This is a genomic window from Paenibacillus sp. SRL342 (genome assembly GCF_984798905.1).
Genome location: NZ_OZ481790.1, coordinates 6,053,521 through 6,111,191, shown reverse-complemented (window position 1 = coordinate 6,111,191; position 57,671 = coordinate 6,053,521). Strand labels below are relative to the sequence as shown.

Here is a 57,671-nt window from a genome sequence, read left to right as displayed (position 1 = left end):
GACTTTATCCGTTCTCTTCCTCAGGGTCTGGACACCGTTATTGGTGTAGGGGAAATGGAGTTCTCCGGTGGACAAAAGCAGCGTCTGTCTATTGCCCGCATTTTTCTGAAACAACCCAAATTAATTATATTCGACGAAGCCACTTCCGCTTTGGACTATGAAGCTGAACAAGCGGTCCAGCTTTCCTGGCAGAAATTGAGCAAGGATCGTGCTTCGATTGTCATCGCCCATCGCTTATCCTCCATCCTGAATGCTGATCGGGTTGCTGTTGTACATCAGGGACGCATTGTGGCTACAGGCACGCATGGATATCTGCTGGAGAATAGCGAGCACTACCGTGAGTTATTTGCAGAAGATTTCATCCGGAAGGAGGGACTGATGTCGTGACGAAGACACCGTCAACTTCCCGGTATGCACTCTTTAAACAGATTAAGCCATTTATCAAAAATGCGAACCGTCAAATCTTCATTCTAGGTACACTGAAATTGGCCTTGACTGCTATTGCGCTCATGATCCCTTATCTGTACAAGCTGCTCATTGATCATGTCATGGTTGGACGGGAGCTTGGAATGTTACCCTATATCCTTGCTGGATACCTGGGCTTATTTGCGTTGGAGACAACCGCTCTGGGTTTACAAACGCTGTTCAGTAACCGGTTATTAGGTCGAACTAAGCTCGATTTGCAGCTGAACATGTGGAAAAGATTAGTGCGCATGAAGCCAACTTTATATGAGCGATATAGTGCGGGAGATCTGAAGAATAGGCTGGATGGAGACGTCACACTGGTTAAAGACTTTATCTTTTTGCATTTGATTGATTATACGTTCAAATGGATCAGCGTAGGAGCGTATGTGGTTATTCTGTTATCGCTGAATTGGAAGATGGCTTTGCTGGGTTTTGTTATGCTTCCCATTTCCTTTGTCATTAGTTCCCGATTGGGCAAAAAAGCCAAAGTACTGGTCTCTGAATTCCGCCAGACTACCGGAGAATATGAGACATGGATATCGAACAGCTTCAGACACTGGAAGGAAATCAAGGCACTGAATATGCAACGCAAAGAATCCATCAAGTTTGTGGGGTATTGGAAACGTTTTGGCAAAATCAAATTCCGACATCTGGCATATACGTATGCCAATGAGCTGTACTACACCTTTCAGGATGACTTTATTAATAAGATGAATCTTTATTTTATCGGCGGGTTGCTGATTTTTCAGGGAGAATTAACAATCGGGGGACTGCTTGTTTTTCTGACATACTATCAACAGATGATTAACAACATTAATGAAATTAATGCCTCCAATGTTCAACTTCATGATGTGACACCTTCCATTGAACGGATCGTTGAATTGCTGGAACTTCCCGTTGTACCACAGAGAAAGCTCGGACTACTTCCAGAGTTCCAAGGGCATCTCGAATTCAAGGATGTCTCCTTTCGTTATCAGGAGAATCAAAGTGATGTCTTGCATGAGATTAATCTGAACATCCAGCCTGGTGATTATACAGCGATCGTAGGCAGAAGTGGTTCGGGTAAGAGCACGTTAATCAAACTTATTCTAGGGCAGAATGAAACACAGCAAGGGGCTATTCTCGTTGACGGACAGCCCATTGGTGACTTGGGATCAGACTACCTTTATCAACATATAGGGGTGGTTATGCAGGAGAATACCTTGTTCAGTATGTCCATCATGGATAATCTCAGACTCGTACAGCCACGGGCTACAGAAGAAGAGATACGAGAGGTTTGCCGCATGGCTTTGCTGGATGACTTCATTGAAGAATTGCCTGACAAGTATAATACGGTTCTGGGTGAGTCAAGTATTAAGCTGTCCGGAGGCCAGAAGCAGCGTTTGGCGCTTGCGAGGGTGCTGTTAACAAGACCCCGAATGCTTATTCTGGATGAAGCAACCTCTGCACTGGATAATGACTCGGAACGGAAAATAAATGAGGTGATCCGTAGGATCGCACAGCATATGACGGTGCTTGTGATCGCCCACCGGTATTCAGCTATTCAGGATGCCGAGCAAGTCATTGTGCTCGATCAGGGAGAGATTGTTGCTACGGGCACTCATCTGGAACTGGCCGGGCGGCATGAGGTGTATGACACGTTGTTCAAGGAGCAGCGGCAAGGTGTCGGGTCAACTGTCACCTGACGTAAATAGAATGATTCTAGGAGGTTAATGACATGACCATCTATTGTCCACTACCTTTGGAAGAGCACTATAATAACAATGGTTTTAGCTATCTGGATATAAACCAGATAGGGAATTTCACGACCTTTGGTTCCTCATACCCTGGAGACGAACTTCCTGATCAGGAGAATGTGCAATGGCGGGATGTTCCGTTTCATTTTCCTTTACGCAGACAGGCATTTAATAATATAGAACTGGATAGGCAGCGCATTCCAGTACCATTGGATCTATATTCGACATTATATATTCTGGGTGCGGCAGATAATGGTTCATACCATGAATTCATTGATTTTGAACGAGCCGGAGAGCGGATGGGAAGAGCGTCATTGGATCTGACAAACTGGACCGAGACGAGCCCACATTATAATGAAGAAATTATGTTTCAATGTAGCGGGATGTGTACACAAAAGGGTATCTTACTGACATCCAAACAGCCTATTATTTGGTTCCAGCAGATTACGCTGGAAGAACCCATTTCATTTGACAAGATCCTATTGCCAGACAATCCATGCATGCATATCTTTGCACTAACCTTAGGGAAGGAGTGGAGTATATGAATATTCAGTCAAGAGAAGCACATACAGAAGGTGAAGATTGCTTTACCCTATGTGTAAGCAGCATTCTCAACTATAAAGAAATCACGAACTTCCTGGCGGTATGGAAGCAATGCGGGATGATGTACCATGAAGACCCGGAGAGAGGCACCCCGAAACTTGTCCCTACTTATATGACTGTTGAAAATGAGTTTCAACGCATTCATCATATTGATTTGAATATCGTCAGAACAAACGAACGGATCGAGGTTATCCAGGAAATCATGACGTTGCTTCAGCAAAACGAAGCAGTCATTGTATGGGTTGATGTATATTACATGAAATACAATTCACTTTATCAATTACTTCATTCGTCGCATTGTATTGTCTTGTCCGACTATGCAGATGGACAGTTTGAGTTTATTGATGATTTTTATCATTTGAAAGGTAATATGGATGAACAGACGTTATTTGAAGCGCTTGATCTAGGTCAGACGCCATTAATTCGTGAGGGTACGCGTTATCGTTATGCTACATTAGATGTTGGGAATGCCGTTGAGCAGGTGAAAGAGAGAGAGTTCTACGAAATGCTTCAACAAAATCATGAAATCATGGATGGAATATCCGGGCAGCTAACCAAACAGGTTGAGTGGTATGAATTGGTTAATCCGCATGTTGGTTTGCCTGCCATTGAAAGGTATATCGACGCTACACGTCAGCATATGCAAGATTCATCCGCATTGACGGAAGAATATCTGGACAATATGTATGGCGACTTGGCGGGCATAAGTAATAACAGATATTTGTATGGCCATTTCCTAAGAGAAGGAATACCGTACAATCCGGATATTTCTCAACTGGTGGAGACGTATGAATATGCTGCGCAACGATGGAATCTCGCGGCTAATATGACATTGAAAAGTCAATACCTGGATCTGGATCGTCGATATCATATGTTAGATCGAGTGCTGGGTAAAATCGGAGAAATTATAGCTCTGGAACAAGAGGCCCATGACTTGGTCAAACATCTTGTTGCCAGTTAAGGGTATCACTAATCTTACGAAAATCAAAAAGGCCCGTAAAGCAAACGTCGCTTTACGGGCCTTTTTGATGATTTGCTTCATATTAAGCAGCAACTTTTTTTCGTGACTGCATTCTTAGATACACTTGAGAGAAAATAACCGATGCGATTGCAACTACAGTCATGCCCCAGAAAATATTAGTATACGCTGAGGATAGCGGCATGTTTTGCATCGCAGTCAACGCTACACCAGTGACAGCAACGCTGAAAGCACCGCTGAAGAACTGACTAAGTTGGAACAATCCCATACCTGCACCAACCTGATCCATGGTCAGATTGCCAGACAATTCATTGGACACGCTGGTGGTTAGGGAAGAGAAGCCTACGCTGAGCAGGACATAGACAGCCATAATGGCGTAGATGTTATTGTCTGCAAATAAGGCGAATAGCCCGGCAGCTGCCAGTAGCAACCATGGTGCAAACTTCAGCAGCAACGTATTGCCATGTCGGTCAATCATGCGGCCGATTCGGTTGGACAGCAGCATGGACACGACTGCACCCGGGAAGATGACAAGTCCCGATTGAGCAGGTGTGAGTCCATATAGATGTGCCAAAATTTGCGGTAACAGAAACAACGTTGAGAAGTTATTAATGTACGATACAATCCCCAACGAGCTGAGCATCATATATTTTTTGTCTTTGAACAAAGCAGGTTGAACAAACGGGTCTGCCGCGCGCCGAATTCGGAGCCAGAACAGAAGCAGTGCCGCAGCACCGATAACAAGCGTGTACCACTGACGGGAAGTCAGGAATAACAACACACCTGTAGTACCGATGGCAAGAAGCACGGCACCGAGCAGGTCAAATGAACCTTTTTGCGGTGTTTCCCGAGGAAGCAGTTTAAAGAATACAGGAATCAAGAATAACGTTAATCCCGTAACGATAAACAGATCATGCCATCCCAAAAACTGAGTAATACTTCCGCCGATGACGGGACCAAGTCCAAGCCCCAGTGAACTCGCGGACATGATGACAGCCATCGATTTACCCCGGCGATCATTGGGAATATATCGGGTAATCAGTACAATAGCGAGCCCGGGAACCGAAGCAGCACCCGCAGCCTGGATCAGACGTGCAATGAGCAAAATGATGAAATGATTACTGAAGAACCCGAGAACGGATGCCGCACCAAGTAACGTAAGCCCGGTCGTGAATAATGTACGAATAGGTATGAAATCCGATAGACGTGAGAACGTAATCGAGGAAATGGCAAATACAATGGAATATCCTGTAACAATCCATGAGGAAGCGACGGATGTAAGCATAAATTCGGCAGCAATTTTGGGCAGGGCCAGATTAAACATCATTGTATTCATAACAACGAGTACAACGGTGAAGCCAAGCAAGCTTACAATTAATCCTTCCTGTATTCCGGTCCGTTCCCCTGATGATGCGGTTGCGGTGTTGTTCATAAAAACCTCCTAAAGTGATGTGTATTTCGCAACATTTCAGAAACGGTGTGTAACATTTGCAAAATGTAATATGATGTCAATCCCGTGCCTGACAGCAGGGGTTACATAACGAAATCATTAAAGTTCGATTGGTGTCGAACATTAGAAATATATCATGGATCTGTGTTAAAATACAATGGATAGTCTGAGAAAAGGAGACTACAGTATGAAAATTTTACATCATCCACAGGTATCAGATATTGAACTTTCCTCCGTATTGTATGCGTTAAGCGACCCGACCCGTCTTGGGATTGTTGCGGAAGCAGCGAGAAGCGGGGAGCAGCCGTGCAGTCATTTTCATGCACCTGTTGTGAAGTCAACGATGTCGCATCACATTCGTACCTTGCGGGAAGCTGGAGTTATTCGGGTCAGAGTGCAGGGCACTCAGCATTTTCTCACCCTGCGATCCGATGATCTGGAAACGCGCTTTCCAGGACTCCTGCAACCGTTATTGCAGGCCGCAGCTCAGACGAGCACAGATCCTTCCTAAATGTTGTCCTTTCTTCAGGTCGAAGAGGGGACATTTTTTATTTTCTGCTACTGCATGTTCAAAAAGTTAACGATTCAGCACCGAGAAGGTTGCGAGAACCTGAAGGAGGAGGAGCGGAGTGTAGGCAAACCTACATGAGCACCGGACTCCGAAGGTGAACGCAAGATTCGATGTCGAGTTCGCTTCTTGGGCTACTTCGTGATCAATTGGGGACTTTTTGAACAACCTTTAAAACTGATGCGACATTCTGTGTCGTACCTTGCCCTATATAATAACGGTGAACACACAAACCATATCGAAAAGAGGTTCACAACCATTGGCAAAAACGAAAAGAGGACGCGTCTTGTGGAGTCTTCCTTCCAGGGGCCGGGGAACATGTCCGGTGTGTAGCAGTACCCGAATTAAATTGTTGTATACGCAAACAAAAACAGACGGTACAAGTCTGAAAGTATGCAAGAAATGCTTCAAAGCTGTGCAATCCAGAGTGGATAAGGCACATGTGTAACATAACCGGCCTGTTCTTCGGAACGGGCCATGTCTTTTGATATAATCGAATATATTAGGAATGGATGAGATGGGGGCGGGAAGATGAGTAACATGCATCGGATTCACTGGTTTGACGAACAGATTCGGGGTGGACGTTTTCCGAATAGCAGCTGGCTTGCCCGTGAATTTGAAATCTCCCGTCGTCAGGCTCAGCGTGATATTGAATATATGGCAAGTTCCCTGCGAGCCCCTTTGGTGTATATGGCAAAATATCGGGGCTATTGTTATGAGGATCAGACTTTTCGATTGCCCCATTTGTATATGACTGAAGAAGAGCAGCGTGTGCTGAAATATCTGGCACATCGCTATCGACATTACGATTATGATCAATCGGACGCGGTGAAACGTGTAGCACATTTGCTGGAGCGTTTTACGTTGGAGGAACAACCGATGGGAAGTAGTGAGCTTCCGGTATTTTCGGCGCAACCGAAACAACTGCAATTCTTTGAATTGTTGTCCCATGCCATAACTGACTTGCGCAGAGTACATATTCATTACAGGGATCACGATGGAGAACGGCAGTTTTCCTTGTGTCCATTAAAGATGATATCCCAGTTTAACGCCGATTACGTGGTGGGTTATGAAGCAGACCCTGTACAGCAAGTGGCCATTCGCTTGGAGGGTATTGTTCATGTATCAATCTTGGATGAGAGATTTGAGTACAGGTCAGATGCGCTCCTAGGTGGATGGGAAGAACCACTGCCTGTGCGTAAACCGTTTGTAGCTGAGATTCGCTTGAAAGAACTACAGCAAATGGACCTATGGCAAGGGTATCGTATCCAGTCTAGGCAAGATCAGATTTATTCGATTGAATTTTATGACACGGACGCTTTCTTGCAGCACTTGTTTATTAGCGAATGGGAGGAACTATTGTCTCCTGGGTGGCTTAGGCGCAAGCTTCAGCAAAGCGCGGAAGGATTAATGGACAGGCTCTCGATACAACGTAAGCAAAACGTGGAATAAAGCAGCATAGAGAGGAGAAGATCGGTCCTTGGCTGAGAATATTTTAGATAACCTCATCATGAAGCGGGAGTCCAAATCGTACGTCGATAGTCTGCATGCGATACTAACCCATACGGGCCAGTTTCAAGGTTCCAAGGTTGTACTTGCCGGATATACGGGCATGGCTTTCAAGCTGTCGGTGCATCGCAGACTACTTCCCATGTCGGTTACAGCGTATGGACAGTGGGGGGAAGCACATCGTCCCGGAGTCGATAACCTGGGGATATTCACGATCTGGGATGGGGGACGTACACGTCATTCCACGTTTGGTTATTACCAGCAGGATGCAGTGAACTGGGTGAGACGGAGTATTGATGAAGGCACTGGTGTAATTTACTGGATTCCTGAGTTCGGTGTTATTCATGGATATGATAACAGTGACCGCATCTTTTATGTGCAAGACGGATGGAGCGAGGAACCGCAGATTTTGTTGTATGACAATTTCGGCTTAAACTTTACCGGATTTTGGTATTGTCAGGTGTTTGGTGATCAGGTCCGCATCCCTGAACAACAGATGCTGCTGGAATCCCTGAGACTGGCGATTGAGGATTGGGATATTCCCTATCGTCTGTTACCTAATCAGAATATTGCTTCAGGTAAAAAGGCATATGATGTGTGGGTGGAGGCCCTGCGGAGTGGGGATTTCGATGAATCCGGTGCAGGTTATATTTTGGAATCCTTCTGCCATTCGCGATCCGAAATACGAATGTATTTGCAGGGTGTTCGAGGGATATGGAACGAACTGGACCACGCTTGTGCATGCTATGAACAGCTTGGGACGTTAATTGACCAAATGAAAGGATATATGGTTCAGCAGGAGAATAGCCGTGTCTTGCGACCAGACACCACAGAAGATCTAGCACAGGTACTAGTGAAGGCAAAAGCACTGGAAGAGCAGGCTATTGATTATTTTCGATTGATATCCAGGAAGTATCCTGACCGTAAAAGATCCACTATACCACGGTGGGGAGCACACTCCGCACGATAGAATGAGGGAGGAAGGAGTGACGGATGATGGCAGCCAAAGTATTGCAGGATTTGATTCGCTTCCCGCGAGCCCCAACCTCTGCTGATGCACACCTATCACGGAACGGTGTGGGTTCGTATACAGATGCGATGTACCTCATTTTATTGCACACACAGTGGATGGATTTCCCGCGTCACATGATTGCAGGTATGACGGCAAGTGCATTCCGATTAGTGGTGGATCGGCGTCTGACCGCAGAATCAATCTCGGCATACAACTGGATGGCAGAGAACTTTGTGGCGGCTGATTTTCTTGGCGTAACAACGGGACAACATGGTGGATTTTCATTTGAACCGACTTTTCCGCTCTATCAGAAGCAGGCAGTGCTTGACATAAAGGCGTCCATTGACCGGGGAATAGGTGCGATTCTCTGGCATGATCAATTTGTCATTGCTGCCGGATATGATGATGAGGAGCAGGTGCTGTTTATTGGAGAAAGTGAAGGACATGAAGTCATTCGTCTGCCCTATGATTCATTTGGCAGGAACAGTACGCCATACTGGTACTATCAGGTGCTGGAATCTCATGAATCTGTGGATCTATGGGAAGTTTGCAAGGAGTCATTAATTCAGGCCGTATACAAATGGGAAACCCATGACTACATGCTGCCGTCCCAGGATTATGCCTGTGGATCAGCTGCGTATACGGTTATGGCAGCTACTTTGCAGTCTGGAACATATGACACAGAACAAGCGGCAACTGTACTGCGCTATTATGCCAGATCAAGACTGGACATTGCCTCTTATGTTGCAGAGCTGGAGTACCTATCAGCTCGGATGGTTCATGTCATGCGTGAGTATACATTGCTCGCAGAACTGTATTCGGAGATTGTTGATGTAGTTAATGATTCAATCTCATGGAATACGAAGGAACCAGATTGTGTACAAAGGATAATTAAGCTTATAGGGAAGGCAGGGGCTACGGAACAACGTGCCATTGATGCCATTAAACGTGTCTTTCCAGAGACGATAGGCAATCGTTTTAAGGATGTTGGATTAAGATAATTGGAGCATGACAGAGAAAATTGAAAAACTCAGCAGGAATAAAACCGGACAGGCTACAGCCCATCCGGTTTATTTATATTGAACATATACATATCAGCCCATGTGATCCACGCTAATCATAACTTTTACAAGAAAAAATAACCAAAATTTTAATTTTGGGGTAATCCAAATCCCCTCTTGTTCCGAATATTATATTAGATGGTCTTTTTTGGATGATGATATTTAAGGACAACAGGGGGCGGGAGTATGGTACATAATCCGGAAACCATTCAGGAATGTATCGAACATGCACGGCAAAGGCTCTACCAGGTTGCAGCTCAATACCCGGAACTATGGCATCCGGAGGTTATTCGCCAATCCATGGTATTGGATGAGTTAATTAATGAATATAACAACGCAACTCGTGGGAGAACGATTACGAATCAGCTGAAATCATAACCTTTCTGAACAAAGAATTCCAAGAAGGAATTCCATGTGTTTGCCTTACTCTTTTACCGCCCCGAGCACAATTCCCTTAACGAAGAAACGCTGCAAGAACGGATATACGAGCAGAATCGGCAAAGCGCCAATAAAGATCTGAGCTGCGTTCACCGTACGTTGAGACATATTCTGGAGCTGCGTTGCATCCACGTTCATGTTGGAGAAATCCTGCTGTACGATTATAGTCTGCATTAACGTGGCGAGTGGATATTTGGAAGCATCATTCATATAGATCAGCCCGTCGAACCAGGAATTCCACTGACCTACCATCGTGAATAAAGAAATCGTGGCAATGGCGGGCATGGATACAGGCAGATAGATTTTGAACAGAGTTGTGATATGGTTGGCCCCATCAATAAATGCGGCTTCTTCCAGCTCTTTTGGCACGTTACGGAAAAAGTTCATCATCAGAATCAGGTTCCAGACAGCCACCGCTCCCGGCAAAATCAGAGCCCACATCGTATTCATCAGCCCAAGCTTCTGGATCAAAATGTAGGATGGAATCAATCCCCCGCTAAACAGCATCGTGAAGATGAAAAACCACGCATATAACGAGCGTCCCTTGAAATGCAGACTCTCCTTGGATAACGGATAAGCCGTCAGGAAGACAAGTGTCATACTGAGCAGTGTGCCCAGAATCGTACGTTGGACTGAAATCCAGAGTGCACTCAGAAAGTTACTGTTACCAAATGTTTTGGTATAGGCGTCCACCGTAAAATCTATGGGCCAAAGTGTCACCAGATTGGCGGATGCTGCCGCTTTACCACTGAAGGAAACGGCCAGAATATGGACCAGTGGCAGGATGCACAGGATTGAGACGGCCGCGATGAATATCAGGTTAAAACCATTGAATATACGGTACCCGGTTGTTTTGTGATACACCTTTATTCCTCCTCTACATTTTGCATAATTCGATTTGAATCGCTCGCGTGTACAAGATATAGACGAACTGAACCATTTCGATCTCTATCTTTCTTATTGAAAGTCGCTGTCTGGATTTATGCAAAATGCTTCTTAAAAAATATGGTAATTGGCGATTTTGTACGCCATCCGGTACGCAGAGATGACCAGGAACATCGCGACAAATGATTTGAATAGTCCAACAGCGGTCGCAAAGCTCATTTTGCCATTCAGAATCCCCATCCGGTAAACAAAGGTATCGATAATATCGCCCTTCTCATATACCAAGGGATTGTACAGGTTAAAGATCTGGTCAAAGCCTGCATTCAGGATATTGCCCAGAGATAACGTACCTACCACGATAATCATTGGCACAAGTGCAGGCAGGGTAATGTGCAATGTCTGTCTGAGTCGTGTTGCCCCATCTACCTCCGAAGCCTCGTACAATGCCGGGTTAATGCCCGCAAGTGCTGCCAGAAATACAATTGTCCCGAATCCAAATTCCTTCCACACATCACTGACAACCACCGTTACACGGAACCAGTCGCCATCTCCCAGAAAGAAGATCGGTTCAACGCCAGCCGCGGCCAGCACCTGATTTACCAGCCCACCTTCCGGTGATAACATATCGAGCAGAATGCCGCCCAGGACAACCCAGGACAGGAAATGGGGCAGATACACCAAGGTCTGTGAGAAACGTTTGAACGTAGAGTTCCGAACCTCATTCAGCAAAATGGCAAACACCACGGGGGCCACAAGTCCGGCCACAATTTTCATCGAAGCAATCAGCACCGTGTTCCAGATGACCTGAACGCTGTCGGGATATTCGAACATGAACCGGAAGTTGTCCCAGCCCACCCACTTGGAGCCGGTGAATCCCAGCCACGGTTTGAAGTCTTGAAAAGCAATAATAATGCCGCCCATGGGCACATAGGCGAACAGTAATGTGAGCAGTACAGCAGGCAGCAGCATTAGATGCAGCGGCCATGTGCGTTTGAAATTCCAGCGGGTACGTTTGCGTGGATGGGGTGTCATTTTTCGCACCGGCATATTGGTTGTTAACGGTTGTTCCATAGCCATCAGGGTCCCTCCTTTATCTCGTCCAGCCCGGGCAACATGAGGCGAGCAAACCTCTGCACAGAGTGGAGCAACTGAATTATAGCAACGGAAAAGGGTGGACTATAGAACAACATTTCAATGCGGATGTTGAAATATTAACTTGTTGATGGAAACATAGGATTTCAAGTCACAGGAAAGCCGGAGAACATAAAATCATATAGAAATGTAAGGGTTTTCAATATAAAATAGGACTTCGGTGTAGAACGACTTCAAATTCAGGAACAGGGTGAAACGATGAAATTCACAGTATTTGCGAAGACGGTCATTCTCTTAATTTGCCTGCTCGTACCCATTCTGCTGCTGTATACATACGCGAACCAGGCAAATGTGGACATGGTGGTGGAGGAGAAACAGCAGTCGAGTCTGAACCAGTTCAATTATTTCAGTTCCCAGGTGGATAAAAATATCGAGCAGCTCTCACTATATGGCCTGACATTGCTGCGAGATCCGAGTATCCTGCATTACCGTTACATGACGGACTCAACCAGCCAATATGAGAAGAACAGTATCTATCTGGATATTCTCGACAAATTATCGTTGTACCAGTCCACCAGCCGCTGGAAGAACGATATTACCATTGTGCTGCCACAAGCGGAACTTGTGTTATCCACCATGTCCAGCCGGACGGTCTACGATGAGAAGATGTTGACGTTTCCGCAACCGGGTCAATGGCAGCTGGAGCAGGGGAGTTTCACCTACTTTTTCACGGACAACTACGAGTGGAATGAAAAACCGGTAAACACAGGTGTACGAACGGTGATGGAGATTAATTTTGACCCGATGAACGTGGTTGCCATGTTGGATGATTTTAAAGAAACGCAGGGCGGAGATCCCTTCTTGCTGGTACCAGGTAACGATCCGTTGCTGAACCGTACGGCGGACCCCGAACTGGTCGAAGCGATTATGCGTGATATGCCTTTTAACGGGCCGGAGAGGGAAGGCAATCATCAATTGGAGGTGGGCGGTAAACAATATCTGGTCAGTTACGTGCACTCCAAACAACTGCAAGCGGTATACGTGAACCCGGTGGTATTGGATGATTTGTTAACCCCGATGGACAAGAGTCGAAATATGTTTATTACCTCCATTTTGTTACTGCTCGTGTTGAGTATCGGGGCTGCACTGCTTTTGTATCGAAAAGTTCAGGTGCCCATCCATCGTTTGATGAGAGGGCTGCAACAGATTCGCAAAGGGCAGCTGTCCACACGGATTCCGGTCGATCACTCCCGTGATGAATTCGCGTATCTCACCCAGAGCTTCAACCATATGGCAGAGCAGATTCAGGAACTGATCGAGAAGGTATACGAGGAACGGATCCGTTCACGGGAAGCGACATTGAAACATCTGCAATCACAGATCAATCCACATTTCCTGTACAACTGCCTGTTTTATATTAAAAATATGACCCAGCTCGGCAACCGTTAAGCGGTTATTGCCATGTCGCTAAGCCTGGGTGACTACTATCGCTACATTACGCGAGGCGAGAATGACATGACAACAGTGGAAGAAGAGATTCGGCTGCTGGACCATTATCTGTCCATTCAACAGATGCGGACCAACCGGCTGACCTACGAGATTGCCGTACCGCAGCAACTGATGTTGCTTCATATACCGCGACTGCTTATTCAACCGATCGTAGAGAATGCGGTGATCCACGGCATTGAGCCGATGGAGGGCAGTGGGCATGTCGTCGTAACGGGGATGGCGGTACCCGAACATATAGAGGGTCGGAAATATACAAGATATAGCCTGTTTGTTGATAACGATGGTGTCACGCTGACAGCGGAAGAGATTGCCGAATTGGAACGGGAGATCAATGAACCAATGGGTGAAGAGATTGGAACAGGCACGTGGAATGTGCACCAGCGTCTCGTTACGCGATATGGGCTGTCGTCGGGGCTTCATTTTGGAGCGATTCCCTATGGTGGACTTAGTGTAGAAATTCGATGGTTTGAGGAGGAACAACCGCATGATGAATCTGATGGTCGTGGATGATGAACATTCGGCAGTAGAGTCGATCGCTGTCTCAATACCGTGGAGAGAACACGGGATTGGTCAGGTATTCAAAGCCTATTCGGTCAAAGAAGCCTTGGAACATATGGCATCACATCAGGTCCATATTATTATCACGGATATCCGCATGCCGGGTCTGTCCGGTCTGGATCTGGTCAGTCACATCAGGCAAAAGTGGGAACAGACGAAATGTATTATTTTATCGGGTCATGCCTCCTTCGATTATGCGAAGCAGGCGCTCAAACACGGGACGGTTAGTTATCTGCTCAAGCCGGTCCGAGATGAGGAACTGATCGAATCCGTGCAGCAGGCCGCCGTGCAGATTCGTCTAGAGGGTGAGAAACAAATGCTGCATCAGCGGGCCATGTATTCGGTGAGGGAACATCTGCCCGAGAAGCGGGCGGAGCTGATGAAGGATGTATTATTAGGGCATAAATTTGCGGATGCAGAACTCCAAGGCAAGCTGGAGCAACTGGAGATCGGGTTCCGTCCACAGGATAAAATGCAACTGTTGCTCATCCGGTATGATGACCATCAACCCACACATAAAGCGTTTCGACTGATGAAGTATGCCATCTCCAATGTGGTGGAAGAGATCTACGGCAGTACCTATCATCTCTGCCATACGGATGACGCCTATGATGATCTGGTCTTCATGGCCAGTCCCAAACAAACCCAAGCTGAACCGGAAATGCTAATGGGACGGCTTGGAGAACGGTTAATCCACAGTGTGAGGCAATATCTGAACGCGACCATTTCCCTGTCTGTTAGTCGTATGGGGCGTTTCCCAGATCAGGTACCGCAACTATATCATCAAGCTGTGAGTGCGCTTCGCAAGCAAGCCGAGGCTGGCAAAGGATTACATCTGAATGCGGCGGCGGGAACCAATGGGGCCACGTTGAAGTCTCTTGCAGCGCTGTATGAACCACCGGGTCTAACGACGTTACTGGAAGCGGGGCGCATGGAGGATGCACACCGCAAGATTGATCAGATCTTTGCCGAACTGTCGAACAGTGTGTTCCCGGAGCATGTGTATGTGGCTTTTCATTATTTGGCGGCAGCATTCTCCTATATGGCTCATCGGGAAGGAAGGCAGTTAACCGAAGTGCTTGGCGAGCAGTACCAGCAGTTGCTCAAGGATGGTTATGGCATCTCGCTGCGCAGTCTGGAAACGTGGACCAGAAGTGTGATGCAGCAGTGGGAAGAGAGCACAAGCGATGCGGGACAGGATGCCGGATCAACGCTGATTCGGCAGGTGCAGCAATGGATTGACCATCATCTGGGTGAGGATTTATCGTTGCAAGTCATTGCCGGAGAGGTGCATTTGCACCCCGTATATCTGTCGAAAATGTACAAACAATCCACAGGTGAAGGCATTAGTGATTATATTATCCGTTCCAGAATGGAACGTGCGGTTCATTTGCTGAAGCATACGGCAATGAAGATCTATGAAGTCGGTCAGGAAGTGGGGTACAATAACACGCCTTATTTCATTCAGGTGTTCCGCAAACATTATGGACTGACCCCGCAGGATTTTCGGAACGGTTAACAAATCAATATGAACATTGAAATTGTGATATATGTTTGCCTCCCCGGCTGCACTATCCTTTTCATGTAAGGTGCATTTGGCACATAAGGGTATCCAAGTTACCTGAGGAGGGGTTAGTTCATGTATAGAAAAATGATGACGGCATTGCTCGCAATCACGATGGTTGCTGTAACGGCATGTAGTTCGGGGGCCAAGGAAGAACCGGCGAAGGAAGCCGCTGCACCACTTGCTCTGCAAGACGGGAAGTATGAACCGGCTGTACAGATGAGTTATTTGCGGGCCTGGAATGATGATACGAAATTCAAGAATGGGGAAACGGCACAGAACAATGTGCATACCAAATGGGCCAAGGAACGACTTGGCATCGATCTGACCACGCCGTGGGCCGTATCGGTGACCAATGATGCATTTTACACGAAATTACGCTTGTCTCTGTCCGCTAACGAAGAACTGCCGGATATTGTCTCCATTCGGGGGGACTACAATCTGGTACGGGAATTAATTGAGTCCGGCAAATTTGCGAATGCAGGCGAGTTGTTTGACCAATATGCTTCGGACACATGGAAACAGGCATCTGAATCGGCACCGGAGGAATGGTATCCGTACATGTATGAGGGCGAGCGTTATGGCATTCCAATCTTCGATTATGCCTACAACGGCGATTCGGTCATGTTTATTCGGGAAGACTGGCTGAAGAAGCTGGGACTGGAAGAACCAAAAACCATGGATGAGCTGGTTACGGTCATGGATGCTTTTACAAATCAAGACCCGGATGGGAACGGCAAGAAAGATACGTATGGTCTGACCGTGGGCATGAAAAATGCGCTCAATACCTGGATGACGGAATCCGGCTGGATCTTCGGCATGTACAAGACGATGCCTGGTCAATGGAATGATGCTGGAGACGGCACACTGCAATATGGCTCCATCCAGCCAGGTGTGAAGGAAGGCCTAGCAACGATGAAAGATTGGTTGTCCAAAGGTTACCTGCCCAAAGAAGCAGGCGTCTATGACGAGATCAAGGCAGCAGAATTGTTCACCGCAGGTAAAGCAGGCATTATCGTGGGACCACACTGGATGCCAAACTGGCCGATTGATGATGTGAAGAAAAATGTGGACGGTGCCACGTACAAGGCCATTGCCTTACCTACAGGACCAACAGGTGAGAGCCACCAACATGGTTCTGGTGCAAGCAATGGGGTGGTGCTGATTAACAAAGACATGGCGAACCAGGAGATTTTCTTCACGTATCAAAATTATCTATTCGACAACTTTGCCAATCCGGAAGTGGGCAGCGAGTTCGAACATGGCTTCGCGCAAGGATACGACTATGACATCGTGGACGGCAAAGTGGTTGGTGAAGCTGAAGTGAAAGATGGCGTATCCCCACTCAAATATACGATTACGTATGACGGTGCACGGATTCCGAACCTCATGATGGATACGTTGGCGGAACTTGCGAAGGGCAAAGAGCCGGAGACCCCTTTTGAGAAAAATACGAAAATTGCCAACAAACCGGAAGTATTTGTCGCCGCTGAAGTCGTCGTTGCAAATAAAGATAATGCGATCAAGAACAAGTTCACCGGGGCACCAACCGAGACGATGAAAATGAAGAAGGACGCGATCGACAAGCTGGAGAAGGATACGTTCAGCAAGATCATCTATGGTCAGGTGGGCATTGAGGAATTTGATGCGTTTGTGACGAAGTGGAAATCCATGGGCGGCGATGATATTACCGCCGAAGTGAACGAGTGGTATAAGACAGTTAATTAATTTACAAAGCAGGGGAGAACGATGAATTCATCGAATCTACCCTGCTTTTTTATTAGGCATTTTAATGATAAAAAACAACAAGGATAAGAAAAATAGAGCCTTTGAAGTCGTAACCAATAATCGGATTCCTTCACCCGAATCTTTTATACCAAACAAAATATCTATTAAGCACACTGAACCTGAAATGACGAGTACCATCAGTGCAAGTAAGTACATAATCAATTAGACTCGCAGCGCACAAAAGTTACTTGTTTTCCTAAAATCACATTCTCAACCTTCCATCCGGCATTTAACCAGGATAGTGCCTGTGTATGATTATTGGAATTATTCACCCACCATTGTTCGCGATTATACGCTGTAGGGGGTAACGTAAATCCGAGAATCTCCTCAAGTTCTGCATATGTAAGGGTGATTGAAACTTGATTCAAATAGTTTTCCAAGGGGAAGTATTTGCTGTAGCTCATTTCGGCAGACCTCCTGAAAAGGAATACAATGATTATACAACGTGGAGAAGATGATAGCGAGGGCATGCCAAGAGCGTACATAGTTATGAAAGAAAACTATAGATCTCTCTTACTAGCAAGCAACCGTGCGTAAGCCTTATTGTTCCGGGTGTACTTGAGAGAGTAAAATAATAGGGAGTATACGAACATTAATACACGTATTTATAACATAGATACCTCGGACTGGTCCGGGATTCATAGAAGTTCAAGTGTGGTTGATGAACATCTTAAGATGCATGGGAAGGCAGGAGATTAGATGAGTACACTTTATGATCAGGCGATGGAAGAGATGATAACGACGATTCATGAATGGTTTGATGAACAGGACAAGCGGGATGACTTGGAAAGTGTTGTGAAGCGAACTACACTGCAAATGGGTGTTTTTAATGATATTGTGCTTGATTACAGACCTGGACGGACCACGATAGACAGCCTGGATCTGGGGTTGGATGATGATGTGAAATCAAAGCAGGCAGGAGCCTTTACCGAGGAACAGGTACGGAACGAGATCGGGCCTAAGCTTGTTGAGGTTGTTCAGGGCAGATTGGACAAGCTGGCAGATACTCCGTTGATTGACTACCGCTTCACTTTCCGCGGGAAATTTCCAACAACCGAAGGCAAGCTGCAATTGACTTTATTGGAATGGATAAACGAAGAGAAAAGACAGCTGCTCCTTGAGCGTATTCATACCTACGTAGAAAAGAAGCTGGAACACGGTACATACCCAACGAAGCCATTGGAATCCTTCTTTTTGACGAGTCATCTGCTCGATCCAAAGCTGTTCCCGGAGTTGGATGTAGCATGGACGATCAGGCAGTATGACCGGATTCAAGCGTTGAATCAGGGTCGTCCAGAGTCACTTGCGGAACATCGTGGTGAGATTACTCGTGCGGTGACGACATGGGCGGAGAATCAGTTTTTGCCACAGTATTATGATGTTCAGTCTTCGCCTTATCGTACCAATGAATATTCACTTAAGCCCGGAGCAACGCTTCAATCGAACATTAAAACACAGACAGGCCATCATTCGGACGAGCACGGGAAGCAGCAAACATCCGAGACTCAACCAATCGATCTGCTGTTATACGCAGCGGTCATGATTCTACGTTTTGAGCCGAGTTATAGCAAACCCAAAGGTGTGACTTTTCTGGAACTCGCGAAGCAGCTTGGTAGCAAACGTGCGGCACGGATGATGACAGAAGGTAGCGGAACGTATGCGAAGGACGATATTCATGTGAAAACGGAAGAAGTAGAATGCAAAGCAAATGATGTATTTGCACTGATGACCATTCACATTCGTAAGGAAGAGCGAAGTGCCTATCAGCAGGCACTTACCTTTATCACTCATTTATTGAAACAGGGCTTTCCGAAAGGTTATAAGGTCAAGCTAAAATCTGCCGTAAAGCAGTATTTGCCGATCAAAGGACTCGCGAAGTCGGATACCCACCGATTCTTTGCCAATGCACTGGAGTACCCGGAGCTGCATCCACTTCTGGAAGAGTATGCGCGTGAGGCTATCCAGGAGTTTGAGTTCTACGAGGATACCGAGGGAGAGAAAAGCTGTATGCCGGGCAGTTATGCAACCTTTGGACTGGGGCTTGTGGATGAGCAGTATTTCCCGCTGGTTGAATATTACATGGGCGAAGTGGATGATGAGCATCAGTTGATCCAGGATAAGTTCATTGCGGCGTTAGTAGAAAAACAGGGTGTACAGGCTCAATCCATACCTGCGTTAGTCGCCAGCTTGCGTCGTTCCACCGATAGTTTGAAGCTAAAGATTCAGCCCGAACTGGAGAATGAGGAAATACTCGAACTGTTGGTTAGACAGATTCAAAAACTTGAGCATTATGAAGCGGAACGTGTAATCTATCCGATCTTTGGCAAGGTGGAGAAGCTCTCAACGCTCGCTCGCAAAGCGGAGGGAAGACGGAAGGAATTATTGCTGGAACTGTTGCAGGCCGCAGGGAAATAAAAATGTGAACAAGTTAGATTGTACTGGTCATCCAGTAAAGCATTTTAGAGAAGTGAGAGTGTATAAGGAAGGGTGGGGAGAGTTATGGAAACATGGAGTCGAGACATGTGGCAGGCGTTGAATGCTCAGGACAAAGAGGCTTCGATGCGTAAGCTTGTTCGTCAGTTACCAGACGGTATGGTATATAAGGGTCTCGAGACATTTGAACGATTTGGTCAGCGGATGGAGACAGGTGTATTTACGGAGGAAGGGCTAAGATTTTTGTTTGTGCCTGGGGATCGGGTAACGCTCGGCTGGGATCGTTGGCAGCATGGTATGAACGAAGAGACCTCAGCCGACCTGCATGAAACGGTCAGTGAGTATGGTGTGGAGGACGTGGATTCTTTTCTGGCGAGTCAAATGTCACCTGTAAGAACGGTCAACATTGCGCCGATGCTTGTTGAATGCGAACTGATCTCACTTGGCTGGATTGAAGTGTCTGAGGAGGAAGCACACGCGCAAGAAGATCCTGATTTTCCCTCAGCACTGGAGCAGTTTAAGCAATCGGAGATCCGTGAATATGAATTGCATCAACAATTTCGTCTGATTCGCCAAAGTGAGAATGAAGTCCGAATCCTGTGGTTCAACGAAGGAATAGAGTTGGAAGATGTTGTGAGGGAGGAAGCTGCAGCGGGTTTTGGTTTACTAACCGAAGACGAATGGGAGTATATCTATGGCGGCGGTTGTCGCACGTTATTTCCCTGGGGTGACAGCTTCGACTATACGATGAGATTAAAGCACTTTGGAAGTTTGGAAGGCGTGGATGAGATTGTGGGTGGATCGGCAGAGATGGCCTCTTCACGGGGTGAAGAAAAGGATGATCGTCCTTATGATCTGGAAATGCCAAATTTCTTCGGAGTGCAATTTGCCGGAGACCCCTACAAGTATGAGCTTACACTCGATTCGGGTGGAGATGTGATGCCCAAAGGCGGAGACGGCGGTAGCCTGATATGTGGTGGAACAGGCCCGTTGGTTGGTTCCTTGCCTGCTGCTGCCGTGTATTATCGAGACGTTAATGCCAGTGAACTCGACTGGGAGGATGTGATGGATGCGATGGTCTATCGCAGGGTTATTCGTTTAACGGAAATGGCATTGTAGTCATGACAAAATGAATCTATCAAGGAAGAGTTATAATGGTGAATAATAAACGTTCAAAACCTTATGAAGATTCACCTTATGTCGTCTATGCGGTAGATGGTATTCGGCTGAGTGCAGGCATACTTGTCCTGTTTTTTCTTAACGTATTTCTGCTTATTCCCGTGTTCAGTGTCCCGTTCCAATCGCTGTATGCGTATATTCTCGTGCCACCGCTGGGCTTTATGAATATATGGGCTATTGCCCTGATTGCGGCCCCGCGCAGACTTCAACTGAATTATGTATTGTTCCGAGGCGTATTTGGCATCGTTTGTTCTGTGGGATTTATGGTGATTGTTCAGAAGTTTGCCTACGGGACACTTGGTCTGTCGACACCTTGGTACGGCATTGGATCATTTGTGGTATATGGTTTTGCCTTGTTCCAGTACATGAAGTTTCATTTGCGTAAGCTGCAGCAGCCCCCTCAGCGTAAAAAAGGGGATAAAAGCACGGGTGTGCCTGTTGCCACAATAACGATGATTACAAGCGGAGCATATCTTCTGGCCAATATTTCACTGGCCTTTGTTACACAGCAGACTGTGGCTGTTGTGCTAATGTGTGTATACATTATGCTGGCTTTTGTGGTATTTCATTTTATCATGGACTTGCATCGGTATTACTGGCTTCGCCAGGTCATGAACAAGGCAGAGAGTTAATTGCAGGATAGGGAGGGACGAACAGGAAGAGATCTTTGTGCAGAGTTTGAGCATACGTAACACACATCAAATCAGCCCCAACTCATAGAGTGGGACCGAAATGATGTGTGTTTATTTTGTTTATTTCACTTTTTGTACAGATACCGCCATTTGCTCCAGTTGAGTGTGAGTCAATTGGTTATTCGGTGAACTGACAGTTACATAACGATCATCCAGCTTGAACGTGAGCATATCCGTTTGATCTGGTGTGTACCATTTGGCTGATACGCCATTAGGCAGTTTTACTGTTTTGCCATCATAGCTGAACGAGTAATCTTTAGGGGATACCGTTACATTCATACGATTGAAAACAAAGTTTACACCATCACCGCCTGCACCTACGCTTTTGAACGTATCTCCAGCAACCATATGTTGTGGGGCATAGGCTGTTGTGAAACCGTCAAACTTCGCAAATGCTTTGCGAATATTATCCAATTGTTGTTTGCTATAGTTCACGTCAGCAAATGCAGTGGTCCCTTGATCGTTGTTGCCAGTTGCCTTCTGAACAGAGACAGCGACTTGTTGCAACTGAGCTTGGCTCAGCTTATGATCCGGGGAGCTAAGGGTAACGTAGCGATCATCCAGTTGGAACGTGAGCATGCCCGTTTGATCTGGTGTGTACCATTTGGCGATCACGCCATTGGACAGTTTCACGTCTTTGCTCGTATAACCGTCCGAATAATCTCTTGGAGACACATCCACTTTCATATGGTTGAAGACAAAACTGACGCCGTCGCCACCCGCACCTACACTTTTGAACGTGTCACCTGCGATCATCTGCTGAGGGGCATAAGCGGTCTCGAACCCATCGAATTGTGCAAAAGCTTTTTGAATCGCCTCTTTTTGTGCTGCGCTATACGTTACATTTGTCAAAGCTGATGGATTGCTTGTTGCTTGGCCGATCATGACCTGTCCTTTTTTGCCGTCATAGGATACGGGTACATGCAGTGCATCGGCAAGCGCACGTACAGGCAGATAAGTAGAGTTGTTATAAGTAATTGGCGCAAGTTTGTTGCCATTGCCATCCGTTGGTGAGTAAGCCGCGCCATCGACATTAAAGCTGATTCCATGGTTAAGGTATGCGGAGATTTTCTCCAGTTGTGTTCCGGCAAATACACCCGTTGCTCCTGTTAATGTCATGCCCAGTACCATCATCGATGCTACGGATTTCTTCATGTTTTTTTTCATCATATATCTCTCCTTCAAGTTGGGGGTTAGTTTTATTTAATGGGCTCGCTGTCCCTTATGGCTTTATATTAAACCCCGAACATATCCAGAATAATTCTGAATTATCTCCAACTTGTAAACATGTGTATATATACGGAGAATGTAGAACGAACACTGAAACTGCTTGGTGTGTTGAACGTATTCTTTGCCGAATCGTAACATTTTAGTTGAAAAGATAGAGGATGAGTCCGCCAAAACCAAGGACAATCGCACCAACGTATACATAGGAAAGTTTGCTTAGGTTTTGCTTTGTGCGGCGGTCATATTCGGGGTTGCTGGTCTGATTGGCTTTGGAATTTCCGATGATCATGGTAGCAATACCTCCAAACAAGGCGATACCCACAATTAAAACATAAGGCAACCAGGTCATGAATGGACCTCCTTCGCGAATAATATGATATGTCCTTATTGTACTTCAGGATAACCTTTGATGTAAGCTTTAGTTGAGAAATAAAGGAAAATGAAGTGTCTATATTACAGTATGTATGTAGTCTTGGATCGGAAAGATCACTACAATTTTATATTTTTTTAATTCAAAAAAACCTTGATACAACAGGCATTCGCAGCTTTCTTTACTGAAGGCTGCGAATTTTTTTTGCCCACAGAGTGATCCAGAATAGAGAACCCTGCGTTACACCCTATGAAGACGACGACGAGGAAAGAAATTATACACACAACATAATCGAGGAGTGAATACGTAATGAAAATGAAGATGAAGAAGTTTATCGCACCTGTACTTAGCTTGACACTGTTGATGCCGGGGATCGCTGGAGCAGCTTCCGCACCACAAACACCAATGACCATGATGAAAGCATCCGTGAACACACCGGCGGCTGACCTGAGAGCGAACCTGGATCACCTGCTGTCCGAGCACTTTGCACTCGCAGTAACCGCAATGGCCAAAGCATATGACGGAGCAAAAGACGCAGACGCAGCCTACAAAGCACTCGACCAGAATGCACTGGATATGCAACCGGCAATCGCCTCCCTATATGGTGGCGCAGGTGCCAAAGAATTCGAACGCATCTTCCGCGCTCATAACAAATACACAGATGATCTGGTGAAAGCAACCAAAATGGGCAACCAGGCTGGAATCAAACAAGCACAGGCAAACATCAACGGTTTCGTGGATGAGTTCTCCACATTCCTGAGCACAGCAACCGAAGGCAAATTGCCAAAAGCAGCAGCCAAACAGGCGCTGAAAGTACATGAAGATCTCGTGCAAAAAGTATTTGATGAGTATGTAGCTGGAGATTACGCTGATGCATACAAGGCTTACCGTGAAGGTTTCAAGGAAATGTTCGACGTAAGTAAGGCACTCTCCACAGCAATTACGACACAAATGCCTGAGAAATTCGAAAATACCAAAGCGGATACAAAAGCAGCTGATCTGAGATCTGCACTCAACCACTTGGCTTCCGAACACTTTGCGCTTTCGGCTCTGCAAATGCAAGAGGAATTTGATGGACGTACAGCGGCTTCCAACGCATTGATTACTGCTGAAGCTGGAAACACAGCTGACTTCAAAGCAGCGATTGCTTCCGTTTACGGTAACGATGGTGCCAATGCTTTCGAGAAAATTTGGGTAACCAACCACGTTAATGCACAAAGCGATTATGTAAAAGCTGTTAAAAACAACGATGCTGCGGCTCGTGCGGCAGTAGAGAAACGTATTGATGGATTTACAACAGAATTTGCTACATTCCTGGATTCAGCAACAGCTGGCAATCTGCCAAAAGCAGCAGGACAACAAGCGCTGACAACACATGAAAATCAAGTGCAAAACGTATTGAATCAATATGCAGCAGGTAACTATGATGCTTCGTACACAACAAATCGTGAAGGTTTCAAAGTGATGTTTGGTGTAGGTCAAGCCCTTGGTAACGCCATCGTGACTCAATTCAACGACAAATTCCAAGAGCCAGCAACACCTGCACCAGCGCCAGAAATGACAACGGTGTGGATGCAACTGAACAGCAAAATGCTGAAAATTAACGACAAAACAACCAACATGGATACTACACCAGTGCTTTGGAAAAACACAACATACATTCCATTGCGTTTCCTGAGTGAAGGTATTGGTGCAACAGTGAAATGGGACAAAAAAGCACAACAAGTAACGGTAATGGCTGGCGATGATATCCTTGAATTCTGGGTGAACAACAACATTATGGAAGTAAACGGCGTAAAGAAAAATGTGGGTTCAACTGTATTTGTAAATAAAGATGGACGTACACAAGTACCTCTGCGCTTCATTGCTGAACTTCTGAACTGGGACGTGAAATGGGCACAAAAAGATGGTTCCATTACGCTGACTAAATCGATGTAATCCAACGTTTTATATACCGAATCAAACAAAAGAGCTGCCCCATACGGCAGCTTTTTGTATTCACCCAAAAGTTCAAATATTTGGTATAATCATCGAGTAATGACCTACATAACAGCTTGAATAGCCGATGGAGTCTAGAATGATGTATGATAATTTGGTATAAGCAAAATGAAGAGGGGGACAGAGGAATGAGTACATCATCAAAATCGGAGCGTCCAGCGAGAAATGTGGATACCCGTTTATTTGTTGCTTGGGCCGTTTCCGTTATTGCAACAGGGGGGAGTCTCTATTTCAGTGAGATCAAGGGGTATCTTCCATGTGATCTATGCTGGTACCAGCGTATATTCATGTATCCACTAACCATCTTGCTGGGCATTGCCTACTTTAAGGATGACGTGGGTATCACCAAATACGTACTGCCACTGAGTTTCGTCGGTGGCGGCATTTCGTTATATCATGTAACGATCCAGCGTATTTTTTCAGCTACAGGTAATGCCGTCGCATGCGGTAAGGTTCCATGTTATACCGACTATTTGAACTGGTTTGGTTTCATCACGATTCCATTACTGGCACTGATCGCCTTTATTATCATCATCGTGATGCTGTGGGGCATCGGCAAAACACCAAAATCTTCTTAATAAGAAAGGATAGATGGTGATGAGCGGACAAGCTCGGTGGTTCATGCCCTTCCTGGTGCTAATCCTTTTGATCGCTGGCTGCTCCTATGAGGAACAGTCTGCTTCCGGGGAGATGCCGGAAATGATCAAAGTGAAACTTGACGTTCCAGAGAAGGCTACTCTTCATAAACCAACACGGTTACAGGTGAAGCTTACACAGGGAGATGCACCGTTAAGTCATGCTGACCATGTGCAATTCCAGATCTGGAATGAGCTTGATGATCCGCCTTCTGTATCTCCGGAACAAGGTATGATGACAGCGGACGAACTGGAGAATCAGGGGGCTATAACTGCCAAGGAGGCAGAGGAAGGGCTGTATGAAATCCAGCATACCTTTGAAGAACCAGGTACGTATGTGGTACAGGTCCATGTTACGCACGGAGCTATGCATAGTATGCCGAGAGCGAGAATTGTAGCGGAATGAAGCAGCAGGCGGGTGCCAAGGCTTTGGTTCCGGTTTAGCAATAGGTTTATAATTATAATGTTAAAGGTATGAAGAATGTTGTAGGAAAAGAGGCTGTTATGGCAACTATTCATGATGTTGCACTCAGGGCAGGAGTTTCTGTAACTACCGTCTCGCGTGTATTAAACAACCGGGGATATATCAGTCAGAAGACTCGGGACAAAGTGTATCAAACCATGGACGAACTAAACTATCGACCCAACGAAATTGCCCGTTCTCTTCTGCGTAAACAATCCAATGTTATAGGCTTGATTATTCCCGATGTATCCCATCCGTTTTTTGGAGAACTGGCTAGCTATGTTGAGTATCATGCTTACCGGAATGGATTTAAAATTATGTTATGCAATTCTCACATGGACCCTTCCAAAGAGCGTGAATATGTGGAAATGCTTAAGGGGAATCGCGTGGATGGCATTATTATGGGAAGTCATACACTGGAAGTTGATGAGTATATGAATCTGCATTCCCCAATTGTGACCTTTGATCGTAAGATCGGTGAAGACATCCCGTTTATCTCATCTGATAACTATCAGGGAGGGGTTATGGCTGCTGAATTACTGCTCTCGAAGAACAGACGACATTTTGCACATATCTGCGGTAATTTGGAATTGCAAATGCTGTCCAATCGCCGGACGACAGGTTTCGTTGATACCTTGCAGGCTCATGGAGTCAAACCGGTCATGATTCATGAAACCGATCTCAATGTGTTTGATCAGCATCAGTATACGGAATTGGTGGATAAGCTGCTTGCACAACACCCGGAGGTGGATGGGCTCTTTGTAACGAGTGATCTGATGGCGGTGCATGCGCTGAAGCAGATCGTGTTAGGTGGGCGCAAGGTACCTGACGATATCGCTATTGTAGGTTATGATGACAGTCGTGCGGCAGCGTATACGGTGCCTGGCATTACAACGATCAGGCAACCGGTGGAGGCCATGGCTAAGCTGGCGATTGATCTGATTCGGCGCCAGCTCGCGGAAGAGAAGATCGGAATGGAGCATATTTTGCCAGTTAACATCGTAGAGAGAGAGACGACCTGATACAGGTCGTTTTTTCCTATTCGTCCTTTTACCACAAAGAAATGAAGTCGAGAAAATTTTTTTTGAAAGGTATGTCAAACGATTGACATGTCAAACCTTTGACATTATAATTCGATTTGTAAGCGTTTCCTTTTAAACTATTGATCGGGGGCCATAACAAGATGAAAAGACAACAGAGATGGATGAAATTATCGGTATTGTCATTGATTATGATGCTTGTATTGTCGGCATGTGGAAGTAAAGCAGCAACGGAGTCCAACTCCTCTTCAGAGGGTAGCAGCAGTGAGAGTGTCAAAATTACCATGCTTAATTCCAAATCGGAAATTAACAGTCAGTTGGAACAAGCAGCTAAAGACTTTCATGCCGAAAATCCAAATATCACACTCGAAATTGTACCCGTAGGCAGTGGACAGTCTCCGTTTGAAAAAGCGTCTGCCTTGTATGCCTCCGGCAGCCCTACAACGATGATGATGCTGGATACAGGGGATGTTGAAAAATTCAAGGATCGTGTTCTGGATCTCACATCCGAGTCTTGGACGAAGGATGCTGTGGAGAACAGTACAGCGGCTACAACGTTTGATGGCAAAAATTATGCCTTCCCGTTCTCTATTGAAGGATATGGATTCATCTATAACCAGAATGTCTTGGATCAGGCGGTAGGTGGGACATTCGATCCAAAGTCTGTACAGACCACTGCACAGCTTGATGAGTTGTTCCAAAAGATCGCTGCTACTGGAAAATCACCTTTGATTGTATCTCCGATGGATTGGTCGCTTGGTGCGCATTATCTGGGGCTTGCATATGGTGGGCAGTCTTCAGACCGTGCGAAGGTGGATCAATTCATTACTGATCTGAAGGCAGGTCAAGTGGACCTTGCTTCCAATGCCGTGTTTAATGGCTTGTTAGATACATTTGATCTGATGAAAACCTACAATATTGACAAGGCTTCTCCACTGTCCGGAACCTATGAGCGTGGACCGGAGGTGCTTGGCAAGGGTGAGGTAGGTATCTGGTTCCAGGGCAACTGGGCATGGCCACAAATTTCAAGCTTTGATACAGCAGACGGAAAATATGGCTTCCTCCCGGTACCTGTGAGCAATAATCCGGATGATTTCGGTAATACGCAAATCTCTGCTGCCGTATCCAAACGAATATTGCTGGATAAGGAAAAGAGCACACCAGCGCAGCAGGAAGCAGCGAAGAAATTTTTGGACTGGATCGTTTATAACGAAAAAGGTCAGGATTTCCTGGTGAATCAAGCCAGTATTATTCCGGCATTCAGCAACATTACATTGGAGCCAACCGATCCACTTGGCAAATCCATTAGTGAATACATCAAGGCAGGCAAAATCGAGGAATCAATGAGCACACTTCCTGCGGATCACTGGTCCAAACTGGGTGCATCCATGCAGAAATATTTGGCTGACGTCATTGACCGTGCCGGACTTGCCAGTGAAATTCAGGCATACTGGGGAAACGTGAAATAAAGGAATTAATCATAGCCCTGTGCAGCACATAGAGAGAGACTTGCGGTACGCCGGAGATGGTGAAAATACAGCTTCCACACGAGGTCTGTTCAACTTGTTTCCGGCATAACCGTTAGGCTAATCATTTGGATAGAGTGGAGGTTGACAATGCTGACCGAAAAAGGATTATGGACACGTCTGCGCACCCGCCTGATCTTTACTGGCCCGACATTATTTGCGTTTGCTACAGTGATGATCATTCCATTTTTGTATGGTATTTATTTGACGTTTACGAACTGGGATGGCATTGCCATCGATCAAAACTTTGTTGGCTGGGATAATTACATCGGTGTGTTCAAGGACACCGTGTTCTGGAAATCATTTGGGATGACGCTGGAGTACGTATTTATTACCGTTGTGCTGACCAATGCGGTTGCCTTCCTGCTCGCTTACGCTGTAACTAGGGGAATGAAGGCACAGGGCTGGTTTCGGGCCGGATTTTTCCTGCCGAATCTGGTGGGCGGAATCGTGCTTGGTTTCATCTGGCAGTTTGTTTTTAATCAGGTACTCGTTTTTGCAGGACAAAAAATGAACCTTACTCTGTTTTCCACCTCCTGGCTAGCTGACCCGGATAAAGCGTTCTGGGCACTCATTGTGGTGACCGTTTGGCAGTATGCCGGCTATATGATGGTTATCTACATTGCAGGACTGATGAATGTGCCGAAGGATGTTATGGAAGCAGCCAGCATTGATGGGGCAAGTAATCGCAAAATGTTGGCGCGCATTGTATTGCCACTGATGGTTCCTTCGTTTATTGTATGCATCTTTTTGTCACTGCAACGGGGATTCATGGTGTATGATCTGAACGTCTCCCTGACTAGTGGCGGGCCCTTCAAGAGTACAGAGATGGTATCCATGCATGTTTATGAGCAGGCATTTCTTGCTCGTGACTACGGATTGGGTCAGGCAGAAGCCTTTGTTCTGTTTATCCTTGTAGCCGCCATTACATTGCTCCAGGTCTATTTCAGCAAAAAACTGGAGGTCGAGGCATGATGGCTGGACAATCACGCATTCTCAACTGGATGAAGTTTATTGTATTAATTGTTGTCATGATTTTGTTTGTATTTCCGTTTGTACTTCTAATCGTCAATTCGTTCAAGGCTAACCAGGCAATTACCTCCGATCCGCTGGGCTTGCCAAGCTCCTTTCAATTTGATAATTACGTCAATGCGTTTGACAAAATGGGATATGTGTCCGCCTTCAGCAATTCGTTGCTTATTACCATTGCAGGTGTATTACTGATTGCTCTTTTTGCGGCGATGACAGCCCATTACTTTGTTCGTCACAAAAGCAAGGTGAATCAGTATCTCTTTTTCCTGATGGTAGCTGCGATGATTATTCCGTTTCAAGCCATTATGATTCCGCTGGTTAAAATATACGGCTCGCTCAGCCTGCTGGATAACAAGTGGTCGCTGATCTACATGTATATTGGCTTTGGCAGTCCGCTTGCCGTATTTATCTACCATGGCTTTATCAAAAGTATTCCCCTGGAGCTTGAAGAAGCGGCTTTAATGGATGGCTGCGGCAGAGTGCAGACCTTTTTCCGTATCGTACTGCCGGTGTTACTGCCAACAACCGTAACGATTAGCGTACTGAATGTATTGTGGATATGGAATGATTTTCTGCTGCCTTCCCTGGTGCTGACTTCATCCGAACAGCGTACGCTGCCGCTGTCCACGTTTTATTTTTATGGGACATACACCGTGGATTACGGTCCATTGATGGCTGGTCTGGTGCTGACCCTGCTGCCTGTATTGATCGTTTATCTGTTTGCGCAGAAGTACATTATTCAGGGGGTCATGCAAGGGGCTATCAAATAAGTTCGGTTGCGTGATTTAGAGAGAGACAGGAGTGAAGGACATATGAACCAGGAACGATACGAGAAGCAGGGAATGGACACAAGGCAAGAGACAGACCCTGGACTGACGAGTTCTTCGACTCAATCAAAGGAGAGTTATACACTCGCCCGGGCCAACGCATATATCAAGGCGCATCGACATCAGGTTAATCCAACCTATCGAATGACCTATCATTTGATGCCAGAGGTGGGCTGGATGAATGACCCCAACGGCTTCATATACTTCGGCGGGATGTATCATTTGTTCTATCAGCATTATCCCTACGAACCGGTATGGGGGCCGATGCACTGGGGCCATGCGGTGAGCCGTGATTTGGTTACGTGGTCTTATCTGCCTGTTGCCCTGGCACCCGATCAGAGCTACGACAGTGGAGGCTGTTTCTCTGGAAGTGCAATCGTGCAGGATGGCAAATTGGTGCTGATGTACACGGGGCATGTCGTGACTGGACCCGACAAGGATAACGATTACTTGCAGACACAGAATATCGCTGTCTCGGACAATGGAATTGATTTTGTCAAAAGCGCGATGAATCCGGTCATTCGGCTGGATCAAATCCCAGCGCATACCAGTCCCAAGGACTTTCGTGATCCAAAAGTGTTTGAACGAAACGGTGTGTACTATTGCGTCCTTGGATCAAATGATGCTGCTGGCAAAGGTGTCATTTTGTTATACCGCTCAACGGACTTGCTGGATTGGAGTTATGTCAACATTATGGCCCAGAGTGACGGGACGCTTGGTGACAATTGGGAATGTCCAGATCTGTTCACACTGGATGGCCGAGATGTGCTGATCATGTCTCCGCAGCGCATGCCTGCACAGGGAGATAACTATCGCAACTTGCATTCGACCGTTTATATGATGGGAACGCTGGATGAAGACCAGGGTGTGCTGAAGTACAAGCAGTACGTTCCGCTGGACTGTGGCTTCGACTTTTACGCACCTCAGACGATGGAGGATGCACAGGGGCGACGAATTATGGTGGCCTGGATGGATACGTGGGAAACGGAAATCCCGACACAACAGTCCCATGCCTGGGCTGGAGCGATGACTTTGCCAAGACAACTAATTCGCAGGGGAGAACGATTGATATTCCAGCCTCTTCCCGAACTTATACAGTACAGATCGGAAGGCACCGAGCAGTATGGTATACATCTAAACGATGATGAACATGTTCTTGATCTTGGAGTCAGCGGAGACCGTTACGAACTGTATGCTGTATTCGAAGCGGAACAGGCACAACACTTCGGGTTGAAGCTGCGCACGGGTGAAGATGAAGAAACCGTAATTTCCTATGATGTAGAGCAGCGTCGTTTATGCTTGAATCGCGAGCAGGCCGGACAAGGGCCGGGCGGAGAACGAGCTGTGACAGTGGAACTGCTTGACGGGAAACTGGAACTTCATATTTTTATGGATGTCAGCTCCGTTGAGGTGTTCATTCAGCAAGGAGAGCAGGTAATGACAGGGCGGATATATCCTGGTCCGAACTCGACAGGCATTCAGGCTTTCTCGTCCGGAACGTGCACGTTGACCGAACTTCGCAAATGGGATTTACGAATTCCTCGATAAAATCTTTTCTAAAATACAGCCTTGACCTTGAAGTATACTTCAAGGTTTATTCTTTTTTTATCAAGAAATATTGGAGGCTGAACAATGAGAATTTTGGAATGGATTTTAGTAATCGTGACAGTTATTAGCGCAGTGGTCATTTGGGTGGCTCCCAAACGTCGGGTAGTGGGGGGCGGTACGTTGTCGGCACTGGCACTGGCTATCCTTTTGCATGGGGTAATCGATCATTTTCGTGTGCAGTTGCTACCTACCTATATCGTGGCCTTTGTTTTACTGATTGAATTGTCCGTTCAATTATGGAAATCTCGGCGCAATATTCAGCATACACAGAAACGTCGATCGTGGTTCAAAATCATTTTGGCATCCATTCTGGTGCTGGCTCTTAGTGCAGGTACAATAGTGTTGACGTCGTTATTCCCTGCATTCACGATGCCCGAATCGACGGGTTCATTTGCCATAGGAACCTTTTCACAGCAGTTAACGGATGATTCCCGGGAAGAAACGAAATCGGTTGAACTGGGCGACAAGCGGGAACTCATGATCAATGTCTGGTATCCTGTAGATCAGGAAACAGCCAAAGGATTGCCGCTAGAGCATTATCCTGCCGAATTGGGAGAGGCGATCAGCCTGGTATTTGGTATTCCACCAGTGGTATTCAGTTACCTTGACACGATTCCGACGCATGTTGTTAAAGGTGCCGAGGTATCTGCAGCACAGAGCAAGTATCCTGTATTACTGTTTTCACCAGGGATACGTTCTACTCGCTTTCAAAGTATGACCGCGATTGAGGAACTTGTGAGCCACGGCTACATTGTGGTTGGTATCGACCATCCGTATACATCTGCACAAGTTACATTCTCGGATGGCCATGTCGCTTCTTATCAGCCGGACCCTGACTTCCCAACCTCCAAAGAACTATATCAATATAATATAAAAGGTATAGGTATTCGTGCAGAGGATGCAAGCTTTGTACTGGACACTCTCACACAGTGGAATTCACATGATCCGAATCAATTGCTCGAAGGCAAGCTTGATCTGGATTCTGTCGGTATCTTTGGTCACTCCTACGGGGGTGCAACTACGGCGGAAGCCTTGGCACAAGATGACCGTTTCAAAGCAGGACTTAGCCTGGAAGGCGGTTTCTGGGGTAAAGTATCCACAACAGACTTGAAACAGCCGTTTATGTATATCATGTCGGGTGGGACAGCCAAAAGTCTGGACCCGGACGCCACTGCCAAGGATAAAGTATTTTATCCCGAGTTTGAGCCTGATTTGGATCGGGTGATGTCAAACAGTCTTAATGATACCTATTATCTGACAGTGGAGAATTTATTTCATCAAAGCTTTACGGATATTTCGTTAATTTCACCAAAAATGTTTGCCAGAGGCATGACGCCAGAACATAATGTGGATATAACAAGATCCTATGCGCTGGCATTCTTTGACCGTTATCTGAAAGGGGAAGAGCAGCCAGTGCTGCAAGAATCTTCAGTGCAATTTCCCGAGGCCACCTATGATGCCACATATACCAAGATACGCAAACAAACACAATAAATCTGCAGAAGGGTGGAGGAGCAGACATGGAAACCATGACAAGAGGAACGTTGGCTAAGCGTACCGGTGTAAGTATGGCAACCCTCCGTTATTACGAAGATAGTGGAATTCTGCCTGCTCCCCGTCGTTCCTCCAACGGATATCGGGTGTATACCGAGGATTATCTGGTCAAAATTAAGTTCATTAAGGATGCCCAGTTGCTGGGTTACTCCTTAAAGGAGATACAAGAGACCCTGCAACTGCTCAGCCAGGAAGACATGGAAAAGGATACGTTAAAAACCCTTGTACGCGAACGCATCGCTGACATTCAGACACATATTGACCATCTGGAACAGATGCAGATTCATCTGGCACGACTGTTGCATACACCGGAGGACGATATCGATAATTATATTCAATCGTTCAGGGTGCAGAAGAAAGAGCCGTAATCGCGGCTCTTTTCCTGTTTAAGAGAAAACAGGCGTGGACTATTGAGCAGGGAATCGGAGATTTAGAAAGAATACATAGTGTAGTTTGCCAATACATAATGGTGGTTAACGTGGTTTCAATAATGAAATTCACACCAACAAAAGGAGTAACATTTTCTATGAGGGATTTACAAGGTTTTGTATCCGATTACATCAAAGGAAAGAAACATCTGCATCTTGAGATTGGCGTTATTACAAAGGAAGATATCGAATATCATTCATTGGGCAATCCCAAAAAGAAGAGCGTTGCTGCTGCTGAACATAGGTTGTTCGAAATCGGCTCTGTCACCAAACTTTTTACATCTATCCTTCTATTAGAATTGGAACGTCAACAGCAGCTTTCCACGGATGACACGGTTGGCAGGTACATACACAATGGTAAAAACGATTATTTGAATAAGGTTACCTTAAAAAGTCTTGCGACGCATACCTCTGGATTACCTAGACTTGCCACAAATCTCAATCCCACGAAAAACCGATTGAATCCGTATTCAGATTATACCGAGGATGATTTACTTGCTTTTTTAACCGCTGCTGACTTTACGGATCAGATGGGTTCATTTGAGTATTCCAATACCGGCGTGGGCTTACTGGGTTATATCCTATGTAAAGTATCAGGAAGTACATATGAAGATCTGCTGAAAAAATATATCACAGGTCCATTAAACATGACGGAGACAGCTGTTATGCTGAATGCAGAACAGAATGACAGATTTGTGGATGGACATACGTCAACGGGGAAAAAAGTCCCTCACTGGGATCTTAGTGTACATGCAGGGGCTGGGGCGATCAAGTCATCGGTTCACGATATGAGTTTATTTGTTCAGGCCAACCTTAATGATGATCATCCGATAGCCTCTGCAATACAAAAAAGTCATGTTCCTATAATGATTGGAGACTCGGACTTATATTTAGGATGGCATAAGGAGAAGCTGTTAGATCAGAATATTCTCTGGCATAACGGTGGCACATTTGGTTTCTCCAGTTATTTGGCTATAAATAAGGAACAGAGTATAGGGGTCGTATTATTGTCCAATTATTGTTTTGGATCAGCCTCTATTGTGGATGAGTATCTGGATACGATATTCAAGTTTATAACTGACAGATTGTCAAACCAAGTGCGACAGTTCCTCTGTGAAAGATTCGTGAGCGGTTCTCCAACCCAAGCATTTTCGTGGTCTGTGGTTTATTAGATCTAGTGAACTGGCAAGATCTTCATCCTCGACTTGAGCGAGATCGGTGCCTTTCGGGAAAAACTCTCGAAGCAATCCATTCGCATTCTCATTGGAACCGCGTTGCCAAGACGAATATGGATCAGCAAAATAAACGTGCAGGTCATGGCTTGTTTCCAGATTGGCATAGCATGCAAACTCCTTTCCCCGGTCAGCCGTGGCTGTGAGGAAAGTGCCTGTGGGATACTGTGAGATGGCTACACCAAGCGCAATTTCCATAGACAGAGCAGTGCGATCAGGCATGAGAATGGCGGTATATAGACGGGTTTTGCGTTCAATGAGCGTGGCTATGCATCCTTTACTTTTCCCACGACTAGATACGACGGTATCCAGTTCCCAGTGCCCAAACGTTTCACGAGAACGAACCTCTTGGGGACGATCCGAAATGGATCTGCCAATGGCAAATTTACCGCGAGTTTCTGCGGGTTTCTGACGCTTTCCTTTGTGCCGAAGAACCTGTAACGTGCCTTGAACCAGTCGACCTGCGTAGATCCAGCGATAGATCGTTTTGAAGGATACTGCTTGCAAGCCTTCGGTACGGAAGCGTTGATTGATCTGTTCCGGAGACCACGTTGCCTTCAGTTTTTCCTCCAGTGAAGCAGCTAAGGTGCTTGACCATTTACCTGAAGAAACAGAGGATTGACGACGCTTCTCATAAGCGTTCTGAGCGTGTTCTGCCTGATAGGGATACGATGAATTAGCACGATCTAGTTCGCGGCAAATCGTGGACGAATGTCTCCCCAGTTCTTTTGCAATAGCTCTTGAGCTTTTGCCTTGTCTGTGGAGGATTTCTAGCTTGCTGCGTTCGATTATGCTAAGATGTGAATAACTCATGGACTGATTCTCCTTGTGTGAATGCTGGTGTGGTAACTTTCATTCTACACGAATCAGGCTGTGAGCCATTTTTTTATTTCAATAGGGTGTCGCACTTCATATTACAATCCGTCAACTAGAAAAGACCTTTATCCACTCATGCCGCTAGACCCTGTGGGTAATAAAATACTGGAAGCCATGATGCAGAGTTAAAAAAACACCTCGAACAGAGAACACCTGGGGATGTACTTCGGGCGCTTTCTGTTCGAGGTTTCTTTGAGTTCTATCTTAATCGTCTTGATCATGACATACCCGCTTCACGCAGAAAATGGTGCACAATCTTCGTCTGATACTTGATACGGGTTGAGCGTTTCAGACTCCAACAGGTCTCCACCGTGACGGAACGGGCTTGTAATAGTCTTGAAGCCGCTGTACGGGCAGATCCCGGCAATTCATGCTGTTTGAGGTTAAAATGACGATTACGAATGGCAATCGACCGATTCATCCGTTCGATAACTCTTCTGCAAGCTGGAATTGTCCGACTGCCGGGATTGGTGATCAACGTCTGTCCAAGCACTCGTGAACTCAGTTGAGACAGGCCGTTGGCTTCATGCAGATCAAGCCACCAGTCGGCCCGATGTTCACGCGCCAGCTGAAAAACTGCCGCAGCGAGCGGATGCTTGGCCTTGCCTGACATACGACGTGGAAACGTACGATTCAAATCTGGCTTGCCTCTGATTTTCTTAGCGTAGGCTTGCTGGTTCACGCGTGGCACGATAATTAACAGCCCTCGCTGAATGGCGTGACGACCTGTCGCAATATCATCTGCGAGTTTTTGCGCAGCGGCCATACTCGCCGTTTCATTCCCGTGAACCCCGGATGTAATGAACATCACGGGTCCCGGCATCATGCCACGTACGATGAAGTAGGGAGTAGCGTGTGCGCTGGATGCTGCAAGGACATGTTTGGTTACAAGCATGACACTTCACCTCCGTTATTACAGTACGCCATGTCCCTCTTTCATGTAACGGCGTAAGAACAGGTCTTCATCCTATTTCCTCACAAAATGGGCCGACTAATACACCCGATGAATGATATCTTCGAAATCCGGTTCTTTCATCTCTACATCTTCGATCTGACCCCAGTGCTCCAACTGTTTCAGAATGTCCATTGTGCTCCATTCCTTCCGGTTCACTTCGACGGTGACAATCTGTCCTTCCACTCCAGTAATATGTATCGCGGACGACACAACATCCGGGATATGAAACGCTCCCCGGAATGTTACCCGAATCAGCGTAGGTAGTCCGATGGTTTCGCGAAGTGACGAGATCGTGCCGTCATATGTTAGTTGACCATGGTTAATTACCATGACCCGGCTGCATAACTGTTCAATGTCGTCCATGTCATGGGTGGTCAGCAAAATCGTTTTGCCAAACGTTTCATTTAGTGTACGTAGAAATTGACGAATATTCCGCTTTGCGTTCACATCCAGTCCAATTGTTGGTTCATCGAGAAAAAGCAGTTCGGGATCATGCAGCATGGAAGCTGCGAGATCTGCACGCATGCGTTGTCCAAGCGAGAGCTTGCGGACAGGCGTGGCCCAGAACGATTCAAGGTCCAGCAGCTCAGCGAACTGGGACAGCCGTCTCTTTTTGTCCTCGGCACGGACGCCGTACATCTCGGCCAGAATATCATATGAATCTTTCACAGGCAGATCCCACCAGAGCTGACTGCGCTGTCCAAACACAACGCCCAGTCGACCAACTGTTCTGCGTCTGTCCTGATGCGGGTTCATACCACCAAGTCGTACCTCACCCGAGGTTGGGTGAAGGATACCTGTCAGCATTTTGATCGTGGTAGACTTGCCAGCTCCGTTCGGACCGATATAGCCCACAAATTCCCCTGGGCCGATATCAAAACTGATATCACGTACCGCTTCCTTGGACACATATTCACGTGAAAATAACGTACGTAGACCGGAGAAACGTCCTTCGCGAATAACAGGAGTTTTGAATTCCTTTTGCAGATGCCTTGCTGTGATCATGTTCATGATTCGTACCGCCTCCTTAGCTACCTGTACTTTGATATTTGGTCATGCCGAATTGCCAGAAACGCAGACTTGCAGCCAAGCTCAGTGCGGCAACCGCCGCAACAGCAACAAGAGTCCACGCTCCTCCTTCACCCCGTAGCAGGTAAAGTGATGGAATGTAGTTGACGAATCCTACCGGAATGACCGTTAGCAGAATGCCAGACATCCATTTGGGATATAACGTTAGCGGATATTGGGCAGCCGTTCGTGCGGCATCTTCAGTGATCGTCTGTAATTCCTCAATACGTGTGGTCCAGAATCCGAGTGTGGCGGTAGCAAGTCCGATGGAGAAGAGAATGACTGCGCCCGTCAGGATAATGAGCAGGGAGAAGGGAATGGCTATCCAGCCAATCTGTCCGCTATGCATCATGCCTGCCAAAGACCAGCAGAGAATGAACCCGCCTTGCAGGACTTCCCCAGTCATGATGCGGAAGTTTTGCGGCAGCAGTGCGAGCAATACGGGCATGGGACGAGTTAACAGTTGGTCAAGCTCGCCATTAACCAGATATTTTTCCAGATGGTGAACCTCATTGCCGAATGTGCGGTACAGTGTTTTGGATAACGTCATGATGGCAAAGAGATAACCGATCTCATGGAGGGACCAGCCTTTAATTGCTCCGAATTTGTGCAGCACGAGAGCGACCATCAGAAACTCGGAGATTTGAATTAAAGCGGCGAGTACGGATGCCATGATGAAATTAAACTTGTATTGCATCCGGCTGCGGATGCTTGTTCGAATGAGCATTTTATATAAATTGAACCAGGAAGTCCGTTTCATCCGCCCTGCACCTCCACTTTACGACGTAACACTTGAGTGATCGCAAGACAGATCAACGTCATGAAGACACACCAAAGCAAGGTTCCCCATAACAAGGAGCCATCTTCGAAACCAAGATAGATTCGGGTTGGTACATAGAGCAGGAAAGGGTAGGGTGATATCCAGGCAAGTTGTTCAAGCCAGTTCGGTAGCCACTCCAGCGGAATGAAAAAACCAGCCAGCAGATTCATCATCGCGTGATTGCCCCAGTGAAGCCAGGAGGACTCCGTGGTCCACATCGACGTGGCACCAATGATGTAGTTCATGCAGATGGATAGGTATGCAGCGCCGGCTAGACCAAGTGCGGCATAGAATAGTGTTGAAACGTCTGAGGGCCAATGCAGGGAAAAGACAATGGAGAAGAGCAGGTAGATCGGAATGCTTTTGTACACAAACTGGTAGGCAATCTGCCCCCATTCGCGTGCCATCAGGTGGGTGAATAGATGAACAGGCCTCATCAGATCCAGTGCGATCTGCCCTGTCCTGACGGATAAGGGAATACCCAATCCGTTCGTGAGAAAACCCGAGATCCAGAGAGAGGATTGCGTGAACGCAATGTAACTGATCATCCCCTGTGTCCCGTATTCTCCGAGAGTATGGTCGGCCCCGATGCCGATCCAGAGACAGGCATACATGTAACCAAACATGGCGCTTGCCAGGTTATGTACCATGTGTGCCCCGCGGTATTGCAGATTCCGGGAGTAGGCTTTGGAAGCCAGAGTGAAATAAAGCATGTGACACCTCCGATAAGTGGATTGAACGGCGTTTCCGTTCACTTCAGTCAAGGCGAAAAAGAGAGAAGGACAATAGCATACCAATTTATTCCTTCACAGGCAAGACATTTTTTTAGCTAATAATGGTATTAACAGGGGTGTTCATGATTGCGCCACAAGACAACGGTCTGTCCGTTCCTTTATAATTGAGAGGTAATATCGCAAACGTTTACAATGTGAAATATTCAAATTTTAAATAAACCGCCGGGCTTGTGCTTGACGATTAGGATACAGAATGAACAATCCGGCAAGAGAGAAGGATGTCATGAAGAAAATTGCATGGGTCACCGATAGTACCAGTACACTGGATCCCGTTTTTGCGGAGCAAAATCATATCTATATCGTACCGCTGCGCATCGTATTTGGAGAGGAATGTTACCGGGAGACCGATGACATTACATCTGAAATGTTCTATGAGAAACTTGCGGAGGCTTCACGTGCGAGCAGTTCGCAGCCACCTATTGGCGAATTCATTGAACTGTATGAGTCGCTCAAAGACAAGTACGATGAGATTATTACGATTCATTGCTCTACAGAGCTTAGCGGAACGCTGCATACGTCCATGCAGGCTGCAGAGATTGCAGGAGTGACGGTGACCGCAATTGATTCAAAAGCAGGTGCCTATCCTCACCGTGAGATGATTATGCAAGGACTGGAATGGCAGAAGCAGGGATGTTCAGCTGCCGAGATCAAAGTAAACATTGAACAGATGATTGATAACATGTCCTTTTACCTCATACCTGCCAGTCTTCAGCATCTTCATCGCAGTGGACGGGTGTCGGGTACACAGCTGATCATCAGTCAACTGCTCAAGATCCATCTGCTGCTTCGATTTGAAGAGGGCAAAGTGGTTGTGAATGAGAAGATCCGCACGTTCAAGCGGACAAAAGAGCGCATGCTCGATATGCTCAAGCTGGATATGGAGAAAGTAAAGCATGTGTGCATTATGCATGCCAACAATCAGGAAGAAGCTGTTACAATCAAAAAACAGATTGCAGCTCTGCTGCCTAGATTAAAGACCGAAATCATGCCGTTTATCCCTGTGGTAAGTATCCATGCAGGTGCAGGAACCATTGGACTGTGCTGGATACACAGCGAGAACGGATACAGAGATTAGACGCACAGCATTCATCTATAGACTCTCATAGACCTGGCAGAAACACACTTGATGTCAAAGTGTTGATCCTGTCAGGTTTTTTCGTATGTCATTGCCAATTCAAACAAACTGTGAGGTAATAAAGAAAACTGTTCTTGTTGGAGGGAAACATGTGTTAAGTCACCGCTTGTTGCTTGTTGAAGATGATCGTTCAATTAGTGAGATGGTCGGGCCATACTTGGAAAAAGAGGGCTACGACGTCACTTATGCATATGACGGCTTAGAGGCAGAACGTCAGTTCAGCCAGTCACAGCCCGGGTATGATCTGGTTATTCTGGATCTGATGCTGCCCCTCAAAAATGGGATGGATGTGCTGCAAACCATTCGGGCAGCCAGTCTGGTACCTGTGCTCATTCTGTCTGCAAAGGATGGGGAGGTGGACAAAGCGTTAGGCCTGGGCTTCGGCGCAGATGATTACTTGAGCAAACCGTTCTCATTAATCGAACTGACTGCCCGCATCAAAGCTGCGATTCGCCGCGCCAATTATACGACTCCGTCTGTGGCTGAAGTGGCTACAGATCAGCGTATTCACATAGGAGGACTCGTAGTTGACATGGAGACGTACGAGGTGGAGCGTGATGGTACACCCGTCAAGCTGACATCCAAGGAATTTGGAATTCTGAAGCTGTTGGTTACCCATCCTGGCAAAGTGTTCACCAAGGCACAGATCTACGCTTCCGTCTGGAACGATCATTATTATGGAGACGAAAATATCATTAACGTACATATGCGTCGTCTGCGTGAGAAACTGGAGGCAGATCCTTCGGCTCCCCAGTATATCAAGACACTCTGGGGCATCGGGTATAAGCTGGAGGCGGAGCAGGGATGACACTGATTTTTGCCATCACGACGGGTATTCTGGCCATTGCCTTCATTGTATTGTGGTTGAAATTCCGGAAAAGAAACCAACACCTGTCCTATATTCATCAGAAAATATCCGTAATTCTGGACCAAGGCACCTTTGAGCGCTTGCTCGTATTCAATAGTGATGATCAAGTCAGTGAGCTTCTGAAAGACATGAACCAGCTGCTGGATCATGCGCACCGCGCCAAAGCAGGGTATGCGAACCAGGAGAAGGAGATGCGTAATATGCTCTCCAACATTTCGCATGATCTGAAAACGCCACTCACGGTAGTGCTGGGTTATAGTGAGACCTTGCTGCACAGCCCATCATTGACCGATCAGGAACGGAAGATGATGACGGAGAAAATACAGGATAAGGCGCAGGAAGTGCTGCGTTTGATCCATTCCTTTTTTGATCTGGCGAAGCTGGAATCTGGGGATACGGAACTGGTACTTAGTCGAGTGAATATCAGCGAATTATGCCGGTTGAAGATGCTTTCCTTTTATGAAATGTTGACGAATCTTGGGTTGCACGTGGAGCTGGAGATACCTAATGGGGATATCTTCGTGCAAGCGAATGAAGAAGCATTGGACCGTGTGCTGGATAATCTCATTACCAATGGAATGAAATATGGAGCAGAGGGTAAGGTACTGGGACTTTCACTGGATCATTCGATAGGTGGACCTGTGACGTTACAGATCTGGGACCAGGGAAAAGGGATTCCTGAGAGCGAGCATAGTCGTGTGTTTGAACGCATGTATACACTGGAGGATTCCCGCAATCGACTCTATCAAGGCAGCGGCCTGGGGCTGACCATTACGAAACGGCTAATTGAGCGGATGGGTGGAAGTATTCACTTGCATAGTGTGCCACATCAACGGACGGTATTTTCAGTTACCTTAAAGGCTTCGTAGACCCTGCGTTGGCTTGTCCGGACAGACTTAAGGTTTTTGTAAGATTTGATTAATAAAAAAGAAGACTTTTCTCTTTACAATATAGATATAGGAACCCGGACAGGGGACGTAAAGGAGAACAAGACGATGAATTATATCGCACGAACAATAGATGTGACCAAAGTATATGAAGGGGTGGAGGTTGTATCCAACGTCAATATGAATATTAAGCAAGGTGAGATCTATGGATTCCTCGGTCCGAATGGTGCAGGTAAAACAACCATCATGAAGATGCTCACCAATCTCGTCAAACCAACCACAGGAGAGATTGAACTGTTTGGGGAGAAGCTTACGCCGACCTCCTATGAAGTGCTGAAGCGAATGGGCAGTATTATTGAATATCCTTTTTTCTACGATAGGTTGTCTGCTCGCGAGAATCTGGAGCTTCACTGTGAATACATGGGATTCTACAACAAAAAGATCATCGACAACACGATGGAAATGGTAGGGCTGAAGGATACGGGCAAGAAACCGATCAAAGACTTCTCCTTGGGCATGAAGCAAAGGCTGGGATTGGCTCGTGCACTCATAACCACACCTGAACTGCTCATTCTGGATGAACCGATTAATGGATTGGATCCGGTAGGGATCCGGGAAATGCGAGATTTGTTCAAGCGACTTAGTAATGAGTATCGGATCACCCTGTTGGTCTCCAGTCACATTCTTGGTGAGATAGAGCAGATTGCGGACACGGTTGGTGTCATTCGCGGCGGTCGTTTGGTGGAAGAGGTATCGATGGAGAGCATTCGTGGAAGTCAAAATGAGTACATCGAGTTACAGGCAGTAGATATCCGCAAAGCGACCTATGTCATTGAACATCAGCTTGGTTTGAGTAATTATAAACTGGTTGATGACCAAACGTTACGCATCTATGATCCGGGAATTATTCCATCGGAATTAACCACCAAGCTGATTCAGCATGGTATTGAGATCGAATCGATATCCAAACGAGCTCATTCCCTGGAAGAACACTTCATGAAGCTTGTGAAAGGGGATGAAGACGTTGCTTAAACTCATCAGACTTGAGATGCGGAAGCACCGCTTTGCACGTAATTTTGCAGGTGCAGGTATTGCCAGTTTAGCCATTCTTCTTTTCCTGATCATGATTGGATTCGTGGATGTGGGAGCAGAAGATTATGCCTATGCCGATTACCAGACCGCCTTTATGATTATCGATACATTTGTGAGAGCGACCTTTATCATATTTGCCGGAGCTTTAATATCCAAGCTGGTGATCAGTGAGTATAGAAATAAAACGATGAACGTCATGTTCACCTATCCCATCCAGCGTCATAAAATCATTGCTGCAAAATTGATTATCGTGTTTGGTTTTACATTTGTGATGATTATGGTTACCGATCTGTTGATGGGTTCACTGTTGTTGATTGTTAATCATTTCTACTCCTTCATTCCCGGATCATTGACAAATCAGGATATATTGGGACTTCTGGTGAAGTACAGTATGAGTTCTCTATCGGCTGCATGTATGGCACTCATTCCCCTATTCTTCGGTATGCGTAAGCATTCTGTTACCACTACGATGGTCTCGTCCATTTTGCTGGTTTTGATTGTCTGCTCTGGCTTCAACGGGTCGGAAGTTTCCATTCATTCGCTTATTATTATCCCTCTGACCCTTGGAGCAGTAGGGATATGGATTGCTTCAATGTCCATGGTTCGTCTGGAGACAAAAGATGTGAACTGAAACATTCGGAAAACCATGCTCTGTATGGCTTCAGATGCCATTGACATCCGCTCGTACAAGGGATAGGATAATGTCAACTGAGACACGAAGGAGAATGCAACTACCATGACGATTCCAAAAACATTAACAATAGCTGGTTCGGACACGAGCGGCGGTGCAGGTATTCAAGCTGATTTGAAAACTTTTCAGGAGCTGGGTGTGTATGGCATGACCGTACTGACTACGGTTGTGGCAATGGAGCCCGAAACATGGGATCACCAGGTCTTTCCTGTTGATTTAAATGTAGTTGAAGCGCAGCTTCGCACTGTTCTGGACGGTATCGGTTTCGATGCCATGAAGACAGGTATGCTCGGTTCTGTAGATATTATTGAACTGGTAGCAAAACATATTCGCCGCAGCGGTCTGCCACAGATCGTTATCGATCCGGTAATGGTTTGCAAAGGTACAGACGAAGTGCTGCAACCGGAAAATACGGAAGCGATGATCGAATTCCTGTTGCCAGGTGCTGATCTGGTTACCCCTAATCTGTTCGAAGCATCCCAACTGGCGAAGAGTGGACCGATTCGCTCCAAGGAACAGATGGAAGCAGCGGCAGCAGCAATTCATGCCCATGGCTCGAAACATGTCCTGATCAAGGACAGAGGTGTCATTAGCCCTGGTAAAGCAATGGATCTACTCTATGATGGAACCAACTACGAATGGTTTGAAGCCGATGTTGTCGGCTCCGGATATACGCATGGTGCGGGCTGCACGACGTCTGCGGCGATTACCGCTGGATTGGCTCGTGGTCTTTCAGTGAAAGAGGCTGTTCGTGAAGGTAAAGCCTTTGTGACCAAAGCGATTGCTGGCGGATTCCCGCTGAACCGTTTTGTTGGTCCGACACTGCATGTGGCACACCGTCTGGAGCAACAACGCTAAGTGTTACCAGGGAGCGCGCAGTAGCGCATCAATTCTGGATAACACACTTCGATTTCATTCAAGTAGCTGTCAATGAGCAGGAACTTGCTCGTTGATGGCTTCTTTTTCATGCGAATTTTTATAAAAATTAGTAACTTTTGGCTTATATTAATCGTATATATCATGGGAGCATTCCAAAACATGTATGGACACATGAACGACACATGGAATAGGTATGTTAACATCAGAAATCTAAAAAGGAGAGTCGGCCATGATCAGAACAGTGCTTCTGGTGGAAGATGAAAGCCGCATTCGTGAGATTGTGGCCGATTATTTCATAAAAGAACAATGGAACGTCATAGAAGCAGAACATGGAGTACAGGCACTGGAACTGTTGGCTCTGCATGAGGTGGATCTGGTTATTCTGGATGTTTTGATGCCTGAAATGGATGGATGGACGTTATGTGGGCATATTCGATCCCAATCCACCGTACCTATTATCATGCTGACTGCACGGTCCGAGGATGACGATAAAATTCATGGATTTCAGCTGGGCGTAGACGATTACGTTACCAAGCCGTTTAGTCCACGTGTGCTGGTTGCACGTGCAGAGACATTAATGAAGCGTGTTGAAGGTGCAATTGGACGAGAGCAGGGTGTGATTCGCTTCGGACAGGTAACCCTTGATCCATGGGCCAGACGCCTGGAGAAGGACGGAATTGAAGTGGAACTTGCACCAAAGGAATATGATCTGTTGCTTTATTTGGTACGTAATGCAGGCATTGTGTTGTCCCGGGATGCCATTTTGAATCGGATCTGGGGATTTGATTTTGAAGGTGACTCACGTGTTGTGGATACTCACATCAAGAAGTTGCGCAGCAAATTGGGTGATGAAGCCAAGTGTATCCGGACGGTGATTGGCACTGGATATCGTTTCGAGGCAGAAGCATGAGAAGAAATGGCGTAACGATGAAGCTTTTCCTGGTCATGGCAGGATGTCTGGTTCTTCTATATGGTACGACGGTTTTTGCCCAGTTGGTCTGGTTCCCCGACTTCTATCAGCATCAAAAGGTCAGCAGTATGAAGAAAAAGCTGTCCAAGTTCGAACAGCAATATTCCAATGGACATTGGAGTGATTTACAGCTAGCCAAGGAGACCGGGAAATTCATGCGTCAGAATCAGTCACATCTGGTCATTCTGACGAATACCGGAAGACTGGTTAATGACCCGTTCCACATTACGTTGCTTCAGGAAGATGGAAGTCACGTGAAGGTGTCCTTGTCCTTGTTTATCAATAGTGAGAATGCTGGCTGGATTACATCCCATCTGAAATATGGGCAAGAACTGACGGTGAGAGGTCCGGCCAGCGAGTCCATGGTCTATCCATTCAAAATCCAGGATGCCACTTCTGCCGCATGGGGAACAGAAAGCTTTCAGGAATCAATTGAACCGGTAAAGGAATGGTCTGGCGTATTGACTGAGGTAGTTCTTCCCAATCTGGCAACGTGGAGTCAGAGGCAGGGCCTGCTGGTGCAAGCACTGGATAGCCGGTTCCCTTTGTCCACCGAAGACCAACTGGCCTTGGCGAATGGCAAAATGCTCAATGAAGAGTGGATGGATAGCTGGAGCGGTGTTCGCAATGTCATCACCATTGCTCCAGCGCATCGTTCCGGACCCGAGCAACAACTGATCTTCTCGCTCACCTCTCTACAGGAGATGAGGGAAGCGAATGAGGCAACCCGTTTGTTCTATGCGTATTTCGGCATAGGGGCATTTATATTGATTCTGTTGCTGGCGTTACTCCTGTCCCGAATTGTAACGAAGCCGCTCTTGGCCTTGAACCATGTCGCCAAGAAGATGTCTACGCTGGATTTTACGGTGAAATCACCCATCCGGCGTAATGATGAAATCGGCAGTCTGTCTAATAGCCTCAATGCCTTGTCGGGAACTTTGGGTCAGACACTGGAAGAACTGAGGCAGGCCAACACGCAGATGCGTACAGATATGGAAATGAAACAGGAGATTGAACAGCGTCAGCGCAAGTTTTTTGCCGATGCATCACATGAACTTAAGACGCCAATCAGCATTATTAAGGGATATTCTGAAGGGCTGAAGGATGGCGTGAGTGAGAGCAAACGGGAGCGTTACATTGAGATCATTGCCGATGAGGCGATCAAAATGGAAACGATGGTTGAAGAGATGCTGGATCTGGTGCGACTGGAATCCTCAGCGGTTCAATTGAATACGGATGCTGTTGCACTTGCTGACATGATTGAAGATATCGCCGGCCGTCTGGGTCCGCAACTGAAGGACAAAGGATTGGATGTGGTGCTTGTATCCACAACAGAACAGACGGTTGAGGGTGACCGAAGCAAGCTGGAGCAAGTTATTTTCAATATCATGATGAATGCTATACGTCATGCGATACCACATACCGATATAACTATTGAGATTAGCAGGCGTGAAGGTTTTGTCCATATTTCCATTGAGAACAAGGGCGAGCAGATAGCTGAAGCTGAGCGGCAGTATATATGGGAGAGGTTCTATCGGGTAGAGCGCTCACGTAATCGTAAAATGGGGGGGACCGGGCTTGGTCTGGCCATTGCGAAGCAGATTCTTGATCTGCATGGGTGCAGTTATGGAGTGGAGAATACACCGGATGGAGTCCGTTTTTATATTATTTTTCCTAAAGCCTAGTACGAAAGGGAGTCAAATCTTATGAAGTCTTTACCATCGATTTTAACCTTGGGGAATCTGAGTTCAGGCATGTTGGCAGTTATTATGGCTATTCATGGTGAATTTGCCCTGGCTGTGATGATGATATGGGTAGCGATGTTCTTTGATCTGTTTGACGGGTATGCGGCTCGTAAATTGCATTGTGAGGGTGAGTTCGGCAAGTCCCTGGACTCACTTGCGGATGTAGTTTCATTCGGAACAGCACCCGTGCTGATTCTGTACCTGAATTCCATGCTTGAAGTGAGTGTGCTGGGGATGGCCCTGACTGCATTGTTTCCGGTTTGTGGTGCTTTGCGTCTGGCCCGTTATAACTGTCAGAAGACAGGAAGCAGTGGTTTTGTAGGGATGCCGATTACATTTGCCGGAGGTCTGATGTCCTTTTTCGCACTCTGGAGTCCTTATTTCACACAGGGTGTAGCCTATCTTGTCATTATTGTATTATCCGGTCTCATGGTGAGCCAAATCCGATTCCCGTCTCTAAAACAAGTGTTAGCCTCACATGAGAAGGATATTGTGGAACCGAAATAAGGAGCGAGTCAGTATGGAATTTGCAAAAGAATTTATTGGTCAATATGGTTATTTCGCAATATACGGACTACTGGCTCTTGGCGTTATTGGCATGCCGATTCCGGATGAGGTGATGATGACTTTTGTCGGATATCTCGCCTCCATCTCGGTATTGAATTACTCCGTATCCATCGCCGTCAGTTTCGGTGGGGCATTTACCGGCGGATTGCTCAGCTACATGATCGGCAAGAAGGCGGGCAGGCCGCTGGTTGAAAAATACGGCAAGTGGGTCGGCGTCAATGCCAAACGATTCAGCAGGGTGGAGTCGTGGTTTCTCAAATATGGATATTGGTCCATCATCCTGGGTTACTTCATTCCAGGCATTCGTCATCTGATGTGTTGTTTCTCCGGAATTAGCAAGATGGCCATCGGCAGGTACGTCCTCGTATCGGGCATTGGTGCTTTTGTATGGTGTGTTGCCTTTATCTCCATTGGTTTTTATGTCGGTGTACTAACTTAAAATGGGACAGCCTGTTGCAACAACAGGCAAAGATCGAAGACCTCTTGAGTGTAAGGTGGTCTTTTTTGTTTTTCTATATATGGTAGGAGACCTCATTCTAAGTAATTTAATCGACTACAAGCAACTTACCCTTGGAGCTGTAAACTAGCCCGCAAGCTATTTCAAGTAATACTTGTTGATCAATCAGGCTGTGAAGAACTCTTCGAGCATGCTGATCCGTGATTCGCAGGTGTGTTGCTAGTTCCGAGGGGGCGAATGGACGGATGATGCGTCTGGCATAACGAACAGCCTCGGCTTCTAGCCAATTTAAGGATGTCGGAACGTCCGTAGCAATGAATTTTCCCATAAAAGACAGCACAAGCTGCTGGCACCGTTTCGGTTCATCCTTAATGGAGATATAAGTGATCGGCAGAAAAATCCAATCATCCAGCGTTAGCAGACAATTCCGCCAGCATAAATCTTTAAAACGCCGTACATCCAGATCACGGGCATGTGGCCCGTATCCTTGGATTTCAATACCTGCCTTAACGCCGTTACCTGGCATGTATGCAAGATCCAGATATCGATAGCCGTTATGAAAGTCTCGAACTTCCCATTCGGGTTGCAAATGGTTAAAGTTTTTCATCAACGGAAACCAGACTGAACGCAAAAATTCCAATGTGCCATGTTCAAGTCCATTTTCCAGTCTGGACAGCACTCTAGGGTTCGTTTCTTCCTCCAAAAGGGAGTGCATCCAGACTTCGTAAGCCTCATCAAAATCAATGCTCATCGTCTTCATCTCCTCTAAAAATAAAATAAAACGAACGTGAACAGGGCTTCAGGTTGTCATGTGAAAATACAAAAAGCCGCTCCGACCATTTCCAACCTTCGCGTTGAAGGGAAAATGGATCAAAGCGGACTGTTAAGTTTTGAACGGTGACATGCCCTTAACCACTTAAATGAGATTCTTCAATTCCTCGTTCGACTTGTTTTTCCCCTTTTTTGCGTGCAAAGGTGATTTTGAGGAGTGGTGGAGTAACCAGTGTAGTCACAATGACCATGATCACAACGCTCGTGAAGTATTCCGGATCAAGTAATCCGGAAGCAAGTCCCGTTGAAGCGATAATGAGAGCAACTTCACCTCTTGATATCATTCCTGAACCAATGGCCAGTGAAGATGTCATATTAAATCCGGTCAGTCGTGCACCAGCTCCACCACCGACAAGTTTGGTAATAATAGCGATAAGACTGATAACAACAATAAACCAAATTTGTGAACCCACACCATCAAAGGTGACATTTAAGCCAATACTTACAAAGAACACTGGAACAAAAATTCCGTAGGCGATCGGTTCCAGTTTGGTTTCGACTTCATGTTTGAAGTTGGTTTGGGAGATGGCGATACCCGCGGCAAATGCTCCAATGATTCCAGCAACACCCATCCACTCTGCAAAGTACGAGAAGCCAAAACAAATAATTAATCCCGCAGTAATGACGGTCTCGGTTACTTTCAGTGGTGCCATCCACTTCATGATGCGTGGAACAAGGAACCAGCTGGCAGCGATGATGATCACAAAGAACAACAGCTTTTTACCAATAAGCAAGGAGATCGAAGTGTCTCCTCCACCAGTACCCAGCAAGCTCATCATAACGGCAAGAATGACAACGACCAGAACATCATCAACGACAGCTGCTCCAAGGATTGTTGTACCCTCACGAGAGCTGAGTTGATCCATGTCTTTCAGTGTCTGAACCGAAATGCTGACGGAAGTGGCACAGAATAAAAGTCCAAAGAACAGCGCGTGTGTCTGTGACATACCAAAGGCCATGGCGGAACCGTATCCTCCGATAAAAGGCAAAATAATACCGCCGACTGCTACGGCAAAGGCCGCCTTCCAGTTTTTCTTTAATTGCTCCAGATCGGTTTCAAGTCCGGCAATGAACATTAACAGCAATACCCCGATCTCAGCCATATAATGCACAAAATCACTTTGCTGAACCCAACCGAGAATTGCAGGCCCGAGGACGACACCCACAATCAGCTTTCCTAAAACCGATGGTTGACCCAATCTTACGGATAGATCACCAGCAAGTTTGGTAAAGATTAAAATAAGTGCAAGAACCAAAATAAATTCCATAGGTTTACTCCCCTCCAGTAGTAGCGTCTATAGGTTAACCAGCCCAAGGGCGATCCATTCTCAGCTTAAAAAAGACAAAAAGGCACAGAAAGGCATTAGGAAAAGTGCCGTTCTGTGCCTGAAAAAGACAAAGAGGGGCCCTTGGTGACAGGCTCCTCCAGTTTCAACGCGTATGTGATTAATTGCATTAATTATACCACAAATATGGACTTGGGTAAATGGGAGCTGGTTTGGATTTGATTGAAAATAGCCGTAAAGGGGCATTTTATCATGTAGTACTAAGGTTTTTGTTCAGAGTGTTGTCACTTAACAGCCCGGAATTGCCGAGATATAATGATATAGAACATAGAAGTTAGGATATGAGGAGGATTTTGCATTGGGCAAAAATAACAAAGGGGAGCCGAACATTCCATCCCCGACGAGTAATAAAAATTTCGCAGGCATCATTATCACCATTTCCATTCTCGCTAATGTCATTATTTTATTATTGTTCTTCGCACCATCGATTGGTTACAAAGGTGATGTAACCTTTGATATTACGGTGTTGCCGCGGTTTAATGCCGTGTTTAACAGCTTTACCTTCATCTTCCTGCTCGCAGCGCTTATTGCTATTATCAAGCGGAATGTGAAGCTGCACAAACGATTTATTCTTGCTGCATTCTCAACGACACTGTTATTCCTTGTGACCTATCTGACGTTCCATTACCTCTCACCAGAGACGTCCAAATACGGCGGCGAGGGCATCATTCGTTCGATCTATTTCTTCATTCTGATTACCCATAGTATACTGGCAGCCCTGATTGTTCCATTGGCATTGTTCACACTTGTCTGGGGTTGGACGAATCAATTGAAAAAACACCGCAAAATCGCACGTTGGACGATGCCAATCTGGCTGTACGTCAGTTCTACAGGTGTTGTGGTATATCTCATGATGGCACCATATTATTAATGTAATGAACGTTTCACTGTGCTAATTAGTTTGACCTGCGGGTAATGTTTCCATGGAAGGAGGGTTCACGTTTATGTACAGAGTTGTTTTGATTCGCCATGGACAGAGCATGTGGAATGTAGAGAATCGTTTTACCGGATGGACAGATGTGGATCTGACGACGGATGGTTACGGAGAAGCTCGCAAAGCAGGGAAGATCATGAAGGAACAGGGATTTGATTTTGATTACGCCTATGCATCCGTGCTGAAACGTTCTATCCGAACACTCGATATTGCGCTGGATGAAATGGACCTCATGTGGATTCCCATTACGAAGACTTGGAAGCTGAATGAACGCCATTATGGTGCGCTGCAAGGACTGAACAAACAGCAGACGGCTCTGAAGTATGGGGAAGACCAAGTAAAGGAATGGAGACGATTTGTGAACGTATCTCCCCCGGCACTGGACGAAACGGATGACCGTTATGTGCAGGATCTGGACAAGTACAAGCGGCTCGGATGTACCATTCCTTTTACGGAGAACCTGATGGATACTTCGAAGCGTGTACTGGACTACTGGAATGCGGAGATTAAACCGATGGTGTCTGCTGGCAAAAGGGTGCTGATCTCTGCGCATGGGAACACGCTCCGTTCACTCGTCATGCATCTGGACCAATTGTCCGAAGCAGACGTGATGGCGCTCAATATCCCGACAGGCATTCCGCTTGTCTACGAATTGGATGAAAATCTGCATCCCATCGGACACTTTTATCTGACCGCCGATGGTTCTACCTACAAACATGAAGAGATGACCCATGTGGCAACGCCATCTGATTAAACGGGTGTGTGAACGTTTATGCCTCAACAGAGCAAGTGAAGATGACCGCTGAATTTTAATTCAGCGGTCATCTTTTTTTCTGCGATCAAGCTTGCACTTCGTTTCGTTTTGCTCCCACAGGGTAATTGTCAAACAAGACACGATGTACATTTATCCTGAAGGAGGAGAAGCACATGTCTAAAAGAAGAGGAATTATCATGACGGCTATCGGCGCAGGTGTGACTTATCTGATGAGGAACAAACAAGCAAGAGATAAGTTGTTTAGCACTGTCTCGGGTATGATGAAAAACTCCAATTCGTCGTCCAATGGAACAAGTAAAACTAGACCACGCGTGGAAGTGAAATAGATTGCGATAGTTCGTTTATCGTTGAATTAAAATGATGATCATGAGAAACCTGGAGATGAAGTCGTTCCAGGTTTTTTTGTGCAATCAAAAGCAGTCCATTGCTTTTGTGTGTAAAGCGATTTTTGTCAGCAAGAATGATACAATGGATACTTGCAGAACGTATGAAGGGAGATGCAATATGAAGAAAAATCGTCTGGGTACATCCGAACTGATGGTGTCTGAGATTGGGCTGGGATGTATGTCACTTGGAACTGAAATGGAGCATGCTATGGGCCTGATTCATGAGGCTCTGGATCATGGAGTCAATCTGCTGGATACTGCTGATCTGTACGACGCAGGGCGTAATGAGGAAATTGTAGGACAAGCTATTAAAGGGCGTCGGGACCAAGTCATTGTGGCGACCAAAGTAGGTAATCGTCGTATGCCGGGCAAAGAGGGCTGGTCATGGGACCCGTCCAAAGCCTACATTAAGCAGGCTGTACATGAAAGTCTGAAGCGTCTGCAGACCGATTACATCGATCTGTATCAGCTGCATGGCGGGACCTTGGACGACCCCATCGAAGAGACGATTGAAGCGTTTGAGGAACTGAAGAAGGAAGGACTTATCCGATATTACGGAATTTCCTCCATTCGTCCCAATGTGATTCGGGAGTATGTAAAGAGGGCATCCATCGTCAGTGTGATGAACCAGTACAGCATTGCTGACCGCAGAGCGGAAGAAGAAGTGCTGCCTTTATTGGAACAAAAGGGGATCAGTGTAATTGCCCGTGGGCCCGTAGCTAGCGGTGTGCTAGCCGATTCTGGATCTGCCAAGGCAGACAAAGGTTATCTGGACTACACACCAGAGCAACTATATACCATTCGGCAAGGGCTAAGTCGTCTTGTTACGGATCAACGGAGCATGGCTCAGACGGCTATTCGCTACGCATTATCCCATCCTGCCGTAGCAGCTGTTGTCCCTGGTGCCAGTTCAAGAGAACAGTTGCTGCACAATATGGCTGCTTCGAATTCGCCTGCACTCACCGCTGCGGAAATTCAGGAAATACGAGAGCTTAGTCCCGCTAATCTGTACAAGCAGCATCGTTAACTCGGTACAGCCTATTTTCAATTGTAACTATACAAGGTACAATGAAGATCAGCCAAAAAAGGAACATAAAAGGGAGAGAAGACATATGGAAAGAATTCAAAGTGAACAGCAGTATTTGGATACAATCAACTCTGATGGTTTTACCGTCATTAAATTTGATACAACCTGGTGTCCGGATTGCAAAAACCTGGATCGTTTTATCGGGGATGTTATCGACCAACATACGGACAAAACCTTCTATGCCCTGGATGCAGAGAAGTTCCAGCCTTTTGCCGAAGAGAATGGTGTACGCGGGATTCCAAGCCTGCTCGTCTTCCAGAACGGCAAGAAAATCGCACATCTGCATAGCAAATGGGCTAAAACACCTGCTCAAATCTCCGAGTATCTGGAGACGCTTGAATCCAAAGTTTAAGCGAACGAAGGCTCAGCAGTTTGTTTAATTAACTTAGCTAAGGAAACCTCTTCTTGTCACGCGACAGGAAGGGTTTTTCTGCTTCATTCCAGCACGCATGATGTGTATTCAAATCTGCATTCGAAGTGGAGAAACAACGCTTGTTTAGAATTTGTTCAGTGCTCCCATGTATACTGTGAGAACAAACTGAATATTTGGAGTGAACAAGACCCATATGAAGAATGAAATTTTTGAGGAAATGCACCAATTAAGTCACAATGACGACCGGAGATATCGATTGTTGATGATTGGAGTAAAACAACTGCTGCAGGAACAAAAGGAGAATAGATATAATCTGCGTGAGAGATTAAAGAGTCGAAAGAAACACCGGAACATTCAAGTAAAAGAGTGGTACTAGCCAGCCTGCATTTCAGAAGTGAACATAAATATGGATGTCCATAATACATAGTAAACCTAGTCGGCATCACCCATGATCCAATCCGGCAGAGAAGGAAGTAATGAAGGGTCAAACTTCTTCTAATTACAGATATTCCTGTCTCTGAAGCCGTTACAGAATCGTGAAGCAACAGAAACGTAGCTCAGAATATAAAATATGGCGGCCTCACTTCCCAAGGGAAAGTGAGGCCGCCATTGATTTTGCCGTTCTATTTACTTGAGTTGTAATGCTTACATCAAAATAATAAAGAACACGGCTGCCAAGACAAAGCGATATACAGCAAAGACGGTCAGGCTCAATTTTTTCAAAATGGACAGGAACGTCTTGATCGCAAGCATGGCGACGATGAAAGCAGCGATGAATCCAATCGCAAAGATTGGGAAATCACTGCTGTTCAGGTGATCGATACTTTTGTAAAGGTCATATCCCGTAGCACCAATCATAATTGGTACAGACACGAGGAATGTGAACTCCGCAGCGGCTACACGGCTTACCCCTGCAATGAGACCGCCTGAGATCGTTGACCCGGAACGGGAGAAGCCTGGCCACAATGCCAAGATCTGAAATATACCCACCGTGAATGCCTGTTTGTAAGAGATATCGTCAACATCATGGGTTGTAATTCGTTCACTCTTACGGCTCCAGCGTTCGGCCACGATCATCAATATACCACCTATAACGAGGCTGTACAGCACTGTTTCCGGACCAAACAAATGTGCTTTGATCCAGTCGCGGAATACAAGTCCGATGACTACGGCAGGAACCATCGCCAGGAAGATATGTCCCAGATTGAGGCGGCGGGAGTAAGGTCTGCTCCCTCCAGTGAAGCGGAACATATCAATGAATTTGTTCCAGTACAGTACTACAACAGCAAGTACAGCTCCGAGTTGAACAACCACCTCAAACGTTTTGACTGACTCGTTGTCCTCTGATAAACCGAGCAAATGGGCAGTCAGGATCATGTGTCCAGTGGAGGATACGGGCAAAAATTCTGTCAAACCTTCGATGATGCCCATAATAATGGATGATATAATATCCAATTCTCTTCCTCCTTGAAATGCAGGTGACAGCATAGGCTGTCCTGCTTGACCATGCCTGTTCATTTGAACAAGGCTATCACCTATTATGATCACAAATGCACTCAACTTCAACTTATACTTGTAACCATTTGTTTAAAACTATATTGACAAAAACCTAGTTATCCCATAGGATATAAATTAACTGACTGACTGATCAATCGGGAGGGTTACATGAATGACCAAAATCAACGGTTTGGAACCCGGTGAAGAACGGCGGGACCAAATAATACGCATAGCGATGGAGCGTTTTGCAACCCAAGGCTACCATCAGACGAAAATTTCCGATATCGTCCGCGAGGCTGGTGTGGCGCAAGGGACGTTCTACTGGCACTTCAAGAGTAAAGAAGCCATTGCTTCGGAGATTGTCTTAACGGGCAAGGAGGAGTTGCTTGAGGCGATCGGACAAGGGTACCGCAAGGATGCAGGATCGGTAGAAGATATGGTGAAAGCATCGGAAAGGCTGTTCACTGACTTGTTTTTGTTTGCCGCGCAGAATCGCTATTTTATGGAACTGTTGCTCAAAGGCATCGTGACGGAAGAATCCGTACAACGCCTGGTCGAGGAGACACGTAATGCTGTGGAAACTGCGTTTCGTCACAATATGGAACGTGCCATCGAGCTCGGCATGTTGCCTAAGGGCATGGATGTACCGCTTCGAGCAGCGCTATTGGTAAGCATGATTGAAGGCATGATAACACGCTGGTTGTTCGGTTCCGATGAGTTGCACAGCAAGTTCTCAGCCATGACAGCTTCATCGCTGGCAGCTGAGGCAGCAAGCTTTGAGTTTTACGGACTATTAGGCTCGTAAGATTCACATGATTAAACAAATAGCAGGGAATAATGGGTACAACTGCGGTTTAGTCACAATAAATTAACCCAATGCACATCCAGATTAATACACGACTGAGAGGAAGTTAACGTAATGAACAAAACATATGGATCGAAAACTCGTAAAGGCTGGTCTTTGACAGCAATTCTGCTGATGACCGTGCTGGTACTTAGTGCTTGTGGAAGTAAGGCAACAGACAATGGAAGCACAAATGGTGCACAGGCAAGTAATGAATTGGAGCAGATCAAGTCGGCTGGCGTTATCAAAGTGGGCATGATGGGCACATACGCACCGTACAACTTCCTGAACGATAAGAAAGAAATGGACGGCTACGATGCTGATATTGCACGT

Annotated in this window: 57 protein-coding genes and 1 pseudogene (2 of these 58 only partly in view); 44 read left to right on the top strand and 14 right to left on the bottom strand. The window is 46.2% G+C overall.

Annotated features, from left to right (window positions below; genetic code table 11):
• The 4 genes in view from AC4E8D_RS27055 to AC4E8D_RS27040 are tightly spaced (at most 32 nt apart) and all read left to right on the top strand, a layout consistent with a single transcriptional unit that may run on beyond the window.
• Positions 1-387, top strand: the 3' end of a protein-coding gene (locus tag AC4E8D_RS27055; RefSeq protein WP_490205405.1) for an ABC transporter ATP-binding protein. 1,359 nt of this gene lie to the left of the window's left edge; 387 of the gene's 1,746 nt are visible here — the last part of the coding sequence; its start codon lies off the left edge, out of view; the stop codon is at positions 385-387.
• Positions 384-2,150, top strand: coding sequence for an ABC transporter ATP-binding protein (locus tag AC4E8D_RS27050; RefSeq protein WP_490205404.1), 1,767 nt, complete (start codon positions 384-386; stop codon positions 2,148-2,150). The genes AC4E8D_RS27055 and AC4E8D_RS27050 overlap by 4 nt, the downstream gene beginning before the upstream one ends.
• 32 nt (positions 2,151-2,182) lie before the next feature.
• Entirely contained in the window at positions 2,183-2,746 is a 564-nt protein-coding gene (locus AC4E8D_RS27045; RefSeq protein WP_490205403.1) for a hypothetical protein, read from the top strand.
• The gene (locus AC4E8D_RS27040) at positions 2,743-3,765 is read left to right on the top strand and encodes a BtrH N-terminal domain-containing protein (protein ID WP_221820670.1); all 1,023 of its coding nucleotides are present in this window, start codon (positions 2,743-2,745) and stop codon (positions 3,763-3,765) included. The genes AC4E8D_RS27045 and AC4E8D_RS27040 overlap by 4 nt, the downstream gene beginning before the upstream one ends.
• Positions 3,766-3,847: 82 nt before the next feature.
• Here AC4E8D_RS27040 and AC4E8D_RS27035 read toward each other — a convergent pair whose 3' ends face one another.
• A complete protein-coding gene (locus AC4E8D_RS27035; protein WP_221820672.1) occupies positions 3,848-5,215 on the bottom strand; it encodes an MFS transporter in 1,368 nt (455 codons plus the stop codon).
• Between the two features lie 205 nt (positions 5,216-5,420).
• Between AC4E8D_RS27035 and AC4E8D_RS27030 the strand changes: the two genes are divergently transcribed.
• From AC4E8D_RS27030 to AC4E8D_RS27005, 6 genes are all read left to right on the top strand, one after another.
• Positions 5,421-5,744, top strand: coding sequence for an ArsR/SmtB family transcription factor (locus AC4E8D_RS27030; RefSeq protein WP_221820674.1), 324 nt, complete (start codon positions 5,421-5,423; stop codon positions 5,742-5,744).
• Between the two features lie 316 nt (positions 5,745-6,060).
• Positions 6,061-6,249 (top strand): hypothetical protein, encoded by a 189-nt coding sequence (locus AC4E8D_RS27025; protein WP_074096524.1) that lies wholly within the window; start codon positions 6,061-6,063, stop codon positions 6,247-6,249.
• Between the two features lie 83 nt (positions 6,250-6,332).
• Positions 6,333-7,253 carry a helix-turn-helix transcriptional regulator gene (locus AC4E8D_RS27020; protein ID WP_221820676.1) on the top strand — a complete coding sequence of 307 codons (921 nt, stop codon included), beginning with the start codon at positions 6,333-6,335 and terminating at the stop codon, positions 7,251-7,253.
• 28 nt (positions 7,254-7,281) lie between these two features.
• Positions 7,282-8,280, top strand: a complete 999-nt coding sequence (locus tag AC4E8D_RS27015; protein WP_260632708.1) for a hypothetical protein — start codon at positions 7,282-7,284, stop codon at positions 8,278-8,280.
• A 23-nt stretch (positions 8,281-8,303) separates the two neighbouring features.
• Positions 8,304-9,323 (top strand): hypothetical protein, encoded by a 1,020-nt coding sequence (locus AC4E8D_RS27010; protein WP_221820678.1) that lies wholly within the window; start codon positions 8,304-8,306, stop codon positions 9,321-9,323.
• A gap of 246 nt (positions 9,324-9,569) precedes the next feature.
• On the top strand, positions 9,570-9,761 hold the full coding sequence (locus tag AC4E8D_RS27005; RefSeq protein ID WP_221820680.1) for an aspartyl-phosphate phosphatase Spo0E family protein: 192 nt from the start codon (positions 9,570-9,572) through the stop codon (positions 9,759-9,761).
• A gap of 45 nt (positions 9,762-9,806) precedes the next feature.
• Here the strand turns inward: AC4E8D_RS27005 and AC4E8D_RS27000 are convergent, their stop codons facing one another.
• Together AC4E8D_RS27000 and AC4E8D_RS26995 are read right to left on the bottom strand one after the other, a co-directional pair.
• Complete coding sequence (locus tag AC4E8D_RS27000) at positions 9,807-10,685, bottom strand: carbohydrate ABC transporter permease (RefSeq protein ID WP_211084928.1); 879 nt, start codon at positions 10,683-10,685, stop codon at positions 9,807-9,809.
• A gap of 132 nt (positions 10,686-10,817) precedes the next feature.
• The gene (locus AC4E8D_RS26995; RefSeq protein WP_490206513.1) at positions 10,818-11,753 is read right to left on the bottom strand and encodes an ABC transporter permease; all 936 of its coding nucleotides are present in this window, start codon (positions 11,751-11,753) and stop codon (positions 10,818-10,820) included.
• Positions 11,754-12,056: 303 nt separating this feature from the next.
• On the opposite strand from AC4E8D_RS26995, the pseudogene AC4E8D_RS26990 reads away from it, so the two are divergent.
• The 3 genes and pseudogenes from AC4E8D_RS26990 (at position 12,057) to AC4E8D_RS26980 (ending at position 17,157) form a co-directional block, all read left to right on the top strand.
• Positions 12,057-13,817: pseudogene (locus AC4E8D_RS26990) on the top strand (sensor histidine kinase).
• Positions 13,792-15,384 carry a response regulator transcription factor gene (locus tag AC4E8D_RS26985; protein WP_221820684.1) on the top strand — a complete coding sequence of 531 codons (1,593 nt, stop codon included), beginning with the start codon at positions 13,792-13,794 and terminating at the stop codon, positions 15,382-15,384. Before AC4E8D_RS26990 ends, AC4E8D_RS26985 begins: the two are co-directional and overlap by 26 nt.
• A 120-nt stretch (positions 15,385-15,504) precedes the next feature.
• Positions 15,505-17,157, top strand: a complete 1,653-nt coding sequence (locus AC4E8D_RS26980; RefSeq protein ID WP_490205402.1) for an extracellular solute-binding protein — start codon at positions 15,505-15,507, stop codon at positions 17,155-17,157.
• Between the two features lie 218 nt (positions 17,158-17,375).
• Here AC4E8D_RS26980 and AC4E8D_RS26975 read toward each other — a convergent pair whose 3' ends face one another.
• A complete protein-coding gene (locus AC4E8D_RS26975; protein WP_339305698.1) occupies positions 17,376-17,621 on the bottom strand; it encodes a DUF7662 domain-containing protein in 246 nt (81 codons plus the stop codon).
• A 295-nt stretch (positions 17,622-17,916) separates the two neighbouring features.
• Between AC4E8D_RS26975 and AC4E8D_RS26970 the strand changes: the two genes are divergently transcribed.
• The 3 genes from AC4E8D_RS26970 to AC4E8D_RS26960 all read left to right on the top strand — a co-directional run bounded on the left by AC4E8D_RS26970 (position 17,917) and on the right by AC4E8D_RS26960 (position 21,461).
• Positions 17,917-19,632: a DUF6138 family protein gene (locus AC4E8D_RS26970; RefSeq protein WP_339305696.1), complete on the top strand. Its 1,716-nt coding sequence runs from the start codon at positions 17,917-17,919 to the stop codon at positions 19,630-19,632.
• An 84-nt stretch (positions 19,633-19,716) separates the two neighbouring features.
• Positions 19,717-20,769, top strand: coding sequence for a hypothetical protein (locus AC4E8D_RS26965; RefSeq protein WP_490205401.1), 1,053 nt, complete (start codon positions 19,717-19,719; stop codon positions 20,767-20,769).
• Positions 20,770-20,804: 35 nt separating this feature from the next.
• Positions 20,805-21,461, top strand: coding sequence for a hypothetical protein (locus tag AC4E8D_RS26960; RefSeq protein ID WP_237178195.1), 657 nt, complete (start codon positions 20,805-20,807; stop codon positions 21,459-21,461).
• 120 nt (positions 21,462-21,581) lie between these two features.
• On the opposite strand, the gene AC4E8D_RS26955 is transcribed toward AC4E8D_RS26960, so the two are convergent.
• Both AC4E8D_RS26955 and AC4E8D_RS26950 read right to left on the bottom strand, forming a co-directional pair.
• Positions 21,582-22,691: a stalk domain-containing protein gene (locus AC4E8D_RS26955; protein WP_490205400.1), complete on the bottom strand. Its 1,110-nt coding sequence runs from the start codon at positions 22,689-22,691 to the stop codon at positions 21,582-21,584.
• 199 nt (positions 22,692-22,890) lie between these two features.
• Positions 22,891-23,097, bottom strand: coding sequence for a hypothetical protein (locus AC4E8D_RS26950; protein WP_017692174.1), 207 nt, complete (start codon positions 23,095-23,097; stop codon positions 22,891-22,893).
• A 336-nt stretch (positions 23,098-23,433) separates the two neighbouring features.
• On the opposite strand from AC4E8D_RS26950, the gene AC4E8D_RS26945 reads away from it, so the two are divergent.
• From AC4E8D_RS26945 to AC4E8D_RS26895, 11 genes are all read left to right on the top strand, one after another.
• A complete protein-coding gene (locus tag AC4E8D_RS26945) occupies positions 23,434-25,056 on the top strand; it encodes a copper amine oxidase N-terminal domain-containing protein (RefSeq protein ID WP_490206512.1) in 1,623 nt (540 codons plus the stop codon).
• Between the two features lie 188 nt (positions 25,057-25,244).
• A complete protein-coding gene (locus AC4E8D_RS26940) occupies positions 25,245-25,694 on the top strand; it encodes a disulfide oxidoreductase (protein ID WP_124118173.1) in 450 nt (149 codons plus the stop codon).
• A 19-nt stretch (positions 25,695-25,713) separates the two neighbouring features.
• Positions 25,714-26,157, top strand: a complete 444-nt coding sequence (locus tag AC4E8D_RS26935) for a FixH family protein (RefSeq protein WP_076212866.1) — start codon at positions 25,714-25,716, stop codon at positions 26,155-26,157.
• Positions 26,158-26,255: 98 nt separating this feature from the next.
• Complete coding sequence (locus tag AC4E8D_RS26930) at positions 26,256-27,236, top strand: LacI family DNA-binding transcriptional regulator (RefSeq protein WP_490205399.1); 981 nt, start codon at positions 26,256-26,258, stop codon at positions 27,234-27,236.
• Positions 27,237-27,397: 161 nt separating this feature from the next.
• On the top strand, positions 27,398-28,723 hold the full coding sequence (locus AC4E8D_RS26925; protein WP_490205398.1) for an ABC transporter substrate-binding protein: 1,326 nt from the start codon (positions 27,398-27,400) through the stop codon (positions 28,721-28,723).
• Between the two features lie 147 nt (positions 28,724-28,870).
• A complete protein-coding gene (locus tag AC4E8D_RS26920; protein ID WP_076212860.1) occupies positions 28,871-29,755 on the top strand; it encodes a carbohydrate ABC transporter permease in 885 nt (294 codons plus the stop codon).
• Positions 29,752-30,582, top strand: coding sequence for a carbohydrate ABC transporter permease (locus AC4E8D_RS26915; protein WP_218639201.1), 831 nt, complete (start codon positions 29,752-29,754; stop codon positions 30,580-30,582). Before AC4E8D_RS26920 ends, AC4E8D_RS26915 begins: the two co-directional genes overlap by 4 nt.
• A gap of 42 nt (positions 30,583-30,624) precedes the next feature.
• Positions 30,625-32,187, top strand: a complete 1,563-nt coding sequence (locus tag AC4E8D_RS26910) for a glycoside hydrolase family 32 protein (protein WP_490205397.1) — start codon at positions 30,625-30,627, stop codon at positions 32,185-32,187.
• A gap of 84 nt (positions 32,188-32,271) precedes the next feature.
• Positions 32,272-33,741, top strand: coding sequence for an alpha/beta hydrolase family protein (locus AC4E8D_RS26905; protein WP_490205396.1), 1,470 nt, complete (start codon positions 32,272-32,274; stop codon positions 33,739-33,741).
• Positions 33,742-33,767: 26 nt separating this feature from the next.
• Positions 33,768-34,169 carry a MerR family transcriptional regulator gene (locus tag AC4E8D_RS26900; RefSeq protein WP_413407150.1) on the top strand — a complete coding sequence of 134 codons (402 nt, stop codon included), beginning with the start codon at positions 33,768-33,770 and terminating at the stop codon, positions 34,167-34,169.
• A gap of 158 nt (positions 34,170-34,327) precedes the next feature.
• A complete protein-coding gene (locus AC4E8D_RS26895) occupies positions 34,328-35,401 on the top strand; it encodes a serine hydrolase domain-containing protein (protein ID WP_490205395.1) in 1,074 nt (357 codons plus the stop codon).
• Here AC4E8D_RS26895 and AC4E8D_RS26890 read toward each other — a convergent pair.
• From AC4E8D_RS26890 to AC4E8D_RS26870, 5 genes are all read right to left on the bottom strand, one after another.
• Positions 35,318-36,274 (bottom strand): IS30 family transposase, encoded by a 957-nt coding sequence (locus AC4E8D_RS26890; RefSeq protein WP_405131931.1) that lies wholly within the window; start codon positions 36,272-36,274, stop codon positions 35,318-35,320. The genes AC4E8D_RS26895 and AC4E8D_RS26890 overlap by 84 nt on opposite strands.
• A 280-nt stretch (positions 36,275-36,554) precedes the next feature.
• Positions 36,555-37,232, bottom strand: a complete 678-nt coding sequence (locus AC4E8D_RS26885) for a succinylglutamate desuccinylase/aspartoacylase family protein (protein ID WP_076212848.1) — start codon at positions 37,230-37,232, stop codon at positions 36,555-36,557.
• 96 nt (positions 37,233-37,328) lie between these two features.
• Positions 37,329-38,297: an ABC transporter ATP-binding protein gene (locus AC4E8D_RS26880; RefSeq protein WP_339185457.1), complete on the bottom strand. Its 969-nt coding sequence runs from the start codon at positions 38,295-38,297 to the stop codon at positions 37,329-37,331.
• 22 nt (positions 38,298-38,319) lie between these two features.
• A complete protein-coding gene (locus AC4E8D_RS26875) occupies positions 38,320-39,120 on the bottom strand; it encodes an ABC transporter permease (protein ID WP_339305684.1) in 801 nt (266 codons plus the stop codon).
• On the bottom strand, positions 39,117-39,893 hold the full coding sequence (locus AC4E8D_RS26870) for an ABC transporter permease (protein WP_036606839.1): 777 nt from the start codon (positions 39,891-39,893) through the stop codon (positions 39,117-39,119). The genes AC4E8D_RS26875 and AC4E8D_RS26870 overlap by 4 nt, the downstream gene beginning before the upstream one ends.
• Before the next feature lie 304 nt (positions 39,894-40,197).
• On the opposite strand from AC4E8D_RS26870, the gene AC4E8D_RS26865 reads away from it, so the two are divergent.
• The 10 genes from AC4E8D_RS26865 (at position 40,198) to AC4E8D_RS26820 (ending at position 49,247) form a co-directional block, all read left to right on the top strand.
• On the top strand, positions 40,198-41,049 hold the full coding sequence (locus AC4E8D_RS26865) for a DegV family protein (protein ID WP_076212843.1): 852 nt from the start codon (positions 40,198-40,200) through the stop codon (positions 41,047-41,049).
• Positions 41,050-41,251: 202 nt separating this feature from the next.
• Entirely contained in the window at positions 41,252-41,917 is a 666-nt protein-coding gene (locus AC4E8D_RS26860; protein ID WP_397376254.1) for a winged helix-turn-helix domain-containing protein, read from the top strand.
• A complete protein-coding gene (locus AC4E8D_RS26855; RefSeq protein ID WP_490205394.1) occupies positions 41,914-42,846 on the top strand; it encodes a sensor histidine kinase in 933 nt (310 codons plus the stop codon). Before AC4E8D_RS26860 ends, AC4E8D_RS26855 begins: the two co-directional genes overlap by 4 nt.
• A gap of 126 nt (positions 42,847-42,972) precedes the next feature.
• Entirely contained in the window at positions 42,973-43,896 is a 924-nt protein-coding gene (locus AC4E8D_RS26850) for an ABC transporter ATP-binding protein (RefSeq protein ID WP_221820711.1), read from the top strand.
• On the top strand, positions 43,880-44,587 hold the full coding sequence (locus tag AC4E8D_RS26845; RefSeq protein WP_260632710.1) for an ABC transporter permease: 708 nt from the start codon (positions 43,880-43,882) through the stop codon (positions 44,585-44,587). The genes AC4E8D_RS26850 and AC4E8D_RS26845 overlap by 17 nt, the downstream gene beginning before the upstream one ends.
• A gap of 105 nt (positions 44,588-44,692) precedes the next feature.
• Positions 44,693-45,505, top strand: coding sequence for a bifunctional hydroxymethylpyrimidine kinase/phosphomethylpyrimidine kinase (thiD, locus tag AC4E8D_RS26840; protein ID WP_221820716.1), 813 nt, complete (start codon positions 44,693-44,695; stop codon positions 45,503-45,505).
• Between the two features lie 250 nt (positions 45,506-45,755).
• A complete protein-coding gene (locus AC4E8D_RS26835; protein WP_221820719.1) occupies positions 45,756-46,436 on the top strand; it encodes a response regulator transcription factor in 681 nt (226 codons plus the stop codon).
• Complete coding sequence (locus AC4E8D_RS26830) at positions 46,433-48,181, top strand: sensor histidine kinase (protein ID WP_221820720.1); 1,749 nt, start codon at positions 46,433-46,435, stop codon at positions 48,179-48,181. Before AC4E8D_RS26835 ends, AC4E8D_RS26830 begins: the two co-directional genes overlap by 4 nt.
• A 21-nt stretch (positions 48,182-48,202) precedes the next feature.
• Positions 48,203-48,748, top strand: a complete 546-nt coding sequence (gene pssA / locus AC4E8D_RS26825; RefSeq protein ID WP_221820721.1) for a CDP-diacylglycerol--serine O-phosphatidyltransferase — start codon at positions 48,203-48,205, stop codon at positions 48,746-48,748.
• A 13-nt stretch (positions 48,749-48,761) separates the two neighbouring features.
• Entirely contained in the window at positions 48,762-49,247 is a 486-nt protein-coding gene (locus AC4E8D_RS26820; protein ID WP_221820722.1) for a DedA family protein, read from the top strand.
• A 106-nt stretch (positions 49,248-49,353) separates the two neighbouring features.
• Here AC4E8D_RS26820 and AC4E8D_RS26815 read toward each other — a convergent pair whose 3' ends face one another.
• Together AC4E8D_RS26815 and AC4E8D_RS26810 are read right to left on the bottom strand one after the other, a co-directional pair.
• Complete coding sequence (locus AC4E8D_RS26815; RefSeq protein WP_221820724.1) at positions 49,354-50,016, bottom strand: transcriptional regulator; 663 nt, start codon at positions 50,014-50,016, stop codon at positions 49,354-49,356.
• A 157-nt stretch (positions 50,017-50,173) separates the two neighbouring features.
• Positions 50,174-51,364, bottom strand: coding sequence for a cation:proton antiporter (locus AC4E8D_RS26810; protein WP_221820726.1), 1,191 nt, complete (start codon positions 51,362-51,364; stop codon positions 50,174-50,176).
• A gap of 376 nt (positions 51,365-51,740) precedes the next feature.
• Between AC4E8D_RS26810 and AC4E8D_RS26805 the strand changes: the two genes are divergently transcribed.
• The 5 genes from AC4E8D_RS26805 (at position 51,741) to AC4E8D_RS26785 (ending at position 54,976) form a co-directional block, all read left to right on the top strand.
• Positions 51,741-52,313 carry a DUF420 domain-containing protein gene (locus AC4E8D_RS26805; RefSeq protein ID WP_017692198.1) on the top strand — a complete coding sequence of 191 codons (573 nt, stop codon included), beginning with the start codon at positions 51,741-51,743 and terminating at the stop codon, positions 52,311-52,313.
• A 73-nt stretch (positions 52,314-52,386) separates the two neighbouring features.
• Positions 52,387-53,130 (top strand): 2,3-diphosphoglycerate-dependent phosphoglycerate mutase, encoded by a 744-nt coding sequence (gene gpmA / locus AC4E8D_RS26800; protein ID WP_490205393.1) that lies wholly within the window; start codon positions 52,387-52,389, stop codon positions 53,128-53,130.
• A gap of 173 nt (positions 53,131-53,303) precedes the next feature.
• Positions 53,304-53,477, top strand: a complete 174-nt coding sequence (locus tag AC4E8D_RS26795) for a hypothetical protein (protein ID WP_179088546.1) — start codon at positions 53,304-53,306, stop codon at positions 53,475-53,477.
• 178 nt (positions 53,478-53,655) lie between these two features.
• A complete protein-coding gene (locus AC4E8D_RS26790) occupies positions 53,656-54,564 on the top strand; it encodes an aldo/keto reductase (RefSeq protein ID WP_221820730.1) in 909 nt (302 codons plus the stop codon).
• 85 nt (positions 54,565-54,649) lie between these two features.
• Positions 54,650-54,976 (top strand): thioredoxin family protein, encoded by a 327-nt coding sequence (locus AC4E8D_RS26785; protein ID WP_017692202.1) that lies wholly within the window; start codon positions 54,650-54,652, stop codon positions 54,974-54,976.
• A 666-nt stretch (positions 54,977-55,642) separates the two neighbouring features.
• Here AC4E8D_RS26785 and bacA read toward each other — a convergent pair.
• On the bottom strand, positions 55,643-56,485 hold the full coding sequence (bacA, locus tag AC4E8D_RS26780; RefSeq protein ID WP_339185456.1) for an undecaprenyl-diphosphate phosphatase: 843 nt from the start codon (positions 56,483-56,485) through the stop codon (positions 55,643-55,645).
• A gap of 181 nt (positions 56,486-56,666) precedes the next feature.
• Between bacA and AC4E8D_RS26775 the strand changes: the two genes are divergently transcribed.
• Complete coding sequence (locus AC4E8D_RS26775; RefSeq protein ID WP_221820732.1) at positions 56,667-57,299, top strand: TetR/AcrR family transcriptional regulator; 633 nt, start codon at positions 56,667-56,669, stop codon at positions 57,297-57,299.
• A 114-nt stretch (positions 57,300-57,413) separates the two neighbouring features.
• Positions 57,414-57,671: the beginning of a substrate-binding periplasmic protein gene (locus AC4E8D_RS26770; RefSeq protein ID WP_221820733.1), read on the top strand. Its footprint extends 594 nt past the window's final position; the window shows 258 of its 852 coding nt (coding positions 1-258); the start codon lies at positions 57,414-57,416; its stop codon lies off the right edge, out of view.

Bases quoted from the DNA above. Each gene is read 5' to 3' on its own strand.
- AC4E8D_RS27045 (WP_490205403.1), top strand. From the start codon at position 2,183: ATGACCATCTATTGTCCACTACCTTTGGAAGAGCACTATAATAACAAT.
- AC4E8D_RS27040 (WP_221820670.1), top strand. From the start codon at position 2,743: ATGAATATTCAGTCAAGAGAAGCACATACAGAAGGTGAAGATTGCTTT.
- AC4E8D_RS27035 (WP_221820672.1), bottom strand. From the start codon at position 5,215: ATGAACAACACCGCAACCGCATCATCAGGGGAACGGACCGGAATACAG.
- AC4E8D_RS27030 (WP_221820674.1), top strand. From the start codon at position 5,421: ATGAAAATTTTACATCATCCACAGGTATCAGATATTGAACTTTCCTCC.
- AC4E8D_RS27020 (WP_221820676.1), top strand. From the start codon at position 6,333: ATGAGTAACATGCATCGGATTCACTGGTTTGACGAACAGATTCGGGGT.
- AC4E8D_RS27010 (WP_221820678.1), top strand. From the start codon at position 8,304: ATGATGGCAGCCAAAGTATTGCAGGATTTGATTCGCTTCCCGCGAGCC.
- AC4E8D_RS27005 (WP_221820680.1), top strand. From the start codon at position 9,570: ATGGTACATAATCCGGAAACCATTCAGGAATGTATCGAACATGCACGG.
- AC4E8D_RS26995 (WP_490206513.1), bottom strand. From the start codon at position 11,753: ATGCCGGTGCGAAAAATGACACCCCATCCACGCAAACGTACCCGCTGG.
- AC4E8D_RS26985 (WP_221820684.1), top strand. From the start codon at position 13,792: ATGATGAATCTGATGGTCGTGGATGATGAACATTCGGCAGTAGAGTCG.
- AC4E8D_RS26980 (WP_490205402.1), top strand. From the start codon at position 15,505: ATGTATAGAAAAATGATGACGGCATTGCTCGCAATCACGATGGTTGCT.
- AC4E8D_RS26975 (WP_339305698.1), bottom strand. From the start codon at position 17,621: ATGAGCTACAGCAAATACTTCCCCTTGGAAAACTATTTGAATCAAGTT.
- AC4E8D_RS26970 (WP_339305696.1), top strand. From the start codon at position 17,917: ATGAGTACACTTTATGATCAGGCGATGGAAGAGATGATAACGACGATT.
- AC4E8D_RS26965 (WP_490205401.1), top strand. From the start codon at position 19,717: ATGGAAACATGGAGTCGAGACATGTGGCAGGCGTTGAATGCTCAGGAC.
- AC4E8D_RS26960 (WP_237178195.1), top strand. From the start codon at position 20,805: ATGGTGAATAATAAACGTTCAAAACCTTATGAAGATTCACCTTATGTC.
- AC4E8D_RS26955 (WP_490205400.1), bottom strand. From the start codon at position 22,691: ATGATGAAAAAAAACATGAAGAAATCCGTAGCATCGATGATGGTACTG.
- AC4E8D_RS26950 (WP_017692174.1), bottom strand. From the start codon at position 23,097: ATGACCTGGTTGCCTTATGTTTTAATTGTGGGTATCGCCTTGTTTGGA.
- AC4E8D_RS26945 (WP_490206512.1), top strand. From the start codon at position 23,434: ATGAAGATGAAGAAGTTTATCGCACCTGTACTTAGCTTGACACTGTTG.
- AC4E8D_RS26940 (WP_124118173.1), top strand. From the start codon at position 25,245: ATGAGTACATCATCAAAATCGGAGCGTCCAGCGAGAAATGTGGATACC.
- AC4E8D_RS26935 (WP_076212866.1), top strand. From the start codon at position 25,714: ATGAGCGGACAAGCTCGGTGGTTCATGCCCTTCCTGGTGCTAATCCTT.
- AC4E8D_RS26930 (WP_490205399.1), top strand. From the start codon at position 26,256: ATGGCAACTATTCATGATGTTGCACTCAGGGCAGGAGTTTCTGTAACT.
- AC4E8D_RS26925 (WP_490205398.1), top strand. From the start codon at position 27,398: ATGAAAAGACAACAGAGATGGATGAAATTATCGGTATTGTCATTGATT.
- AC4E8D_RS26920 (WP_076212860.1), top strand. From the start codon at position 28,871: ATGCTGACCGAAAAAGGATTATGGACACGTCTGCGCACCCGCCTGATC.
- AC4E8D_RS26915 (WP_218639201.1), top strand. From the start codon at position 29,752: ATGATGGCTGGACAATCACGCATTCTCAACTGGATGAAGTTTATTGTA.
- AC4E8D_RS26910 (WP_490205397.1), top strand. From the start codon at position 30,625: ATGAACCAGGAACGATACGAGAAGCAGGGAATGGACACAAGGCAAGAG.
- AC4E8D_RS26905 (WP_490205396.1), top strand. From the start codon at position 32,272: ATGAGAATTTTGGAATGGATTTTAGTAATCGTGACAGTTATTAGCGCA.
- AC4E8D_RS26900 (WP_413407150.1), top strand. From the start codon at position 33,768: ATGGAAACCATGACAAGAGGAACGTTGGCTAAGCGTACCGGTGTAAGT.
- AC4E8D_RS26895 (WP_490205395.1), top strand. From the start codon at position 34,328: ATGAGGGATTTACAAGGTTTTGTATCCGATTACATCAAAGGAAAGAAA.
- AC4E8D_RS26890 (WP_405131931.1), bottom strand. From the start codon at position 36,274: ATGAGTTATTCACATCTTAGCATAATCGAACGCAGCAAGCTAGAAATC.
- AC4E8D_RS26885 (WP_076212848.1), bottom strand. From the start codon at position 37,232: ATGCTTGTAACCAAACATGTCCTTGCAGCATCCAGCGCACACGCTACT.
- AC4E8D_RS26880 (WP_339185457.1), bottom strand. From the start codon at position 38,297: ATGATCACAGCAAGGCATCTGCAAAAGGAATTCAAAACTCCTGTTATT.
- AC4E8D_RS26875 (WP_339305684.1), bottom strand. From the start codon at position 39,120: ATGAAACGGACTTCCTGGTTCAATTTATATAAAATGCTCATTCGAACA.
- AC4E8D_RS26870 (WP_036606839.1), bottom strand. From the start codon at position 39,893: ATGCTTTATTTCACTCTGGCTTCCAAAGCCTACTCCCGGAATCTGCAA.
- AC4E8D_RS26865 (WP_076212843.1), top strand. From the start codon at position 40,198: ATGAAGAAAATTGCATGGGTCACCGATAGTACCAGTACACTGGATCCC.
- AC4E8D_RS26860 (WP_397376254.1), top strand. From the start codon at position 41,252: ATGGTCGGGCCATACTTGGAAAAAGAGGGCTACGACGTCACTTATGCA.
- AC4E8D_RS26855 (WP_490205394.1), top strand. From the start codon at position 41,914: ATGACACTGATTTTTGCCATCACGACGGGTATTCTGGCCATTGCCTTC.
- AC4E8D_RS26850 (WP_221820711.1), top strand. From the start codon at position 42,973: ATGAATTATATCGCACGAACAATAGATGTGACCAAAGTATATGAAGGG.
- AC4E8D_RS26845 (WP_260632710.1), top strand. From the start codon at position 43,880: ATGAAGACGTTGCTTAAACTCATCAGACTTGAGATGCGGAAGCACCGC.
- thiD (WP_221820716.1), top strand. From the start codon at position 44,693: ATGACGATTCCAAAAACATTAACAATAGCTGGTTCGGACACGAGCGGC.
- AC4E8D_RS26835 (WP_221820719.1), top strand. From the start codon at position 45,756: ATGATCAGAACAGTGCTTCTGGTGGAAGATGAAAGCCGCATTCGTGAG.
- AC4E8D_RS26830 (WP_221820720.1), top strand. From the start codon at position 46,433: ATGAGAAGAAATGGCGTAACGATGAAGCTTTTCCTGGTCATGGCAGGA.
- pssA (WP_221820721.1), top strand. From the start codon at position 48,203: ATGAAGTCTTTACCATCGATTTTAACCTTGGGGAATCTGAGTTCAGGC.
- AC4E8D_RS26820 (WP_221820722.1), top strand. From the start codon at position 48,762: ATGGAATTTGCAAAAGAATTTATTGGTCAATATGGTTATTTCGCAATA.
- AC4E8D_RS26815 (WP_221820724.1), bottom strand. From the start codon at position 50,016: ATGAGCATTGATTTTGATGAGGCTTACGAAGTCTGGATGCACTCCCTT.
- AC4E8D_RS26810 (WP_221820726.1), bottom strand. From the start codon at position 51,364: ATGGAATTTATTTTGGTTCTTGCACTTATTTTAATCTTTACCAAACTT.
- gpmA (WP_490205393.1), top strand. From the start codon at position 52,387: ATGTACAGAGTTGTTTTGATTCGCCATGGACAGAGCATGTGGAATGTA.
- AC4E8D_RS26795 (WP_179088546.1), top strand. From the start codon at position 53,304: ATGTCTAAAAGAAGAGGAATTATCATGACGGCTATCGGCGCAGGTGTG.
- AC4E8D_RS26790 (WP_221820730.1), top strand. From the start codon at position 53,656: ATGAAGAAAAATCGTCTGGGTACATCCGAACTGATGGTGTCTGAGATT.
- AC4E8D_RS26785 (WP_017692202.1), top strand. From the start codon at position 54,650: ATGGAAAGAATTCAAAGTGAACAGCAGTATTTGGATACAATCAACTCT.
- bacA (WP_339185456.1), bottom strand. From the start codon at position 56,485: ATGCTGTCACCTGCATTTCAAGGAGGAAGAGAATTGGATATTATATCA.
- AC4E8D_RS26775 (WP_221820732.1), top strand. From the start codon at position 56,667: ATGACCAAAATCAACGGTTTGGAACCCGGTGAAGAACGGCGGGACCAA.